We start from the raw sequence: 53873 nt of genomic DNA, 5'->3' as shown, positions 1-53873 counted from the left end.
GTAGCCCAGGCCGACCAGCACCGCGCCGACGATGAGGGCGGCCGGCACCGGGACCGTGCACAAGGCCAGGCCGGCCGCGCACACGACCAGCCCGGCCTGGCTGGTGCGGATACTGCCGTAGCGGGCCACCGCCGCGCCCGAGGCCAGGCTGGCCAGGATGGCGCCGAGGTAGGCCACGGCCACGTACAGGCCGATGTAGGCCGCGGAGACCCCCACCGCCTCGGCGACCCGGGGTGCCATGGCGGGCATGGCCAGCAGCGCCATGGCCACCATGGCCTGGATCGCGAGGGTGATGGCAAGGGGTGCCCAGCCGTTGTCGTCGTTTGCAGCGGCTCGTCGTTCTGTCATGGGGGGACTCTACGGTACGCGCGCGAGCAGCTCGCCCGCATCGTCCAGCCACCAGCCGACGGCGGCGAACCAGCCTTCCCAGACGCAGCCGTTGCAGCCGCGGCCGCAGCAGGTGGTGGGGTCGGGCGGGGGCGGACGGAAGGCCAGCGCCCGGGCCTGCAGCAGCGACTGCATGCCCGCGATGCGCTCGCGCGCCGCGCCGGCGTCGCCGAATGCCTCCTGCATCAACCCGGCATTCCCATGGTCCGGGCGCCGGACCGGCTGCTGCCGGACGCGAGGGAGAGCGTCGGGGTGTGGCGGAAGGGCGTGCGGGGCATGGACTTTTGCAGGAGAGCGCGGATTGTGCCGCGCCCGGCGCGCCCGACCGAAGCTGAGCACACGCCGGTCCGCTAAGCTCGACCCGTGCACCAGCTTTCCGACGTGCGCCAGCGCCTGGCCGCGCTGGGCGCCCAACCCTCCCATGCGCAGCGCGTCCTGCGCCTGTGGTCCAACGCCCTGCCGCAGGACAGCGGCAAGCGCGCCCTCGACGACTTCCTGCCGCGCCGCCTGCGCGAGGCCCTGCCCGGGCTCACGGCCGACCTGGCGGCGCTGGCCGTGCTCGACTCGCGCCACGACGCCGACGACGGCTCCAGCCGCCTGCTGGTGAAGCTGGCCGACGGCCAGGCCTGCGAGAGCGTGCTGCTGCCGCGCGGCGGCCTGTGCGTGTCGAGCCAGATCGGCTGCGCGGTGGGCTGCCGGTTCTGCATGACGGGCCGGGAAGGCCTGATCCGGCAGATCGGCAGCGCGGAGATCGTGGCGCAGGTGGCGCTGGGCCGCGCGCTGCGGCCGGTGCGCAAGGTGGTGTTCATGGGCATGGGCGAGCCGGCCCACAACCTGGCCAACGTGATGGACGCGATCGAGCTGCTCGGCACCGCCGGCGGCATCGGCCACAAGAGCCTGGTGTTCTCCACCGTCGGCGACGAGCGGGTGTTCGAGCGCCTCCCGCAGGGGCCGGTGAAGCCGGCGCTGGCGCTGTCGCTGCACACCACGCGCGAGGACCTGCGCGCCGAGCTGCTGCCGCGCGCGCCGCGCATCGCGCCGGCCGACCTGGTGGAGGCAGGCGACCGCTATGCGCGCGCCACCGGCTACCCGATGCAGGTGCAGTGGACCCTGCTGGAGGGCGTGAACGACAGCGACGAGGAGCTGGCCGGCATCGAGCGGCTGCTGCGCGGGCGCTATGCGGTGCTGAACATGATTCCCTACAACAGCGTCCCCGACCTGCCGTACCGCCGGCCGACGTGGGAGAAGGCCGCCGCCATCGCCCGCCACCTGCACCGGCGCGGCGTGCTGACCAAGCTGCGCAATTCCGCCGGCCAGGACGTGGAGGGCGGCTGCGGCCAGCTGCGCGCGCGGGCGGCGCGGCCGGTGCGCTTCCAGCCGCGCACCGCCGCCGGCTAGCGGCCCATCGGGCGCTTCAGGCGTCGTCCAGCGGCACCAGGTGCAGGTTGCCCTGGCGCACGCCGCGCTGGGCCAGCACCTGCTGCGCGAACGCCTGCACCTGGCTGGCCGGCCCGCGCAGGATGGCGGTCTCGACGCACAGGTGGTGGCCGAGGTGCGCGTGCATGGTCGACACCGTGAGGTCGTGGTGGTCGTGCTGCATGTCCGCCAGCCGGTTGGCGGTGGTGCGCTCGTGGTGGTCGTACAGGTAGGTGAGGGTGGCAACGCAGGGCGCGTCGGGCTGCGCCTCGACGATGGCCTGCCCCAGCTCGCGGCGCAGCAGGTCGCGGAAGGCCTCGGAGCGGTTCTCGTAGCCGCGCGCCTGCACCAGGGTCTCGAAGTCGGCGGCGAGGTCGTCCTCGACGGAGATGGTCAGTCGTTGCATCGGGGCAGTGTGCCCTGTCGCGCTGACACGCCGGCGTCATTGTGACGACCTACAATTTCTTCATACTGCCGCATCCGGTCCTGTGCGGACCGCGTACCAGAAGCAGTCCATCCCGAGAGAGGTTGTCCCCTGATGCCCCCGTTTCCGCGGCGCGCGCCGCTGGCCGCCGCCGTCGCCCTGTCGCTGGCCGGCGCGGCCCAGGCCCAGGTGCAGGCACCGTCCGCCGGCACGCTGCCGGGCGTGACCATCCAGGGCAACTACGACAACGCCGTCGGCTCGTCCGACGCCGCCAGCCAGGGCGTGGTGACCTCGCGCCTGCTGGAAAGCCGGCCCACGCTGCGGCCGGCCGAGGTGCTGGAGTTCGTGCCCGGCGTCATCGTCACGCAGCACTCGGGCGACGGCAAGGCCAACCAGTACTTCCTGCGCGGCTTCAACCTGGACCACGGCACCGACTTCGCGACCAGCGTGGATGGCATGCCGGTCAACATGCCCAGCCACGCGCACGGGCAGGGCTACAGCGACCTGAACTGGCTGATCCCCGAACTGGTCGACCGCATCGCCTACCGCAAGGGGCCCTACTACGCCGACGAGGGCGATTTCTCCTCGGCCGGCGCGGCCCACATCCGGCTGTTCGACACGCTGCCGCAGGGCCTGGCCCAGCTCACCGTCGGCCAGCGCGGCTACGGTCGCGGGCTGGTCGCCGGCAGCACCGGCCTGGCCACCGGCAACCTGCTGTACGCGTTCGAGGCCGCCCACAACGACGGCCCCTGGCAGAACCCCGAGAAGTTCCACCGCACGAACGCGGTGCTGCGCTACAGCCTGGCCGAGGGGCCGACCCGCTGGTCGGTCACCGGCATGGCCTACAACGCCGGCTGGAACGCGACCGACCAGATCCCGCAGCGCGCGGTCGATGCCGGCCTGATCGACCGCTTCGGCGCCGTCGACCCCACGGACGGCGGCCGCACGGCACGCTACAGCCTGTCGTTGGACGCCACGCACCGCGTGCACGGCGGCGAGTGGAAGGCCAACGCCTACCTGGTGCGCTCGCGGCTCGACCTGTTCTCCAACTTCACCTTCCTGCTGGACAACCCGGCCGACGTGCCCGCAGCCGCCACCGGCATCAACGGCGACCAGTTCGCGCAGAGCGAGCGGCGCACGGTGGCCGGCGGCGCCGCCAGCCGGCGCTGGGAGACGCCCATCCTGGGCCGCGACGGCAACACCACCGTGGGCGTGCAGCTGCGCCAGGACCGGCTCGACCCGGTGGGCCTGTACAGCACCGAGGCGCAGGTGCGGGCCGCCACCATCCAGGAGAGCCGGGTGCGCCAGTCCAGCGTCGGCGTCTGGGCGCAGAACGACACGCAGTGGCTGCCCTGGCTGCGCGGCGTGCTGGGCCTGCGCACCGACCACTACGACTTCGACGTCACCAGCTCGATCGCGCAGAACAGCGGCCGGCGCAGCGCCGACCTCACGTCGCCCAAGCTGTCGCTCATCTTCGGGCCGTGGGCGAAGACCGAGTACTTCCTGAACGCCGGGCGCGGCTTCCACAGCAACGACGCGCGCGGCACCGTCACGCACCTGACGCCGCGGGAACTGCAGCCGACCGACCCGTCGACGCCGCTGGTGCGCACCAAGGGCGCCGAACTGGGCGTGCGCACCGAGATCATCCCGGGCGTGCAGAGCTCGCTGGCGCTGTGGCAGCTGGAGCTCGATTCCGAACTGGTGTTCTCGGGCGACGCCGGCGACACCGAGCCCAGCCGCGCCAGCCGGCGCCAGGGCATCGAGTGGAACACGCACTGGCAAGCCGCCTCCTGGCTGCTGCTCGATGCCGACCTGGCGTTCTCCAAGGCACGCTTCACGCAGGACGATCCGGCCGGCAACCACGTGCCGGGCGCGGTGGGCAAGGTGGCCTCGGTGGGCGCCACCGTCACACAGTACGGGCCCTGGTTCGGCCAGTTCCAGCTGCGCTACTTCGGCCCGCGGCCGCTGATCGAGGACAACTCCCAGCGGTCGGCCTCGACGACGCTGGCCTACCTGCGGGTGGGCTACCGCGTCACGCCGAAGCTGAAGCTGGCGCTGGACGTGTTCAACCTGTTCGACCGCAAGGCCAGCGACATCGACTACTTCTACGTGTCGCGGCTGGCCGGCGAGCCGCTGGCCGGCGTGGCCGACCGCCACTTCCACCCGGTGGAGCCGCGCAGCCTGCGGCTGACGCTGAGCGCGAACTACTGAGGCTCAGGCCGCCAGCGCCGCCGCCGCGGCCGGCTCCAGCAGCTGCGTGGCCATGCGCACGCACAGGTCGAAGGCCTGCTGCAGGCCTTCGACGCGCGCGATGCCCTTGCCGGCGATGTCGAACGCGCTGCCGCTGGCCGAGGTGGTGACGGGCACCGGCAGGCCGCCGTGCACCGTCACGCCGCGCTCGAACCCCATCAGCTTCATCGCGATCTGGCCCTGGTCGTGGTACATCGAGACCACGGCGTCGAAGTCGCCGCGGCGCGCCGCGATGAACACGGTGTCGGGCGACCACGGGCCCGTGACCGCCAGCCCGGAGGCCGCGAGCTCGCGCACCGCCGGCGCGATGAGCTCGATCTCCTCGGTGCCGATCGAGCCGCCGTCGCCGGCGTGCGGGTTGAGGCCGGAGACGGCGATGCGGGGCCTGGATAGCCCGGACTGCACCAGCGCGTCGTGCAGCAGGTGCACCGCCTGCTTCACCGCCTCCGGCGTGATGAGGCCGGCCACTTCGCGCAGCGGCACGTGCGAGGTGACACGCGACGTCCACAGGTCGCCGGTGACGTTGAACTCGCAGGTGAAGGTCTGCACGCCGAACCGGTCCTGCAGGAAGCGCAGCTCGTCTTCCTGCTGCATGCCGGCCACGCGCAGCGAATGCTTGTTGAGCGGGGCGAACACGATGCCGTCGACCAGGCCGGCGCGGGCCGCGGCCGTCGCCGCCTCCAGCGAGCCCAGCACCGAACGGCCGGCGTCCTCGCGGCTCTCGCCCAGCGGTGGCTCGGCGGCCAGCGCGCGCGGGACGGTGAGGTGGGTGATGCGGCCGGGCTCGAAGTGCAGGCTCTCGAGCGAGCCGATCTCCAGCCGGGGCAGGGTGGTGCCGGCGATGCGCTCGCCGGCGGCCATCGCGACGGGGTCACCGATCAGCAGCAGCTCGGCGGCGTCGCGGTTGCCGGGGAGCGCGAGCAGGCGCGCTGCCATTTCCGGGCCGACACCGCAGGGGTCGCCCGGCAGCACCGCGATGCGCGGCTTGCGGCGGGTGGGGGCGGGCTGGTTCACGATCCCTCCGCCTTGATGTTGGCGTCGCGCACCAGCTTGCCGTAGCGGTCGAACTCGCTGCGGTTCATCTCGCTGAACTGCTCCAGGCTGATGGTTCCCACCTCGCCGCCCAGACCCTTGATGCGGGCCTGCACGTCGGGCAGCTTCAGCACGCGGCCCAGCTCGGCCACCAGCTTGTCGACCGAGGCCTTGGGCGTGCCGGCGGTGACGTACAGGCCATACCAGGTCTGCACGTCGGCATTGCGGATGCCCTGTTCGGCCAGCGTGGGCACGTCGGGCAGTTCGGCGGCGCGGCGCTCGGCGGTGACGGCCAGGGGGCGGAATTTGCCGGCCCGGATCTGGCCCATGGCCGACGAGGTGGAGTCGAACATCATGGTCACCTCGCCCGAGATGACGTCCACGTGGGCCTGCGAGCTGCCCTTGTACGGCACGTGGGTCGCCTTGCCGTTGGTGGCCAGCGCGAAGGCCTCGCCGGCGATGTGCTGGGTGCTGCCGATGCCGGACGAGGCGTACTTCAGGTCGCCGCTGCCCATGGCGCCCACCAGGTCCTTGACCGTCTTGTAGGGGCTGGTGGCGGGGACCACCAGCACGTTGGGCATCACCGCGACCAGGCCCACCGGCTGCAGGTCCTTCAGCGGGTCGAATTTCAGCTTGAGCAGGTGGGGCGCGATGGCCTGGCCGGTGTTGGTGGCCAGCAGCAGCGTGGTGCCGTCGGCGGCGGCGCGGGCCGTGACCTCGGCGGCGATGGTGTTGGACGCGCCGGGCCGGTTCTCCACCACCACCGACTGCTTGAAGTCGGCGGCGAACTTCTCGGCCAGCAGGCGCGCCAGGATGTCGGTGCCGCCGCCGGGCGAGGCGCCCACCATGATGCGCAGCGGCTTGTCGGGATAGCCCTGGGCCAGGGTGGCCAGCGGCATGGCGGCCAGGGTGGCGGCGGCGAGCCCGAGCAGGGCCAGTCGGCGTGAGGTCATCGGTGTCTCCAGTGTCGTTGTGCGATCGCCCACGGAGGGTACGGCGAGCCCCGCCGCCGATCCAATGACAATTGCGCACCCACCCATCCCATTTTCGACATGGCAACTTCCCCGCCCGTCTCCGACGAAGCGCTGCTCCTGCGGCTGCGCACGCGCCAGCTGCTGCTGGTGGCCCTGGTCGGCCGCGAACGCCAGCTGGGCCGCGCCGCCGAGGCCATGGGCCTGACCCAGCCCGCGGCCACCCGGCTGCTGCGGCAGGCCGAGGACACGCTGGGCGCGCACCTGTTCGAGCGCCAGGCGCGCGGCATGGAGCCCACCGCCGCCGGCGAGGTGGTCATCCGCTATGCGCGCCAGCTGCTGGTGGACTTCGGCGTCGCTCGCGAGCAGCTCGCCGCGCTGGGGGCGGGGCTGGCGGGGCACCTGCGCATCGGCAGCGTGCCCGGTGCCCTGCCGCAGCTGCTGGCGCCGGTGCTGGCCGACTACAAGCGCCGCCACCCGCGGGTCGCGGTGTCGGTGCTGGTGGAGACCAGCGACGCGATGCTGGAGCGCCTGCGCGGCGGCGAGGTCGACCTGGTGCTGGGGCGCCCGCTGGAGAGCCTGTTCGGCGACGACCTCGACAGCCGCCTGCTGCTGGAGGAGCCGCAGGTCGTGGTGGTGCGCGACGGCCACCCGCTGCTGGCCCGCAAGCGCCTGGCGCTGGCCGACCTGCTGGCCTGGCCCTGGGTGCTGCAACCGCCCGGCTCGCCGCAGCGCACGCGGCTGGAAACGGCGCTGGCGGAGGCCGGGCTGGCGGTGCAGCTGGACATGATCGAAACGGCATCGACTGTCGCCACCACCGCGCTGCTGGCGGCCAGCGACCGGCTGGCCATCATGCCGGCCTCGCTGGCGGCGCATTACGCCGGGCTGGCCGGCCTGAAGGTGCTGAAGGTGGCGCTGCCGCTGCGCCTGCCTTCGATCCACCTCGTCACGCGCCGCCGCCGCGCGTTGCCACCCGCCGCCGAGGCGTTCGTGCGCGAGCTGCTGGCCGGCCGCCGCTAGGGGCTGTCGGTGGCGCAGGTGCGCGTCGCAAGGCGGGCATTCCCCGGCCGGCCGGCCCGGGATTTGGCCTAGAGTCCAGTGCTCGACAGCAGGAGGGGCAGGGCGTGGATTACGTGATGGTGCTGGTGGTGGGCCTGGTGGCCGGCACGGTGGGCGGAGTGGTCGGCACGGGGTCGTCGCTGATCCTCATGCCGGTGCTGGTGCTGGCCTGGGGGCCGGTGGAGGCCGTGCCGGTGATGGCCATTGCCGCCTTCCTGGGCAACCTGGGCCGGGTGGCGGCGTGGCGGCGCGACGTCGACTGGCGCGCCGCCGGCGCCTATGCGGCCACCGCCATCCCGGGCGCGGTGCTGGGCGTGCGCACGCTGCTGGCCGTGCCGCCCGGGCTGGTGGAAACGGCGCTGGGCCTGTTCTTCCTGGCCATGATTCCGGCCCGCCGCTGGCTGGCCCGGCGCGCGTTCAAGCTGTCGCTCACGCACGTGCTGCTGCTCGGCGCCCCCATGGGCTTCCTCACCGGCGTCGTCGTCTCGACCGGGCCGCTCACGGTGCCGCTGTTCACGGCCTACGGACTGGATCGCGGCGCCCTGCTGGGCACCGAAGGCCTGGGCTCGCTGGCGATCTACGGCGCCAAGGTGGCCGCCTTCCGCGGCTTCGGCGCGCTGCCGGCCAAGGTGGTGCTGGAAGGCCTGCTGGCCGGCGGGGCCATGATGGCCGGCTCGTTCGCCGGCCGCGCGGTGGTGCTGGCGTTGAAGCCGAACACGTTCCGGTTGCTGATCGACGGGTTGATGGGGCTGTCGGGGGTGACGTTGTTGTGGGCGGCGATGCGGTGAGAAGGGGCGCGACTCTTGCCGGTGCCGACACGGACTGGCAGACTTGCTGAAACAAAACTAGCAGGTCGACCGAGCGGTGTGAGCAGGGGGGTAGGTCTAGCAAGGGCCAATCAGCGCCATTGCTTGATCCAGGTCTCGGAATCGACGACCTGATCGCAGAGGGAGGACTAAATGCTATTGCGACAAGCACCTAGGCGCGAGCCAGCCGGCAAGGGAACTCACAGACGTAGGGTTGCTTCGGGAACTTCTCTCATAGGAGTCAATGTGGCTTCCATCGAGCACATCATCACACGGGCGATCAGCCCGTCCAGCGTCCGCCCGGATGGTTGGCTTACCGCTCCGCGAAGCTACGGCGTCTATCGAATTCCGTCGGCTGCCGGCTCAATGCGCAGCTTTCGCTTCGGGAACTACCCGGTGCGCCAAAAGGAACTAGAGCGAGAGTTTGGTTCCTGCAAGCTGGAGTACCTTTTCACGGACCGTGACGACGCCGAGGCAGTCGCTTTGACTTTGGCCCGGCGGTCATGAGGATGAATACCCGGCCCGAGGTCGCAAGCGAGGACTCCACCGTGGTAGGTGAGTTTGTGAACGATGAAGCCGGCTATCTCGCCTGGGTGCACGCGCATCCGGCGGGTTACATCGCCAACGTTGACGTTGCTGAACGCGTGGCGCAGTACCCAATGGTTCATATGACTTCGCACAATGCTCTTATGGAGTTCCGACATAGGAAACTTCACCACTAACGACTACATCAAGGCATGCTCCACCGACTTGGAGGCGTTAGAGCGCTGGTCTCAGAGAAAATTCAAGAAGCCGCTGACGAAATGCCGCGTCTGCAAATGGAAATGAGGGAGCAAACTACTAGGTTGTTCGACGCGGACGCGTACCTACTTTTGTGCGTTTCGCGCACTCGCCGAGTGCGCGCCGGTCGACGCAGACGTTACCCCGTTGCAGGGAGAGACTGATTGCGACCGAACATCGTCCTCATTGACTTGGAGAGCGTGCAGCCCGCCTCCGTAGGACTTCTTGCTCCTGAATACTTCCGGGTGAAGGTGTTCGTGGGCGCGACTCAGAACAAGCTGTCTTTTGAGTTGGCCACCGCCATGCAGCAGTTGGGGCCGCGTGCGGAATACGTCAAAATTGCGGGAGTGGGTAAGAATGCATTGGACTTCCACATTGCGTTCTACATCGGACGCGTCGCCGCGGAGCAGCCCGAGTCGTTCTTTCATATCATCTCCAAGGACACAGGCTTCGATCCGCTCGTTCAGCACCTGAAGGAAGAGAACATCTTCTGTCGTCGCTGGGAGTGCTTGGAGGAGATTCCCGCGGTGAAAGCGGCACATGTGAAGTCGCCCGAGGAACGCGCTATTCTGTTCATGTCGAGACTTCTCCAGCCAAACGCAACGAAGCCTCGAACCGAGAAGACCTTGCGTAGTGCAATCTCGGCCCACTTTCAACGTCAGCTCGCAGACGACGAAATCACCGCAATCGTGGCTGCACTCCAGAGGCCTGGGCATCTGTCAATTACTGATGGCAAGGTGGTTTATGCGACTGTGGACTAGTAGGTCGATAGACACGGACGTCCTCGGCCTACTGTTTGCCACGAGGATCAGCGCGGATTTACCTGCGGCCAGCGCTCGCCAGCGGCAGGTAGGTCGGCTACCTTGGCGTTAGAGCGCACGAGAATGCTTCCCCCACCACGCGCAAATTGCTTCGATGCTTCCGCCCTGGTCAAGGTCTACGCCGCCGAACCAGGAAGTGCAATTGTGCGTGACTACTTCTTGCATCGGTCTCCGACGAAATACACCACTCCGTTTTGCTTCTACGAGGCTCTAAACATCCTAAAAGGCAAATGGATGTTCCGAAGCCAGCTGTCGGAGGCGGAGTACCAGGCAGCCGCTGCGAAACTCATCACATGGTTTTCGGTGACTACTCGCTATTCGCCCGACATCGAGCTCACCAGCCGAGAGGTCTTGGAACAGGTCCGAGAGATTGCTCGGGCGCATTCCCTTGATTTCTCTGACGCCTTTCAGATCGTGAGCGTCAAACACGGGAGATTCTCCAGGTTGGCGAACGAAAACCAAACGGTTTTGGTGACTGCGGATTTCAGGTTGGCTGAGGCCGCACGCCGCGAGGGCTTGCGAGCATGGGATGTGTTGAACGAGGTGGAGCCGTAGTGCGCTCTAACTGGTCAATCAATACGGACTCCGCCGGTCACCTCCGACGCTAGGCGGCGGCACAGTCGCTACTGCTCCACAGCGTCGCACAACATCCACGGCCGGCGCCTTGGCTATCATCGAACGGCCCCAGGAGCCTTCTGATGCTGCGATGCACCCCCTTCCTACTGTTTGACGGGAATTGCGCAGAAGCGATGACCTTCTATCAGGAGTCCCTCGTCGGCAGTCTCCAGTTGACCAGGCTCGTGGACACGCCGATGAAGGCCCAATTTCCCGTCAGCAAGCATCAACGGATCATCAACGCCCACTTGACGAGCGGAGCCATCGAGATCTCCGCGGCGGACTGGATGGCATCGCCGGCCTTCGACCCGGTGCTCGGCAACATGTCGGCACTGTTCGTCACCGGGGCGAGTGCTGAGGAGCTTCGCCCGGTCTTCGACAAGCTTGCTCGCGGTACGCAGCAGGCGCATTTTCAGGATTTGCACAGCATGCCGTTCGGCGTTTACGGGCAGTTCTACGACCGGTATGGCGTCCAATGGGTGTTCCGCGGCGGGTCTGCGCAGCAGGGTCCGTCGCGGACGACCTGACTTTCCGGGAGAAACAGGATGACTCCGGCCATCTACGGCGCCTTCTTCTTCACCGTGGTCCTGCTGGTCACCACGGCCTACTTCCTGTTCGGCGGGCTGCCCCTGCTGATCCTGAAGCACGACGTCCCGCTCGACGCCCGCTTCATCCGTCGCTTCTTCGAGGTCTATTACAAGGCCCTGTTCTGGGCGGCGGTGGGCGCATCGGCCAGCTATGCGCTCTGGGGACGGGTTGCCCTGGCCGTCGGTGCGGCCGCCATCGCCGTCGTGGCAACGCTGCTGCGGACACGCTTCCTGCCCGTGATGCAGGAACTGGGCGTCAAGATCGAAGCGGCCGAGGGCGAAGCCATTCGACGGTTTCGCCGGATGCACATGGCGGCGCTGCTGATCAATGTTGCACTCCTGGTCGTGCTGGTCTGGGGCACGATCGAGCTGTCGAGGTCGATGATGTGAGTGGCCTGAACACGCGAAGGACTCTCCTGGCAGGCCTGGTCGCCGCCACGCTGCGGCCCCCTGTGCAAGCCCAGGCTGCCCGGCACGAGCCGGAAAGCCGGTGGTACGAGGCGGCAGCGGAGATGAAGCGCCTCGCCGAGTCATGGGGCGACCAGCCGTACGGGGCCGTCCTCGTGCTCGACGGAAAGCTGGTGGGCCTGGGCCCGAGCCGGGTCGTCCGGAACCGGGACCCGGACGCCCATGCCGAGCGGGAAGCGATCCGCGACGCCCGGCAGAAGCTGGGCCGCGAGAGGCTGTCGGGCGCTGTCCTCTACTCGACCTCGCGTCCGTGCAGCCTGTGCGAGGCGGCGGCCGCGCAGGCCGGCGTCAATCGCATGTACGTCGGTCCGTCGCTCACCGATGCGGGTGTGCCGGGGCAGGCACGGTGACGGGTCTGCCGGAAGCCATCGAAGTCGACACCGAGCGCCTCCGGCTGCGGCAGTGGCGGGAATCCGACCGCCTGCCGTTCGCCGCGATGAACGCCGATCCGCAGGTGATGGAGTTCTTCCCCGCGCTGCAATCGCGCCAGGCGAGCGATGCGAGCATCGACGCGTGGCAGGCCCAGTTCGTCGAGCGCGGTTGGAGCAACTGGGCGGTCGAGCGCCTGACGGACGGCGTGTTCATCGGTTTCGTGGGCTTGTCCATCCCCCGGCGCACCTTGCCGTTCTCTCCGTGCGTGGAGGTCGGGTGGCGCCTGGCACGCTCGTATTGGGGTTGCGGCTATGCCACCGAGGGTGGGCGCGCGGCGCTTCGGATGGGCTTCGAGCGGCTGGCGCTGGACGAGATCGTGTCCTTTACCTCCATCGGCAATCTTCGTTCGCGCGCGGTCATGGAGCGCCTGGGCATGCACGACGCTCACGCGGACTTCGAGCATCCGGGCGTTCCCGAGGAGCATCCGTTGCGCCTGCACTGCCTCTATCGGATGACCCGCATGCAGTGGGCTGGCGCAAGGTGAGGCAGGCAACGCGCCTCGCCAAGGTCACGCTGGGGCTTTGTGCGCTCGGTGTGCTGCTGCATGCGTACACCGCCGTGTTCAAGTCGAATGGCGGGACGCCAAGCGCGGGGGGAACGCTGTTTCTGCTGGGTTTGCTTCTCTGGTCCTGCCTGCCTTACGCCCTGTGGGCTGCGGTCGCCGTCGTCCGCCACCAACCCGGTCTTGCCGTCGGCGGCGCCGTCGCAACACTGGCCTTCGACTTCTACATGCACTACAGCGTCTTCGTCGCGCCATCCGGATCGACTGCGGCGCTGGGCCTGTTGTTCGCGCCGCTCTGGAATCTCCTCCTGTTCGGCCCGCTCGGGGCTGCCCTGTCCTGGTCCCTGCTCCGTCTGTTCGGTCAGCCCGCCAGTCAAGGCTCGTAGAGGAAGGGCTGGATGCCGGCCCGCTCGCCCGCTTCCGTCAGGAGGCAGACGCGCAGGTGAACCTGGCAGATGCACTCGGCCTGGGCAACGTTGACCGCCAGCCGGATGGCTTCCACGGAAAGATGGGCCGTGTCGTCATTGGAATGGGCTTTGGTCGGGTCCATTGGCTTCACCTCGATGAATGAAGTCTCGACCACCCCTGTATCGCTTGCCGCGCCGTGCGTGTCGCCTGCGCTGCTATTTGTGTGGGCGTGTTTCCGCCAGGTATCGCGCCCGTAACCCGGCTCGGCGTCCTTCGGACTTGTCGGCTTACGATCCTGGATCCGTGGCCCCGCCGGTCACGGCGACGTGAATCCGCATCGACATCCGAGGGAGTGCGCATGACTGAGTTCGCGATGATGTCCTTCCCCGCCGAGCCCACGGTGGTCGCGCCCGACGGCGCGGACGTGCGGGTGCTGCTGGGGGTTCCGGCAGGGACCATGGCCCACTTCGAACTCGCCGCGGGCAAGACCGCCCGCGCGATCGTTCACCGCACCGTCGACGAAGTCTGGTTCATCGTCGCCGGCCGCGGCGAGATGTGGCGCAGGCAAGGGGACCGCGAGGAGACCGTGCCGCTGGACCCCGGCGTCTGTCTCACCATCCCCGTCGGGACGCAGTTCCAGTTCCGGGCATCCGCATCCGTGCGGGTGGCCGCTGTCGCCATGACGATGCCGCCGTGGCCCGGTGCGCAGGAGGCGGTGTTCGTCCGTGGGCCCTGGGAGGCCTCGGACGGTGAGGCTGTGGCGCCGTCCGATGCCGCCTGACGCGTGGATCGCAGCAGGCGGGCGCGCTTGAGATCTCTTCCCATGGGCACGCCTGCCATCCAGCTGCTGGTCGCCGCCTTCCTCCTGGCAGGGTGCGCCGCCACCACGGTGGAAGTGACCGGCGAACGGCTCAAGGAACCGCTGTGCACAGCGGGCGGGGCATCGATCCGTACCGCCATCTACTGGGGCACCCGTTGGCGCGCCGACCAGAAGGAGCCGTTGCTGCGCGAGGCCGCCGCGCTGCATGGAATCGAAGACTTCGCTGCCGGTGCGAAGTGCCTCTCGGACGTGACCATCCATCGCCTCACGCCGGAGCAAGTGACCGCAGCCGATGCGCAGGTCCTGCGCATGGCGGCAACCCTGAATCCCGCGCCTGCCCGTGTCGTCACCGTGGTCGTGCGGGAGCTGGGGCCGCGGCTCGTCATCGGCATCCCCGCCATCGTCGAGGGCGGCACCGAGGTCCTCATCGACGTGGGTGTTCTCGATGCCACGACGTCCCGGTCCCTGGCAACGACACGCACCCTGTGGCGAAACGGTGGCACATTCGTGGTCAAGGGAGTCGGGACGCTCGACCAGGACATGGGGGCGGCATTGCGATCGACGCTGATGCACGAGGCCGGCCAGTGAACGATGCGCCCGACCGCTCCTCTCTCACCAACCGGCAGGCGCCATTCATGACACGGAGATCGACATGACCGCCATCTTCCGCGGCAGGCACACGGCCCAGATCGACGGTTCGTTCGTCGTCTTTATCATCGGCATGCGCATCAACAAGCTGTGGGCGGTGCACAAGTGGCTTCCCGTCGCCACCGCCATGAAGCCGATGGTCGATCACCTGATGGCGCATCGGGAGCTGGGCCTGCTGCATGCCGAGAACTTCGTCTGCTGGCGCGGCGCGGGGCTGGTCCAGTACTGGCGGTCGTTCGAGCAGCTGGAGCGTTTCGCGCGCGATCCGTCGGCCACCCACCTCGATGCCTGGAAGCGGTTCAACAAGGCGGTCGGCGCGGACGGAAGCGTCGGCATCTGGCACGAGACGTTCATGGTCCAGGCCGGACAGTACGAGTGCGTCTACGGGAACATGCCCAAGAGAGGCCTGGCCCTCGCTGGGACGCACACTCCCGTGGTGGGGTCGCGGGAGACAGCCAAGCGGCGCATGGGCCTCCAGGGAGAACCGGCCGTGCCGTCCTACGCGAATCCTCCGGACGCCTAGCGCGCCCCGCGCCGTTCAGGCCTGCAGCGCCGCGCCGGCCTCCAGCAGCCGCCCGATGGCGGCCTCGTCCAGGCCGGCCCAGTCGCGCAGCAGCTCGCGCGTGTGCTGGCCCAGCAGCGGCGCCGGCTCGCGGGCCCGGTCCTGCGCGCCCTCGAAACGGAACGGCAGCTCGTTGTAGCGGTGCCGCCCGGCCTCGGGATGGTCGACCTGGAACAGGAAGCCGGTGGCCAGCAGCTGCGGGTCGGCGAAGGCGTCGCGCCCGCAGCACACCGGCGCGGCGCAGACGCCGTGGCGCTGCAGCAGCGCCGCGGCCGAATGCTTGTCGTGCCCGGAGGTCCAGGCCTCCAGGGCCGCGCGCAGGGCGGTGGCGTTGGCCACGCGCCCGGCCACATCGGCGAAGCGCGGGTCGCGGGCCAGCTCGGGCCGTTCGATGGCGCGGCACAGGGCGAGCCATTCGCTCTCCTCGAACACGCCGATCGCGACCCATTCGTCGTCGCCGGCAGCGCGGTACGCATCGTGCGGCGCGGCCCACGAGAGCGCATTGCCCTGCGGTGCCAGTTCCACGCCGTCCTCGGCCGCCAGCAGCAGGCGCTCGCCGTACCAGTGCAGCAGGCTCTCGCGCTGCGCCAGCTCGATGCGCTGGCCCTCGCCGGTGCGGGCGCGGTGGTGCGCCGCCAGCAGCACGGCCATCGCCCCGTTGAGGGCCCCGATCGGGTCGACGTAGGCCGGCCCGGTGCGCTGCGGCACGCCGTCGCCGTAGCCGGTGAGGACGGTCATGCCGGCCAGCGCCTCCATGGTGGGCCCGACGCCGCGGGTGTCCGCCAGCGGACCGCCCTCGCCGGTGACCACCATCTCCAGCAGGATCACGTCCGGGCGCAGGGCGCGCAGGTCGTCGTAGCCCAGGCGCATGCGCTGCAGCGCGCCGGCCGCGAAGTTGGAGATCACGATGTCGGCGCTGCGCACCATGGCCTCGATGGCCGGCCGGGCTTCGGCGGCCTTCAGGTCCAGCCCGAGCGACCGCTTGCCGAGGTTCTGCGTGTTGAACCAGGCGCTGCGGTTGTACGGGCGCTCGCCCGGCTCGCCGTCGGGGTAGCGCACGCGGTCGTCGCCCTTGACGGCGCCGCGCCAGTTGTCGATGGCGTCCAGCGATTCGATCTTCACCACTTCGGCGCCGAAGGTGCGCAGGATGCGGCCGAGCATGGGCCCGGCCCAGGCCGTGCTGATCTCCAGCACCCGCAGGCCGGCCAGCGGCAGGGCGGCGTCAGGCATGGGAGGCCTGCGGCAGGGGGGCGGGCATGGCGGCGATGCGGCGCGGGGTCCCGCCCATGCGGAACAGCGGCCCCAGCAGCGGCCTGCGCTGCCCGTCCTCTTCCACCGCCTCCAGGAAGCGGCGGGCGGCCACGTGCCCGCAGGCCAGCACGTCCGCCATGGTGTTCACCCGCGAGGCCAGGCCGCGTGCGCCCTGGACGCGGGCGACGAAGTCATCCACGGTCATCTCGCGCACGTGCGGCGCCAGGATGGCATGGGCCTCCTGCCAGTGCCGCACCAGCTGGTGGATGGCGCCGAAGCGCGGGTCGGCCGGCAGGTCCGGCTCGCCCAGAGCGGCGCAGAACGCCGGCCAGCGGTCGCCGCGGCAGTACATGGAGGCCCAGCCGTCGCGGCAGCGGAAGATGTCGCAGGCGCCGGGATACGGCCCGCGGGCCTGCACGGTTCCGTTGTACGAGTACTGGGCGACGATGTTCTGCGACATGGCCATCGCGGTCTCGTGCACGCGGATCTCCAGCAGCTGGCCGCGCCCGCTGCGCAGCCGCACGAGCAGCGCGCCGACGATGGCGCTGACGGCGGCGGCGCCGGCCGAGTAGTAGGCGCGGTGGCCGAAGCCGTACAGCGGCTCGCGGTCGGCGCGGCCGGTGGCATGCATCAGGCCGCTGAGCGCCTGGTGCACCATCTCGCTGCCGCGCCAGTGGGCATAGGGCCCCTGCGGCGCGAAGTCGCGGATCGTGCAGGCGACCAGGCGCGGGTGGCGCTGCAGCCAGGGCGCGAGGTCCTCGGGCGTGTCGGCCAGCAGCACGTCGGCGCCGGCCACCATGGCAGCCAGGGCCACCTGGCCTTCGGGCGTGGCTCGGTCCAGCACCAGCGACCGCTTGCCGCTGTTCAGGTGCCGGAACAGGTAGCGGTCTTCCGGGCCGCGCGGGTGGCGGGTGGCACTGCCGCCCGGCGGCTCCACCAGGACCACGCGCGCACCGTGCTCGGCCAGCACGCGGCCGGCGAACTGGCCGGCCACGCCGGCGGACAGATCCACCACCGCCACGCCGTCGAGTGCCTGCGGCGGATCCTGCGTGCCGGTCATGCCTTGGCTCCGCCGGTCTCCGTGGTGCGCAGCTTGCCGGCGATGAAGTCGGCCATGCCGCGCTCGCGCAGGCCGCCGGTGTCGCGCACGCGCAGCTGGTCGACCTTGGCCTGCACGAAATCGTGGATGTGCGCCATGCCCACCGAGGGCGCGGCGCGGTAGATCTCCTTGATGGCCTGCAGCGCCATGGGGCTCTTGGCGGCCAGCGAGGCGGCCAGCTGCTCCACCTGGGCCTGCAGCTGCTCGTGCGGCACGACGCGCGTCACCAGCCGCTCGCGCAGCGCCGTGGCGGCATCGAAGTTCTCGCCCGTCATGGCGTAGTAGAGCGCCATGCGCGCGCCCATGGCCTCGATGGTCTTGAGGCTGGCGGCGCCGCCGGGCAGGTGGCCCCAGTTGACCTCGGGCAGGCCGAACACCGCCCGTTCACTGGCGACCACGATGTCGCAGGCCAGCGAGACGAGGAAGCCGCCGCCGAAGCAGTGGCCGTTGACCATCGCGATGGTGGGCTTGCCGGCCTGCGCCAGCACGTCCCACATCCAGTGACGGGCCAGTTCCGTGATGCGGGCGCGCTCGTCCGGCCGGTTCTCCAGGTCGCGGAAGTACTCCTTGATGTCGGCGCCGGCGCAGAAGGTGCTGCCGGCGCCGGTGATCACGATCACGCGCACCGCCGGGTCGGCCACGAGCCCGGGCAGGGCGTGCGCCATCTCCTCGTGCATGCGCGGGTTCATGGCGTTGCGCTTCTCGGGGCGCGACAGCGTCACGCGGGCCACGCCCGCGGCGTGCTCGACGAGGATGGTGCGGTAGTCGCTGGCTTGCATGGCGGCGCCGTCAGTTGATCTTGGGCTTGCCGGCCAGCAGCGCGCCGGCCTGGGTGCGCTCCTTGCCCATGAAGGTGCCGAACTGGTCCGGCGTGCTGCCCACCAGCTGGTAGCCGGTCTCGCCCGCGCGCTGCACCATGTCGGGCCGCTTGAGCACCTCGGCCACTTCGCGCGCCAGCTTGTCGCGCAGGGCCTTGGGCGTGCCGGGCGGCGCCACCAGGCCGAACCAGATGCCGCCGACGGCCGGGTTGGGCATGCCGGTCTCGTTCAGCGTCGGCACCGGCACCTTGGGCAGGCGCTTGTCGCCGGTGACGAACAGCATGGTGCCGGCACCGTTGGCCGTCGCCGCCATCACGTTGAGCGAGGTGATGAACATCAGCTGCACGTCGCCCGCCTGGAACGCCAGGGTGGAGTCGGCGGCGCCCTTGTACGGGATGGCCGTCCAGTTCACGCCGTGCTGGCGCATCAGCAGTTCCACGCCCAGGTCCACCGGGTTGGCGGCGCCCAGCGAGATGTAGTTGAGCTTGCCCGGATTGGCGCGCGAGTAGGCGATGAGCTCCGGCAACGTGCGGGCCGGCACGTCCTTCTGCACGGCCAGCGCCAGCGACGCCGTGACGATGTGGGTCACGGGTTCGAAGTCCTTGACCGGGTCGTAGGTCGGCTTGGTCTGCAGGAAGGGCAGCAGCACGAACTGGGTGTTGACCAGGCACACCGTGTAGCCGTCCGGCTTGCCGTTGGCGCAGGCGTTGGTGGCCAGCAGGCCGTTGGCGCCCGGCCGCGCATCCACCGTGAAGCCGTGGCCGGTGCGTTCGGCCAGCCCCTGCCCGATGGCGCGCAGCAGCGCATCGACGCCGCCGCCCACGCCCTGCGAGGAAATGACCTGGATCGGCTTGTTCGGGTAGGTGTCCTGCGCCCGTGCCACCTGGGGCAGGGCGGCGGCGAGCGCCAGCAGGGCGGAGAGCCTGCCGAGTCGGTGGGTCAGTCGCATGGATGTCTCCTGTTGTCGTCGCGAAAAACGGTTCAGCCGGCCGGCGCCAGGCGCAGGGTGCCGGCGTCCACCACGACCTCGCCGCGCGCGGGCACCGTGGTGCGGAAGCGGATGTCGGCGCCGTCGCGCCAGGCCTCGGTGCGCAGCCGGTCCCCCGGAAAGACCGGCCGCGCCATGGTGGCGTGGGCGGCGCGCAGGCGGCCCGCGTGGGCCGAGAGCGACCCGGTGATGCCGCGGATGGCGCACTGCAGCCCGATGGACAGGCTGGCCAGGCCGTGCAGGATGGGGCGGTCGAAGCCGGTGGCACGGGCATGGCCGGGATCGGCGTGCACCGCGTTGTGGTCGCCCAGCGAGAGGCGGTACAGCAGCGCGAGCTGGGGCGGCGTCTCGATGTCGATGGTGGCGTCGGGCGCCCGCGCGGGCAGCGCCGTGCGGGTCAGGCCCCCTTCGGCACGGCCGCCGAAGCCGCCGGCCCCGCGCACGAACAGCCAGGTGTCCACCACCGCCAGCAGCGCGCCGTTCTCGTCCAGCACCTCGCGGCGTGCACACACCAGCGCGCCCCGGCCGGGGCCCTTGTCGACGACGTCGGCGAAGAAGCTGCGCGTGCGCCCGCTGCCCGACAGGTCGAGCGGCCGGTAGAGCGTGATCCCCGCCTGGCCGACCACGACCTGGTCGCCATCGAGGCCGAGCCGCGGATCGCGCGAGCGCGGGTCGCGCACCAGGTCCACCCAGCCCAGCACGATCGGGAAGGTGGGCAGCACCAGCAGCGGCTGCGGCAGGTCCTCGTAGGCGAAGCGCAGCTGGTCCAGGTCGAGCGGATCGGTCCCGAGCCCGGTGCCCAGCGCGTGCAGCATCACGTCGCGCGGTCCGTAGCGGTAAGGCACCTCCAGCGGCGGGTGCGCGAGGAGGGCAGCCGGATCGATCATGCGCAGGCCTTCCCGTCGTCGCCGTCCCGCAGCCGGACACTCGCGAAATTCCAGTCAGCAATCCGGTGCGCCGGCGGCACCCGCACCATCGTCTCGACGCCGGCGAGGCGGCGCAGCGGGGGAGGGGCCAAAGCCAGCAGCGGTGCGTGGTGCACGGGGCGATGGTGGTGCCGCCGGGGAGCGGCATCAACCCATTTGCCGGCAGAACCATTGTGATAGAAATGTCAGCAATGATCCTCGATTCGCTGCACCTGATGGGCGTGTTCGCCCGCGTCGCGGAGACGCGCAGCTTCACCCGGGCCGCCGCCCGGCTGGGCATCACGCCGTCGGCCGCCAGCAAGGCGATCGCCCGCCTGGAGGACAAGCTGGGCGTCCGCCTGATCGTGCGCACCACGCGCCACGTGCGGCTGACCGAGGAAGGCGAGCTGTTGCTGGAGACGTGCCGCCGGGTGCTGGCCGAAATGGAGAGCACCGAGGCCCAGCTCTCGCGCCGGGTGGGCGAGGTGTCGGGCCGGCTGCGCCTGCATTCCACGCTCGGGTTCGGCCGCTGCGTGGTCGTCCCGCTGCTGACCGAATTCGCCCGCAAGTGGCCCACGCTCGCCATCGACATGGACCTGAGCGAGCGCGACGTCGACCTGCAGCAGGAACCGTTCGACGTCTCGATCCGCTTCGGCCAGTTGCCCGACAGCACGCTGGTGGCACGGCCGTTGGGCTGCATGCGATTCGTCACCGTCGCGTCCCCCGCGTACCTGCAGCGCCGCGGCACCCCCGCCGAGCCCGACGACCTGGCGCGGCACGACTGCCTGGGGTACTTCCAGCCCCGCACGCTGCGCTACCGCGACTGGGAGTACAGCGGTGCCCACACACAGCACACGCCCAGCGCCCACCTGAACTTCAACAACGCCCAGGCGTTGCTGGAAGCCGCGATCGACGGCGTCGGCATCGTCTACGTGCCCCGCATCATGGCCTGGGACGCACTCCACGACGGCCGCCTGCAGCCGCTGCTGGAACCCTGGGCGACCGAGGGCTGGCCGGTCTCGCTCGTCTACGCGGAGCGGCGCTACCAGTCGACGCGTGTGAGGACGCTGGTGGATTTTTTGCTGGAGCGGATTCCGGCGGATCTGCGCTGGCGCGGGGATTCGGGGGAGGTCGCGGAGGCGGGGGCGAAGGGCGGTCGGGCAGGCCTGCAGTCGCCCTGACGAAGGAGCGTCCCGTGTCCGCCGGTGCAACTCGCGTCGCAATGCCCTGCCCCGCACAAGGTAGCGCAAGCTGTGCTCGCTAGCCTTTTGTTGCACCCGATGAACTGCCCGAACCGTCGAGCTCCAGCACCGCTGCCGAGCTAGCTCCCCCCTCGCCGAGGAGGGGGTCCTAAGGGTTGTCACCTAGAACAATCCCTTCATGACCACGCCCCTCGACTACTCCTTCGCCACGCTGCCTGCCCACGCCGGCCGGGATTTCGGACTCTCTCGTGCCATGCGCGTCACCCAGTCGCGCATCAACCTGTTTGCCGAATGCAGCGGCGACGACCAGTGGATCCACGTGGATGAGGAGCGTGCCGCCAAGAGTCCCATCGGCCACACCATCGCCCACGGCCTGCTGCTGCTGTCGTTGACCACGAAGGCGCAGTACGACGTCGGCGTCTTTCCGCAGGATGCGGCGCAGATCCTGAACTACGGCCTCGACAAGGTGCGGTTCCTGGCACCGGTGCCGGCCGGCTCGTCGGTGGTGATGCGCGTCGAACTCGCCGAGGTCCAGGCCAAGGGACCCGGCCGCATGCTGGTCCGTTGCCGCAACACCGCCTATTGCGAGGGCGATCTTGACCGGCCCGTCATGGTCGCCGAGTCTCTCGCCATGCTGATGGCCTGATCGAGAAGGACCTTCGAGATGAACAACCTCTTCAATGCGCCCGACGAGTACGTGCAGGGCTTCTTCAAGTCCGGGCGGGCCATGGTCCAGGCCTACACGGGTCTGTGGTCGGCTGCCAAGCCGCCCACGCAGGAGACGGCGGTGGAACTCGCGCGCGTCTCGGGCACTTACTGGGAGCGGCAGGCCACGCTGTGGACCCGCTCGCTGGCGGCCGGCGCCGGCAATGAGGTGCCGACCGTGGTCGACGCCGAGCGCGGCGACCGGCGCTTCCATGGCGAGCTGTGGAGCAAGAACCCCTGGTTCAACCTGCTCAAGCAGAACTACCTGCTGAATTCCCAGCTGCTGGATGGCGTGGTCGAGGCCGCCGACGCGCAGCCGCGCGAGAAGCACAAGCTGCGATTCTTCTCGCGCCAGATCGCCGACGCCCTGAGCCCGGCGAACTTCGCCACCACGAACCCGGACGCCCTCTTCGGCGCGCTGGAGTCCAAGGGCGAGAGCATGCAGGCCGGCCTGTCCAACCTGATGGAGGACCTGCGCCGCGGACGCATCTCCATCACCGACGAGAGCGCCTTCGAGGTCGGCACCAACGTGGCCACCTCCGGGGGCTCGGTGATCTTCGAGAACGAGCTGATGCAGGTGATCCAGTACGCGCCCCTGACCGACAAGGTCGCGTCGCGCCCGCTGCTGATCGTGCCGCCCTGCATCAACAAGTTCTACATCCTCGACCTGCAGCCGGAGAACTCGTTCGTGCGCCACGCCTGCGAACAGGGCATGACGGTGTTCCTGGTGTCCTGGTGCAATCCCGACGCGAGCCTCGGCCACGTGACCTGGGACGACTACGTCGAAAGCGGCGTGATGAAGGCCATCGAGGTGGCGCACAAGGTCAGCAAGGCAGACCAGGTCAACACGCTGGGCTGGTGCGTGGGCGGAACCCTGCTGTCTTCGACCCTCGCCCTGCTGCGCGCCCGCGGCGACGAGAGCGTGGCCAGCCTGACCCTGCTGACCACCATGCTCGACTTCGAGGAGCCCGGTGACCTCGGCGTCTTCGTCGACGAAGCCGGCGTGCTGCAGCGTGAGCTGACGCTGGGCCAGGGCGGCATCTACCGCGGCGCCGAGCTGGGGTTCGTGTTCCAGGCATTGCGCGCCAACGACCTCATCTGGCCCTACGTCGTCAACAATTACCTCAAGGGCAAGACGCCGGCGGCCTTCGACCTGCTGTACTGGAACGCCGACGGGACCAACCTGCCCGGGCCGATGTACGCCTGGTACCTGCGCAACATGTACCTGGAAAACAACCTGCGCGTGCCGGGCCGCCTGTCGATCTGCGGGGAGCCGGTCGACCTCGGCCAGGTCGACGTGCCGACCTACATCCTGGCCACGCAGGAAGACCACATCGTGCCCTGGCGCTCGGCCTACCGCACCACCGGGCTGACCGGGGGCAAGACCGAGTTCGTGCTGGGCGCCAGCGGCCACATCGCCGGCGTCATCAACCCGGCATCGAAGAACAAGCGCAGCTACTGGGCCGGTGGCAAGCAGGGCGCGGACGCCGACGAGTGGCTGGCCAGCGCCGAGTCGACGCCGGGCAGCTGGTGGACCCACTGGGCGAAATGGCTCAAGCCGCAGGCGGGCAAGATGGTCCCGGCGCGCAAGAAGCTGGGCAATGCCACCTTCCAGCCGATCGAGCCCGCGCCGGGCCGCTACGTGAAGGTGCGCGCCGACTGAGGCAACGGGCGGCCAGCCCGGCCGTCAGGAGGCGGGTGCGCTCTCCTGGACGCACTTCTTCACGTTGCTGGTCTTGGCGGCGCCGGCCAGCTTCTTCTCGTCCGCTGCGATCTCGCACTTCGCTTTCGCGTCGGCCTCGCACTTGGTGACGAAGGATTTCTGGGCGGCGCCGGCCAGCTTCTTCTCCTTGGCGGCGGTCATGCAGGCGGAATCGGCCGCCTGCGACGCGAACGCGAACGTGACCAGCCCCAGAGCAACGAGCGTCTTCATGGGAATCTCCCGCAGATGGATGAGGGGCATTCTTGCACCCGCCCGGCCAGCGGCCGCGTCAGACAACGCCGAGATGCAGGTCGCCGCAGTAGAGCATCAGGTTTCCGTCCGGAGGGCTGGACCACACGGTCAGCGCATGCGGGCTTGTCTTCAACGTGTCGGCGTTGAGGTTGATCGTGTTGCGCACGGTCCAGAGGCCGGCCGTCTCGCGATAGCCCAGCACGCGGCGCGGAGGCTCCGACGCGCGCTGGCCGAGGTTGGCACACGAGCCCTGGTGGACGTAGGTGTAGAGGTGTTGGGGCCGCGTCAATCCGTTGACCGGCGCGATCCAGACCACCACATCCGTTCCCTCGGGGCGGAACACCAGGTCCGCGTGGCCCAGGCGGGTGGCATGGGGCGCGATGCCCTGCAGATCCACGCGCGCCGGCGGCGCCGGTCCGGCCGGTGTCTCGGCCGGATGGGCGGACAGCGCGGCCGTGATGGCCAGCAGCCCGGTGGTCCATTGCATGGCGCGGTTCATGGTGACCTCCTGAAGGCACGCCCATCTTCGGACGGACGGCAAGTCCATGCGATGGCCGCGGGTCGCGAGCACCACGCCAGCTCGACCTTGGCGTGCAGCGAGGGGGGAACCGCTGCTGCGGGATGGAACTGCGCAACCTTCTCCGGGGTCGAAGACGATCCGCAAGGAGAGCCCTATGCGCACCGAGCGAATCGTCCTGGTCGGCCTGGGCCTGCTGATGGCAGGTGTGCTGGCGCATGCCGGCGAGGTCTCCGTCACCTTCTTCGAGCCCGAGAAGTCCACGGATGGGAGCTCGATCACCCCTTACGCGACCCAGAAGAGCCGTGCCGAGGTGCAGCGCGAACTCGAGCGCCACCTGCAGCGCCTGGGCCGGCGCCATCTGGCGGCCGATGAATCGCTGGCGGTCGAGGTGGGCGACGTCGACCTGGCGGGCCGGTACGAGCCGTTCCGCTTCCGCGGTAGCGTGCGCGTCGTGCGCGACATCACGTGGCCGCGCATGGGGGTGCGCTACACGCTGAGCCGCGCAGGCCAGGTCGTGGCCACGGGCCAAGAGCAGGTCTCCGACATGAACTACCTGTGGACGGGCCAGCGCTATTCGGGGACGGACCCGTTCCGCTACGAAAAGGCGATGCTGGACGACTGGTTCGAGAAGCGCTTCGCCGCCAAGCCCTGACCCATCACCCCTTCAGGCCGCCAGGAGTGACTGCGCCACGCCGCGTGCGCGCGTGACCAGCTGCGCGTTCAGGCGGCTGTGGGGGCGCAGGTGCACGCGCTCCCTGGACAGCTCCCGCGACAGGTCGGCCTGGCCGCTGCGCAGCGCCGATTCGAGCAGGGTCAGGTGCAGCAGGTCGCACTGCGCGTGGCTGCCTCCGCAGCGCTCGGTGAGGCGGCGATGCCTCAACAGCCGGTCGGCCGCGCCGTTGTAGTCGCCCCGGCCGAAGCGGATGAGCGCCGCGCACACGGGCAGGGCCGCCTGGTACACGGCCCGACCCAGGTCGCGCGTGCGCGTCGCGCTGGCCCGCAGCTGGGTCATGAGCGTGGCAGCGCTGCCGGGCCGGTGCGCTCCCACGAACGCGAGCATGGCGTGCGTATCGTTGAACGGCCTCAGGCCGTCGAGCGGCCGTGCCGTCCAGGCGTCCGCAACGGTCTGCCAGCGGCCTGCCGTGTCGATCCCCAGCAGTTGCAGGCGCCAGAGCAGGGAGGAGGCATCGACCAGGGTCGCGGCGTCGGCATCGGGGTTGGCGCGGATGCGCCCATCCAGGATGGAGAGCGCCATGCCCACGTCGCCGAGGTCGAGGTGGAACAGCGCCAGGTGCCACCACAGGTGGATGGCATAGCTGCTCACGGTCCACTGCGCGGCGGTCTGCTTGAGCCACGCGATGCCGTCGGCGGCCCGGCCCTGCATCTCGAACGCATGCGCCACGGCGTGGATGGCCGCCGCGTTGCCGGGCGTGCAAGCCAGTGCGGACCGGCCCACCTGTTCGGCGCGCACCGCGTCCCCCATCTCGGCCAGGCCGAAGGCGTACATGCCGAGCACGTGACCGTAGCCGGGCATGTCGGGGTTCCAGTGCGGCAGCACCGCCGCGACCCGGCTGCGCAGGGATTCGGTCCGGCCCCACTGGAGATCGCCGAACTGTGCGACGCGCAGCGCGAGGGTGTCGTCGGGGTGGTCCGCGACGATGGCGCCATAGGCGTCCAGCGCACCGCGAAGGTCCCGGGCCAGCCACGCGGCGGCGGCGTCGAAGTGGCGCCGGGCCCGCGCATCGGCATTGCGCACCGTCCGGCCGGCGCGCAACGCCCGGGCGAGGTCGGCCATCGCACCGTCCCGCGCCGCCATCACGAGCAATGCCCAGCGCAGGCAGTGGCCGCCGGCGAACGACGGGTGGTCCTGCACCAGTGCATCCGCTGCCGCCATGGCATCGCCATGGCCGGTGTGGAGCATGGCCAGCGCGGCCTGGAAGCGATCGCCTGCCGACGAGGTGCCAGCAGGTCGGCTGGTCGCGCCGGAAGGCAGTCGCCCGATGGCGCGCCCAGGCAAGCCTTGCTGCAGGGAAGGGGAGAGCGGGTGCGTCACGGTGTTCTCCTTTCGCCTGCCAATCTGCCGCAGCGATGTCGCCGCGCCATGTCAGGCACCGCTTGCTGCGTATCGCTCGTGTATCCGCGCCGGGGCGGGGGCTGGAGACATGGCTGGGGCCGGAACAGGGAGGGGCCGGCTGCGGCGGGCGCGTCCCCTGTGAGCCCAAGGTCCACTGGCGCCGGCCAGCAGCAGCAGGACAATGAACCAGCGCCATTGCGCGAGGCCGAGAGATGCGGCACATGGATCGTCTTGCTTCCGCCCAGTTCGGGGCCCCCGCCCGGTCCGCCCATCCGGCGGGCGCCGTTGCTGCGCCTGCGTCGATTGCCCGTGCGCGGTGGATCAGGAGTCCCACCTGGGACCTCGTCTGGGTGCTGAACGCACTGTGGCTGGCACCCCTGGTCCTGCTGCTGGAGCGCGCCTACGGCGACGCCCGCAACAGTCCCCTGGACTGGCTGTTCTTCGTCCTCGCCGTGCCCCTGTGGTTCGGCCACCGGATCTCGTCCGCCTGGCTGGCCTACACCACGCCGGGCTACCGCCCCCTGCTCAGGTCCCAGCGCCGGCGCTTCGTCGCCTTGCCGCTGGCGATCGCACTCGCGTGTTTCGGGGTCCTGCTCGCACCCGACAGCGTGCTGCCGGTGCCGCTGGAGCAGCGCGTGGTCTGCCTCGCCGTCCTCGACTACCTGCTGGTGAGCCACCATTTCGCCGCGCAGCATGTCGGCCTGCTCAGCCTTTACCGCGGCCGCGCGGGTCGCCCCTCGGATGCCACCACGCGACGGCTGGACCGCTGGTTCGCGCTGGTCGTGGGCGGCGGCTTTGTCGTCCTGGCCAATGCCCTCGCGGGATCGATCGCGTTCCAGGATCGCTGGATCGATCCGCTGCTCGGCGAGGCGCTGTCGCAGACGGTGGTGCAAGCCCTGGCCACGGGCAGCCTGGTCCTCGTCCTGACCCTCACCGCGCTGATGCTGGCCGTCGAACTGCGTTCACCGCAGCCGTCGGTGCCGCGCGTGGCCTACGTCGTCAGCGTCGCCACGATGGTCCTGCTCGGCTTCCTCCATCCCTTCCTGTTCCTCGTGCTCTGGAGCGTGCAGCACTGGAGCGCGGCCATGGGCCTCACCTCCCTGGCGGCTTCCGGCGGCGCCCAGGAGACCGGCGCGCACTGGCAGCGCTGGCTGGCGCCCGTGAACCGGCACGGCTGGTCCGTCCTGCTCGTGCTCGCCGCGCTCTCTGCCCTGCTGTTGCCGCTGCTGGAGGTGGAGGCGGTGGGCGATGACTACGTGGTCGCCGATCGCCTCTTCGGCGAAGCCGCCCTGTGGCTGCGGGCCTCGCCGCTGGTTCCGGCGCTGCTCGCGCTGGGGTTCGCGACCAGCTTCATCCACTATGTCCTGGATCGCGCGGCCTTCCGGTTCTCGTCGCCGGAGGTGAGGCAGGCTGCGCGCGGCTTGCTGGAGCGGCAGGGCGAGGCGCACTGATCGACTTCCGCGCCCCCTGGCACGGGTGGCGCGTGACTTCGAGCGCGCACGTTCACGCCAGCCGCCCAGGCGCGGGCCCAGCGGAGAGGCTGCCTTCGGCCTCTTTCCCCTCCAGTCCTGTCGCCTGCCGCGGGAGCTCTTCGGACAGCCAAAAAACCATGGATACCGCAGTTCGCTCTGTGGATAAAGCCTCGGAAACGCATCTCGTGGTGGTACTATGAAATCTCAAAAGACCAAACCACATGAGATCCGCCGCCCCCGCCGCCTGCGATTGCCACGTGCACGTGTTCGATCCCGCGCGCTTCCCGTATGCCGCCCAGCGGGCCTACACGCCCGCGGCGGCCACCGTCGAGGACTTGCAGGCGCTGCATGCACGGATGGGGATGGCCCGGACCGTCCTGGTCCAGCCCAGCGTCTACGGCACGGACAACAGCTGCCTGCTGGCTGCCCTGCATCAGCTGGGATTGGGCCGGGCCCGCGGTATCGCCGTGGTGGACCCCGCGACGGTGAGCGACCTGGAGCTCTGGGACCTGCATGAAGCGGGCGTGCGCGGCATCCGGCTGAACCTGCACGTCCAGGGACGGGGGATGGGCGCTGCGAAGCAGCAGTTGGCCGGCGCGCGCCGGGTCCTGAAGATGCCGGGCTGGTCGCTGCAGGTTCATGCGTGCCTGGACGTGGTCACGTGCCTGCTGGACGACATGCAGCGCCTCGAGAAGCCCGTCGTCCTCGACCACTACGCGGGCGGGCTGGCACCCGAACCGGACAGCGACGTCGCGCTCGGTCGCTTACTGGCCGCGATGCGCAACGCTCCCCTGTACGTCAAGTTGTCTGCGCCGTACCGGCTGTGGCCGGGGCAGCCCGTGCAAGACCTGGCGCGCACGTTCTACGGCGCCGGCCCGGATCGGGTCCTCTGGGGATCCGATTGGCCGCACACCGGCGGCTCCGGCGGTTCGGGCCGCACCCCCGGAACGCTCGAACCCTTCCGGGCGGTCGACAACCAGGAGGTCCTGCAAACGCTGCTCGGCTGCTTGCCGGACGCCGCCGCCCGCCACCGCCTGCTGGTCGACAACCCGGCAGCCCTCTACGGCTTCGACCGCTAGGTCGAGGCGCTTCCCCCTCCACGCACACAGAAGGAGACCGATGATCACGTCCACCAACCCCGCCACCGGGGAAGTGATTGCCACGTTCGATGCGCACGACCAGCGCCAGGTCGATGCCGCATTGCAGGGCGCCTGGACGGCGCAGAAGGCCTGGCGCCGCACGACGCTGGAGGAACGCTCCGCGCTGCTGCGCCGCGTGGCGGCCGTGCTGCGCGACCGCAAGCCGCAGCTCGCCCGCCTCATCACCCTCGAGATGGGCAAGCCGATCGTCGAGTCCGAGGCGGAGATCGAGAAGAGCGCCTGGAATTGCGAGTACTACGCGGATCACGCGTCGGCGGTCCTGGGCGACGAAGTGGTGCCCAGCGGGGCCACCGAAAGCCGGGTGGTCTACGACCCGCTGGGCGTCGTGCTGGCCATCATGCCCTGGAACTATCCGGTGTGGCAGGTCCTGCGCTTCGCCGCGCCCGCCCTGGCGGCCGGCAACGGCATCGTGCTGAAGCACGCCAACAACGTGCCGCAGTGCGCGCTGGAGCTGGAGAAGATCTTCAGTGAGGCTGGCACGCCGGCCGGCCTGTTCGCCACGGTCCTGGTCGAGGCTTCGCAGGTGAAGTCGCTCATCGAGGACCCCCGCATCGCCGCGCTCACGCTGACCGGATCGACGCCGGTGGGCAAGCTGGTGGCGAGCCAGGCCGGTGCGGTGCTGAAAAAGCAGGTCCTCGAGCTGGGCGGCTCCGACCCCTTCATCGTGCTCGCCGACGCCGACCTGGAGAGTGCCGCCAGGACGGCCGTGAAGGCGCGCTTCATCAACGTGGGCCAGAGTTGCATCAACGGCAAGCGCTTCATCGTGGAAGCTGCCGTGGCCGACCGCTTCACCGAACTGTTCGTGCAGCACGCGAGCGCGCTGAAGATCGGGGATCCCCTGCAGCGCGACGTGGCGATCGGGCCGATGGCGCGCGCCAACCTGCGCGACGAACTCCATTCCCAGGTCGAGCGCACGGTGCGCCAGGGCGCGAAGTTGCTGCTGGGCGGCCGCTTCTGCGACGGCCCCGGCTTCTTCTACCAGCCGACCGTCCTCGACCATGTCGCGCCGGACATGGTGGCCGCCTGCGAAGAGACCTTCGGCCCCGCGGCGGCAATCCTGCGTGTCCAGGACGCGGAGCAGGCGATCGAAGTGGCCAACGCCCCCGACTACGGCCTGGGCGCGGCGCTGTGGACCAGTGACCTCCAGCGCGCCCATGCGCTGTCCCGCCGTATCGAGGCTGGCGCCGTCTTCATCAACGGCATGGTCGCTTCCGACCCGCGCCTGCCCTTCGGCGGCATCAAGCAGTCCGGCTACGGCCGCGAGCTGGGCGTCCACGGCGCCCGCGAATTCACCAACGTCAAGACCGTGTGGGTCGGCCCCGCGCGCTGAACAACCCGAGGAACACTCCCATGACCATCCGCACCCCCTCCAACGCAGCGCTGCTCAAGCCCGAGGAACTGCCCCGGCACGAACGCGGCGGCGGCGCCAGCACCACGCCGCTGGTCACGCCCAGCGTCGGCACCAGCAGCTTCATCACCGGCTACACCACCTTCGAGGGCGGCGCCGTCATCCCCTTCCACAGCCACAACGTGCAGGAGAGCGTGGTGCTGATGGAAGGCCGCGCGGTGATGGACATCGACGACCTGCACTACGAGCTCAAGGCGCACGACGTGACCTTCATCCCTCCCAACGTGCCGCACCGCTTCCGCAACCTGTCCCCCACCGAGCCGATGAAGATCCTCTGGATCTACGCCGCGCCCGACGCCACCCGCACGCTCACCGAGAGCGGTGCCACCAACTACGTCTCCGCCGAACACGGCAAGAAAGCCTGAAGGATGTCTTCCATGAAATTCCTCGTCCTCCCCGGCGACGGCATCGGCCCTGAGATCGTCGCCTCCGCCGTCGAAGTCCTGCAGGCGGCCGATCGCCGCTTCCACCTCGGCATCCACCTCGACTACGAGGACGTCGGCTTTGCCAGCCTGAAGAAGCACGGCACCACGCTGCGGGAAGACGTGCTGCAGAAGGCGCGCGGCTACGACGGCATCATCCTGGGCACCCAGTCGCATGCCGACTACCCGGCGCCGGAGAAGGGTGGCCGCAACATCTCGGCGGCATTCCGCGTCCAGTTGGACCTGTACGCGAACGTGCGACCCGCACGGACGCGTGAGTACCTGCCGTCCAACATGAAGGCCGGCAAGAGCATGGACCTGGTCATCATGCGCGAGGCCACCGAGGGCTTCTATCCGGATCGCAACATGGCGCGCGGCTGGGGCGAGATGATGCCCGACGCCGACACGGCGCTGTCGGTGCGCAAGATCACGCGCAAGTGCAGCGAGCGCATCGCCCGCCGTGCCTTCGAATTGGCCATGACGCGGCGCAAGAAGGTCACCGCCATCCACAAGGCCAACAGCTTCCACATGACGGACGGCCTGTTCCTGGAGTGCGCCCGCAAGGTCGCCAGGGAGTTCCCGGAAGTCGCCTTCGACGACCTGCTGGTCGACGCCTCCACCGCCTACCTGGTGCGCAGTCCGGAGCGCTTCGATGTCCTGGTGGCCGAGAACTTCTACGGCGACATCCTGTCGGACCTCGCCAGCGAACTGTCGGGCAGCCTCGGCCTGGCCGGCTCCGTGATGGCGGGTGACGAACTGTGCTGCGCCCAGGCCCAGCACGGCTCCGCCCCCGACATCGAGAACCAGGACAAGGCCAACCCGACGTCCATGATCCTGTCGGTCGCCATGCTGGTCGAGTGGCTGGGCGACAAGCGCAAGAACGATGGCCTGCGCAGCGCCGGCCGGGCCATGCACGCCGCGGTGGAGCAGGTGCTCGCCAACGCCGACACGCGAACCCCCGACATCGGCGGGCGCATCGGCACCAAGGCCTTCAGCCAGGCCGTCGTGGCCGCACTCGCAGCCTGAAGGAGGCGCCATGAACTTCCTGCAAGCCGCCGTGCTCGCGGCGGGTGTCGCTGCGGCCGCCCTTCCTGCCGTCGCCGCGGGGCCGGGCGGCTATCCCAGCCGTCCCGTGACCATCGTCGTGCCGTTCGCGCCGGGTGGCGGGAGCGACAACATCGCCCGCCTGCTGGCCACCCGCCTGGGCGAGCGGACCAAGGGCACCTTCATCATCGAGAACAAGCCGGGCGCCGGCACGAACATCGGCAACGAGGCCGTGAGCCGGGCCAGCCCCGACGGCCAGACCCTGCTCTTCGGGCAGGTGACGCTCTCGATCAACCCGGCCGTCTACAAGGGCCTGCGCTACAACGTCCAGAAGGACTTCACGCCCATCGCCCAGTTCGCCACCTCGCCGACGGTGCTGGTGGTGACCAATGCGATGCCTGCGAAGACCGTGCAGGAATTCGTCGCGTATGCCAAGGCCAACCCTGGCAAGGTCAACTTCGGCTCGGGCGGCGCCGGCACCTCGGTGCACCTGGCCGGCGAACTCTTCGCGTCGCTCACGGGCACGCAGATGGTCCACATCGCCTACAAGGGCAGCGCGCCGGCCGTCACCGACCTAATCGGGGGGCAGATCCAGGCCATCTTCGACACCGCGCCATCCGCACTGCCGCACATCGCGGGCGGCAAGGTGCGTGCGCTGGCGGTCACGGGGCCGCGGCGCCTCGCCGAACTGCCGAACGTGCCCACCTTCGCCGAGGCAGGGGTGCCGGGCTTCGATGCGCCTGCCTGGTACGGCCTGCTGGCGCCGGTGAAGACGCCGTCCGCCATCGTCCAGTACCTGAACGCAGAGATCCAGGACATCCTGAAGGAGCCGGCCACGCAGCAGCGCCTCGCCCAACTCGGCTCGTCGCCGGCGCCCGGTTCGGCCGACGCCTTCGGCACCTTCATCCGCACCGAGTCCGAGCGCTGGAGCAGCGTGGTGCGCAGCGCCAACGTCACCCTCGAATAACTCGTCCAACCAAGGAGACACCATGCACAAGAGGCAATCCCTGAAACTCATCGCGGGGGCCGTGTTCGCGGCCGCTGCCGGCTACGCCGCCGCCCAGGGCGCGGCAGCGCCGTTCCCGTCCAAGACCATCACCATGGTGGTGCCCTACGCGCCCGGCGGCAGTTCCGACACGCGCGCGCGCCAGGTCGCCGCCAAGATGGGCGCGATCCTCGGCCAGTCCGTGATCGTCGAGAACAAGCCCGGTGCGGCCGGCAACATCGGCACCGACGCCATTGCCAAGGCGACGCCGGACGGGCACGTCATCGGCATCGGCAACCTGGCGCCGCTGACGGTCAACAGGTCGATGATGCCGAAGATGCCCTTCGACCCCGCCACCGACCTGGTGCCGATCGGGCTGATCGAGAAGGGGCCGCTCGTGCTGATGGTGAGTGCGGACAAGTCGCCGTTCAAGAGCTTTGCGGACCTTGCTGCCCAGGCGAAGAGCAAGCCCGGCACGCTCAGCTATGCATCGGCCGGCAACGGTGGCGCGTTCCACCTGGCCGGGGAGTTGCTGGAGGACGCAATCGGTGCCCCGATGGTCCACGTCCCGTACCGCGGCGGTGGCCCGGCGACGACCGACCTGATCGCGGGCACGGTGGGCTTCATGTTCGACATGGTGCCGGCGTCCTTGCCCTACACCAAGGCCACGCCGCCGAAGGCGCGGGCCCTGGCCGTCGCCGCCGACAAGCGCCTGCCCCAGTACCCGGACGTCCCGACGTTCGCCGAACTCGGGATCAGGAATTTCGAGGTCTCGAACTGGTTCGGGCTGGTCGCGCCGAAGGGAACGCCGGCTCCCGTGATCGCCAAGCTGAACGATGCGCTCAACCGGGCGCTGAAGGATCCCGAGATCGCCGAGCGCATCACCTCGCAAGGCAACATCCTCGGCGGCGGCACCCCGGAGCAGTTCGGCCAGTTCATCGTGGCCGAGCGGGCCCGGTGGAGCAAGATCATCCAGGACAAGAAGATCCAGGCCGACTGACAGTGGCCGTGCCAGGCGGCGTGCGATCATCCGACCGTCCTTCCAGCAAGCTCCCCTGAGACCCAAGCGATTCCGTGCAGGAAACCCGACGTTCCACCCGTGGCCTGGGCGAGCAGCTCGCCGGCAAGGTCGAGCACATGATTGCCGAGGAGTCGCTCGACGTCGGGGCCCCCCTGGTGGAACGTGCGCTCGCCGAGCGCTTCATGGTCTCCCGCTCGCCCGTGCGGGAGGCGCTGCGCCTGCTCGCCGAGCGCGGCACGGTGGGACTGAGGCCCGAGGGCGGCTATGTGGTCCTCAAGAAGCCGAAGGTGTCGCCGTTCGCGGGAACCTTCGAGAGCGAGCCGCTGGAAGAGCGGATCTACCTGCAGATCGGCGAGGATCGTCTCTCGTCGGTCTTGCCCGAGCGGGTGTCCGAGAGCGACCTGATGCGCCGCTACGCCGTCACCAAGGCGCAGCTTGGCGCCATCCTCCGCCGGATCGCCAAGGAGGGCTGGATCGAACGCCTGCCGGGACACGGATGGCAATTCCTGCCGATCCTGACCTCGGGCGAGACCTACGACCAGGCCTACCGCTTCCGCATCCTGATCGAGTCCGCGGCGCTGCAGGAGCCGGGCTTCAAGGTGGACGAAGCGGCCCTGCGCAAGTGCCTGGCGGAACAGCAGGCACTCATCGACGGGGCGGTGGAATGGGCGTCGCCTGCGCAGCTGTTCGACGCCAACACCCGCCTGCACGAGACGATCGCCAACTTCTCGGGCAACGTGTTCATCGTCGAGTCCCTGCAGCGGATCAACCGGCTGCGGCGGTTGATGGAGTACCGCAAGGCGGTGAACCGGGAAGCGGCAGCCAGGCGCTGCCGTGAACACAAGACGCTCATCGAGCTGTTGCTGTCCGGCCAGCGCGAAGCCGCTGCCGACTTCATCCGGCTCCACCTGCGGGATGCGGCGCGCGAAAAGGCGATGAGCAAGAGCTCGGCGCTGGACGACTAGGTCACGGGCAGCGGGCCCGGCCGCCTACAGTTCGCTTGCGTCCTTGAGGATCCGGGCCTTCATCACCAGGCGCAGGGCCGCCGGGCGGCTGGCGGCCCGCTGCAGGTAGGCGTCCAGGTCGTCCGCCGACCAGCTCGCGTAGCTGCCTTCCGGACCGCTGGAATCGAGTTCCTGTCCCCAGGCCGAGCGTCCCCACTCGCGCAGCGCGCTGAAGCCCGCGTCCGTGCTGTCGTCCGGGGCGGCGCTGTAGTCCACCCGGCGCAGTTCGCCGTCGGCGAAGAAGTAGGTCGGCGTCAGCGCGACGCCGGCGACCAGGACCGCCGGAGCGGACCATCCACCTACCAGGCGGCCAGCGAGCCGGACCGCATGCGGCAGGGGCCGCAACTGCGGGACGGCCTGCCGCAGCTGCGCCAGGGACATGCCGAGTTGCCCGGCGCCGGGCAATGCCGGCGGGTTGGCGGCGTGAGCCCCCGAGGCCAGGCAGGCGGCAGCGGCCACCACGAGCGCGCCAAGGAAGCGGGAGACCTTGCACATCGGCGCGCAGTATCGCTCAGCGGCGCCCCTGTGCATCCCTGAGCATCTCGCCCGCGGTCACGCCCATGACCTGCTTGAAGGCGTGGCCGAAGGCGGCCGCGCTCGCAAAGCCCACCCGCGCGGCCACCTGCTTGACCGAGATCGGGCCGGGGGCGGGCGACCCCAGCGCCTCGACGGCGGCCACGATGCGGGCGCGCTGGCGCCATTCCTTGAAGCTGAAGTTCGTCTCGTCCCGGAACAGGCGCGACACCGTGCGCGCCGAGGCACCCGCCTCGCCGGCCAGGTCCTCCAGCGGCCGGTCGTTGCCGGGATCGGCCAGCACCAGCTGCGCGACCCGCAGCGCGCGCGCATCGGTCGGCAGGGGCACGAAGGTCGCGGCGTCGCCGGCCTCGGCCAGTTCGTAGAGGGCCAGCTCCAGCAGCACGTCCACGCGGCGCGGGTGCGCACCGGCAGACGCGAAGCACGCCAGGATGGTCTCGCGCAGCAGCGGCGCCACGGCCACCACGAACTCGTGTTGCAGCCGAGGCGCCTCGGGGTGGGCCGAGAGGCGCTCCGGGTCCACCAGCAGCGCACGCATCTCGATGTCGGCCAGCACGTCCACCGCGTGCTCCAGGCGGGGCGGGATCCACACCGCCCGTTGCGGCGGCACCAGCCAGCGCCCCTTGGGGGTGGTGACCTGCATGACGCCCTGCGAGGCGAACAGCAGCTGGGCCTCGCGGTGCATGTGCGCCCCCAGCCGCGTGCCGCACGGGTAGGAACGCGAGAGCACCGGCGGCGCGTGCGCCACCGGACCGGAGCCGGAGACCGGCGGCCTGGTTGGCGTGTGGTCGATGGTGGTTGGCATCTGGTCGATCAGCGGCCAGTCTACGCTTGCGGCCAGTCAGGAGAAAGCATGCGAAACCACCCCGAAACCGTGATCGGCTTCGTCAACTGGGCCCACTTCATCGACCACTACGCGATGCTGGTGTTCGCCGCCGCGGTCATCGTCATCGCGCCGGCGTTCGGCATGGCATATGGCGAACTGCTGCCGTACGCCACCCCGGGCTTCATCGCCTTCGGTGCCGGTTCGCTGGCCAGCGGCTGGCTGGGCGATCGCTGGAGCCGGCGGCACATGATGGTCATCTTCTTCTTCGGCATCGGCGCCGCGCTGGCCTGCGTCGGGCTCGCGCAAACACCAGCCCAGCTGTGCGGCGCCCTGCTGGCGGTGGGCCTGTTCGCGTCGATCTACCACCCGGTCGGGACGGCCATGCTGGTGGCCCATGCCGGCCCCCGGCTGGGCCGGGAGATCGGCATCAACGGCGTCTGGGGCAACCTGGGTGTAGCGTCGTCGGCGCTGGTGACCGGCCTCGTCTGCCAATACCTGGGCTGGCGCTGGGCCTTCATCCTGCCCGGTCTCGCCGTGGCGGCGTTCGGGGTGGCGTTCACCGCGCGGGTCGCGCACGAGGCGCCGGGTGCCGGGGGCCGCGGCGCGGCGCCGGTGGCCCGCGTATCGCGCGAGGCCATGCGGCGCGTGGTCCTCGCGCTGGTCATCACCATCATCGCCAGTTCCACGACCTTCAACGCGATGACGGTGGCCGTCCCGAAGCTGTTCGCCGAGCGGCTGGCGGGCCTGACTGCCAGTCCGGCGCTGCTGGGCCTGGTGGCCGCTGGGGCCTATCTGTTCGGCGCCCTGGCCCAGTACACCATCGGCAACCTTCTCGACCGGCATCCCCTCAAGACGGTGTTCCTGCCGCTGGCCCTGGCCATGGTGCCGCTCGTCTTCCTCAGCGCGCAGCTCGACGGCGTCGTCTTCGTGGTGGCCGCCATCGGCATCATCATCGGCATCTTCGGCCAGGTGACGCTCAACGATGCGATGGTGGGCAAGTACACCAGCGACGAATGGCGTGCGCGGGCCTACGCGGCGCGCTATTTCCTCGGCTTCACGGCTGCCGGCGCCTCGGTCGGCCTGGTGGCCTGGCTGCACGAGCGCGGCGGCTTCACCCTGCTGCTGCAGGCCTTGGGAACCCTGGGGGTCCTGGTCATCATCGGCGCGTTGATCTTCCCGATGGAAACGCGCCCGGCGCCGTCGGCGGCGGGGCCCTCGAAGAGCCCTGCCTGATGCGTCGCAGCCCCGGACCTCGCTGGCGTCGCGCGACGGCCGTTCCGAGCCGGCTGCCATCGCGCGGCCACGGAAGCCCAACAGGCCGCACGGTGGCGTCGCCCGTTTGATGCCCTGCGGCAGCGCCAGGAAGAGCTGCCGGCCGTTCGCTTCAGGTCACGTCGAGCCCGAGTTTCAGCGGCACCATGTCCTGCTCCACCTCGACTGCCGTCGGCGCCGCCGTCGTCAGGCGCGCGGACGGCACGCCGGCCTGCGCGAGCGCCTGGACCACCGCGTCGGCGCGCTCCTGGCCCAGGCGCGCAAGCGCATCGGGCGGCAGGGCCTGCTCCTTCTCCAGCCGCTTGAGCAGGTCGCCATAGAAGCCGCCGGTGTCGGTGACCTGGGGCTCGCCGCGCATGGCACGGCGGAACTGCTGGTACACGCTCAGCTTCTTCTGCTGCGCGCCGCCGCTGCTGTCGGTGCCCGTCGCGGCGGCGCTCGGCGGCGCGTTCTGGGCCGCCTGCTTCGCCTTGTCGAGTTCGGCATCGCCGAAGCGTTGCGCGTACAGCTCGCGCAAGGCGGCCTGCATCCTGCTGTCGCCCAGGTCCGGCGGATTGCCTGTCTCCTGCGCGGCGGCCGGCTGGCCGGCGCGGCGCGCCAGTTCCCGGTTCACGGCCCTGGCGCGCAGCGCGGCGGCGTCGTTCTCCTGCGCGTAGCCGGCGGGCACCGACACCTTGAACTGGTCGCGCTTGGTCATCACCTCCGCCACGCGGGCCAGCTTTTCGCGCTCGGGCGGCAGCAACTGGGCGCTGCCGGCATCGAACGCGATCGACTCGAGCTTCTGGTCGTCGGAGCCGCCCGCCAGGGCGCGGAACGGCGCCGACAGGATCTTCGCCACCACGCTCGTCAGCGCCTTCCAGATGAGTGCGCCGTAGTCGAACTCGGGATCCTGGAGGCTGCCACGCACCGGCAGGCCGAGGTCGATGCGGCCCTGGGCGTCCTTCAGGATGCTGACCGCGAGCTTCACGGGCAGCCGGGTCGCATCGGGGCTTTCCACCTTCTCACCGAGCGTGAGCTGGTCGATCACGATCTTGTGGTCGCCCACGAGCTCCCGCTCGTGCACCTGGTAGCGCAGGTCCAGCGACATCTTGCCGGCGTCGATGCGGTAGCCGGCGAACTTCATCGCATACGGGCTCTGGCTCACCATGTCGATGTTGCGGAACACGACGCTCACGTCGGTGTTCGCCTGCGGCTCGAACGGATTGAGCGCGCCGCGGATGCGCGCCTGGCCGAAGGCGTCCACCGTGCCGTCCAGCGCCAGCTGGCAGCGCGTCCCGCGCTGGGTGCTCAGCCCGGTGATGGTGCCGTCGAGCTTGTGGATCAGGGCGGAGAAGGGAGGGGTCAGGCTCAGGTCGGTGAACTTCAGCTGGCTGTCCTGGAACCGCAGGACGCCGATCCGCACCGGGAAGGGCTTGGAGGAGGGCGCGCCCGCCGCGGCAGCCGGGCCATCCTGGCGCGCCGCCGTCTTCACGACCGGCGACCGGTCCTTGACCAGCAGGTGCGTGGCATTGATGGTCCGGTCGGCCTGGATCGTCACGCTGGCATCCGATCCGACCAGCCTCAGCTCGGGAATGTCCACGCCGTTGAGGCTGGCCTTGATGCCCTTGGCCGCGAGCAGGCGCCACGACGCGAACGGCTTGTCGCCGGACTCGAGGAGGCGAAGGCCCGCGACTTCGCCGTCGCCCGCGAACTGCACGACCGGCGCATTGCCGCCGCCCTTGGCCTCCAGCCGCCCCTGCACGCTCACGGTGCCGCCGGCGAGCTTCAGGTGCAGGTACCGTTGCAGCACCGGCTGTGCGAGGGCCAGCGGCAGCGCGCGCACCTGCACGTCGGCGGCGACGCTCGGAACGGCCGGCACGGCCTGGCCCTTGACGGCGAACTGTCCACCGTCGCGCAGCCGCAGCCCCGCCTCGAACGCCAGGGGTTTGGCCGGATCGGTGCTCGCGTCCTGGGCCCGGAACGAGACGTCCTGCAGTTCCGTGCGCAAGTCCAGGGCCTGGTCCTCGACCTCGACCGCCAGGCCCGACACGGCGAGCTGGTGGGCCTGCACCTTCCAGTCGGCTCCCGCCTTCTTGCGGGCCGAGGCGGCCTCCGGGTTCACGATGCGCTGCAGGTCGATGGCGCCCTGCGCGTCGCGCACCACGCGGATCCGGCCGCCCTCGGCAGCGAGCCGGCCGACCTGCACGTGGCGGCTGGCGAGGTCCACGTTCCCGTCGGCCAGGGTCAGGCGGTCGATGCGCACCGGCCGCGCTTCGCCCTGTGACACCGACACGCCCTCGGCCCGCAGGTTCAGCTCGCGCAGCTGCGTCTTCGCGCCCCCGTTCGGGCCTTGTGCGGCGTCGGCGGCCAGTGCCAGGCCGAGCCGATCGATCTGCCAGGTGGTGGGCGGCTGCACCGACGCATCCATCGCCCGCAGCCGGATGTCCTCCAGCTGCACCTGCCTGATCGCCAGCTTCCAGGGGCTGGCCGGCTCCGTGGACGCATCGCCATCGGGCGGACCGTCCTTCGATGTGGCCAGGGTCGCCAGGTCGATCTCGCCGTGGCTGTCGCGGTGCATGACGAGCTGGCCGCCGCGGCCCCGCACCGCGTCCACGCTCAGTGACCGTCCGGCCAGGTCGCCCGACAGGCCCGCCAGCTCCAGCCGCTGCAGCCCGGCGAACGGTTCCCTGGCCTGCGCGCGGGCGGCCTGGAGGCCGTCGATCGTCACGGCGGCGTCCGCGATCCTGGCCTGGACGCGCCCGCCCTCCACGGCCACCTGGTAGGGCAGCTTGGCGCTGATGGTCCCGTCGGTGACCACGTCCTGCATCAGCTTGCGCAGGTAGGCCCCGGGTGGCCGCAGGCGCACGGATTCCAGCACGACTTCGCCCTGGGCCAGCACGGGATTAAGGGACGCCGTGCCGCGCCAGAGCACGCGGCCGCCACTGGCGATGTCGGCGCTGAAGTCGTGGCCCTCGACGTCCTGCGGCAAGGTGCTCAGGCGGTTCAGCCGCAGTTCGATCGGCGTGACCTGCTCGGCGTAGCCGGTCTGCCGGTCGTCGACGTCCACGCGGCCGCGCGTGAGCACGATGTCGCGCGCGACGAAGCGCGGCATGGCCTTGGGCTCACCGTCCTTGGCCGGTTGGGCATGGCGCTGCACGGTCTCGAGCAGCCGGGCGATGTTCGAGCCGCCGTCGGCATCGACGGCGACCCGCACCGTGGGAGCTTCCACATGCAGCTCGCGCAGGATCCAGGCGCGCTGGAAGGGCGAGCGCCAGTCCGCCTGCACCACCAGCCGCTCGATGGCGGCCAGCGGGCGACCGTCGGATTCGGCCAGCGCCAGCTGGTCGGCGACCAGCCGCAGGGTGAACGGATTGAAGCGCACCTCGCCGACCGAGCCCTGCCGCTGCAGCTCGGCTGCGGCGATGCGCGGCACCTGCCACTGCACCAGCCGTGGCACGGCGAAGAAACCGACCAGGGCATACAACGCGACCCCGGCGGCCGCGACGATTGCGGCAAGCTTCCAACGTCTGGCCATCCCGCAGGATTGCCCGGCTGGCCGCCAAGCGGCGTAACGGATTGTGGGAGGTGGTGAGCCGTTGCAGTCCTGACGAGGACTTTCCGATTCATCCGCCGGCTGGGCCGGTCTCCTGTCCGCACTGCTGTGGTTGCGGGCGGCCGGCGCTGTCGGCGAGGCGCGACCTCAACCGACGCCGCGCCGGCCCGCCATGTCCTGCGACATCGCCTGCAGCGCTGTGCCGTCCATTCCCGCCTCGGCCGCTGGGAAGGCGGCCGATTCCTCCGCCTCGATGTGCGACGCGTAGAGCCGGGCGTAGTCCTGGAAGGCGCGATGGGCCTCGGTGTCGAAGCCGGTGCGCTCGCCCTCGGCCAGGGACAGCAGCAGGGGCCGCACCCGCGCCCAGCCTTCGGACATCGCACGGTGCTCGTCCTGCAGCCGGGCCGCCAGCGCGGCCAGGGCCGGATCCCCGGCGGCGGCCAGGCGGGGGATCACATGACGCTCTTCGTCCAGGTGGTGCTGCGGGGCCGCCAGGTCGAAGTAGCGCATCACGTCGCGCGCCGCCTGGCGGGCCTGCTCATCCGCCCCGTTCGCGTCCACGTGCCTGCCCAGCCGCTCCAGCAGGGCCAGCATGCGGTGCACGCGCTCGTGGCAGGCGCGCAGCATGTCGAAGGGCTCGTCGAAGCCCGGGGCCGGCGTGCCGGCGCCCGGCGGCTGGATCGAATGGGTCGGCATGGTGACGGGACTGGCGGATCGCCCGCTTACAGCCAGAGCTGCGCGGCCTGTCGCAACGCGTGCTCAGCGCCGGTGGTGACCAGTTCCACCTGCCCGCGGCCGGCATCGTTGAGGATCCGGCGCGCCTCCAGCAGGCGCCGGGTCTGGCGCGCCACCGGTGCGCCGGTCTCGAGGATGCGGACGCCCTGGCCGACTTCGTCTTCCAGCTCGCGGCAGGCGAACGCATAGTGGGTGCACCCCAGCACCAGGGTGTCGATCTGGTCCGGGCCATTGCCGAACTCTCCGGCCGAGCGTGCATACAGCCTGCACAGGCTGCGCACCTCCTCGTGGTCTTGCGTCTCGATGGCTGCCGCGAGGCCATCGCAGGGCTGCAGGACGAAGTCCGCCCGGCCCCGCAGGGACTCGTGCAGGGACCGGAACCTGGCGCTCGAGAGCGTGCTCCTCGTGGCGAACACCGCGATGCGCCCGGTGCGACTCAGGTCGGCTGCGGGCTTGAGCGCCGGTTCGACGCCGACAGTCGGGATGTGGTCGTGCTGGGCGCGCAGGAGGTGCACGGCAGCGGCGGTGGCGGTGTTGCAGGCCACCACCAGCGCCTTGACCCGGTGCTCGTCCAGCAGTTGCCGGGCGATGGCGCGCGAGCGCTCGGCCACGAAGGCGTCTGCCCGCTCGCCGTAGGGGCCGTGGCCCGCGTCCGAGAAGTAGACGACGTCCTCCTGCGGCAGCTCGCTGCGCAGGGCACGAAGGATGCTCAGGCCGCCCACGCCGCTGTCGAACACCCCGATGGGCTTGCGTGACTCCATTCCCGCATTGTCAGCGCGACGCCACGGTCGGCGCCGCGAGACCGTTCATTCCTGCTGGATTCCCGCGGTCTTGACCACCTGCGCCCACTTGGCGATCTCGCCGCGGATGAAGGTGGCGAATTCGTCCGCGCTGCTGCCCACCGGGTCGGCGCCCTCGCTGGCCATGGAGGCCTGGACCTCGGGCGACTGGATGGCGCGCACGATCTCGGCCTGCAGCTTGTTCACCACCGCCGCCGGCGTGCCGGCCGGCGCCAGCACGCCGTACCACTGCACCGACTCGTAGCCCGGCAGGCCGGCCTGGGCGATGGTGGGCACGTCGGGCAGGGCGTCCGCGCGCCGCGGGCCGGTGACGCCCAGTGCACGCAGCGTGCCGGCCTTGATGTGCGGCATGGCGGTCAGGATGTTGGGCATGGACAGCTGCACGTGGCCGGAGACCAGGTCCACCGTGGCGGGGCCGCTGCCCTTGTAGGGCACGTGCGTCATGGTGATGCCGGCCATCGATCGGAAGAGCTCCATCGACAGGTGGGGCGAAGTGCCGTTGCCGGCCGAGCTGTAATTGAGGGTGCCGGGATGGCTCTGCGCGTAGGCGATCAGTTCGCGCTCGGTCTTCACCGGCAGCGCCGGGTTGACGACCAGCACGTTGGAGACGGTGGACACCAGCGACACCGGCGCGAAATCGCGCACCGTGTCGTACGAGGTCTTCTTCGACAGGACCTGGTTGAGCACGATGGCCGAAGCTGCCATCAGCAGCGTGTAGCCGTCGGGCGTGGCGTGCGACACCACGTCGATGCCGAGTGCCTGGCCGGCGCCCGCGCGGTTTTCCACGATGAAGGGCTGGCCCAGGCTGTCGCTCAGTTTCTTCGCCAGCAGGCGCGCCAGGATGTCGGTGCCGCCGCCCGGGGACGACGGCACGATGATGCGCACCGGCCGGCTCGGGTACTGGCCGGCAGCGCCCTGCTGCTGGGCGAAGGCGCTGCCGCCCAGCAGCATCGCAAGCAGGGCCGCCGCGGTCCGCAGGGTGTGTCGCCGGGGAAGCAAGGCAGGGAGGGTGGCTCGCATCGGGGGTGTCTCCTGGTGGTGGTGGGCGGCCTGCAGGCGGGATCACTTGCGGCGTGGGGCGGGCGGCTGAAGCAACGGGCGCAGCGCGCGCACGTCCTTGACGGTTTCCAGTTTCCACACGGCGTCGATCAGGCGCTGTGCCTTGGCGCGGCCCAGGGTGGGGGCCAGCAGGCCGAAGGCCTTGGCGCCGACCTCCTCGCGCGACATCGGGTTGGTGGCGCTGCCCCGGACCGCCCGCGTGTGATGGCGCAGCACACGCCCGCCGTGCACGGTGACCTCGACGATGGCTTGCGTGGTCCTGGCCTTCGACAGCGCCGCGCTGCCCGACAGGTCGATGCGTTGGCGCAGCTTCCCCACCGCCGGGTCCTTCGTGCGGCGCGGATCATGCGACGCCTCGAAGCTGATGTCGCCTTCGATCAGCATGACGGCCGCAAGATACTGGAGATTGATGTCCGCCATGGTGCGGCCGTTGACGGTGCGGGCGCCTTGCTCGTCGAGCGTGATGTGCACCTTCTCGACGTCAGCCGCCGTGATGCCGTGCCGGGCCATGACGTTGGCCAGCGCATCCAGCGGCGCCTGGATGGGGTAGCCCACCGGCCAGCGCTTGATGGCGGTCTGCAGGATGTCGAAGCGCGTGCCCAGCCCGGCGATGAATTCCTTGGGTCTGGCGTAGACCTCGAAGGCCTGGAAGAAGTTGCGGTCGCCGGAGAACACGTCGTCCACGCCCGTGAAGCCGGCCGACACCATGGCCGCGGCGGTGACCCCGTTGCGCGCCGGCATGCCGCCGAAATCGAAGGCCTTCTCCACGTGCTCGACGTCGCGCGCCCAGCACGACAGGCCCGAGGCCTGCTGCGCGGCATACGACATCAGGTGCCGGACCCCGCGCGCGTCGAGACCGGCGAGCGCGCCGGCCGCAGCGGCCGCGCCGAAGGTGCCGCCAAAGCTGTGGGTCGAGTGTCCCGCGCTGCGGAAGTGCTCGATGCCCAGTGCCTTGGAGGTGCGCGCGCACAGGTCGTAGCCCAGGGTCACGGCGCGCAGCAGGGCCGTGCCGCTGCTGCGCTCGCGCTCGCCCATCGCCAGGGCGGCAGGCACCACGGCGCACCCGGGATGGACGAGGGCGAGGTAGTACGCATCGTCGGTCTCGTCGGCGTGGCCGAGCATCCCGTTGGCCAGGGCGGCGTTGATGGCCGTGGTGACGATCGGCGTGCCGATCACGCCGGCCTCGGGCGTGCCACCCTGCGCGGCGGCGAAGGCGATGGCGCGCTGGCCCGGCAGGAGCGGCGCGCCGGACACCATGGCCGCGAGCGTGTCGAGCAGGTGGTGCTTGGCCCGTTCCTGCACCGCCGCCGGCAGGGGGCGCCGGACGGCCCCGGCGACGTAGGCCGACAGGGTTTGCATGAGCGGCGAGATCGTGACGTCCTTGGTCTTCTTCATCGTGTTCCTGGCTGGTTCTGATCGATCGGGGCGCATGGTGGTGGCTTGTTGCCAGCCACCGAGACGGCGCTACCGCAGTTGCGCGCCGACCGATGTCATGAGGGCGTGCAGCGCGTTGTGGCCTTCGAAGCCGATGCCGGGCAGCTGCGGCACCTGCACGAAGCCGTCCTGCACCACGGTCTCGTCGGCGAAGCCCCCGAACGAACCGAACACCCCGGGATAGGCTTCGCACCCGCCCAGGCCCAGCCCGGCCACCAGGGCCAGCGACATCTGGTTGCCGCCATGCGGGAAGTGGCAGCGCGCGTCCCAGCCCTGCTTCTCGAGATCCAGCACCATCGTCGCGTACGCGTCCATGCCGTAGGACTGGGGCGGATCGACCTGGATCAGGTCCTGGCCGCGCCGCCAGCCACCGAATCGCACGAGGTTGAAGACGTCCTGCGCGCCGTACAGGTCTTCGCCGGTTGCCAGCGGCGGCGCGTAGGCGGCGGCCAGTTCGGCCATCAGGCCGTAGTCGTTCGGTTCGCACGGCTCCTCGAACCAGCGCAGCCGGTAGGGCGCCAGCGCCCGCGCATAGGCCAGCGCCTCGTCGCGGCCGAACTTGGCATTCGCATCGACGGCCAGGTGGGTGCTGTCGGGCAGCACGCCGAGTGCGCACTCGATGCGCTGCAGATCTTCCTGCAAGGGCGCGCCGCCCACCTTGATCTTCACGTGCGTGTAGCCGCTGGCCTGGTGCCGCCTGATTTCCTCGGCCACGTCCTGCGGAACCCCGCCGGGGCGGTACCAGCCGCCGCCCACGTACACCGACACTTTCTGCTGCATCGGCCGCTTCCGGTAGCGCCGCGCCAGCACCTCGGCGGTCGGCAGGCCCTGGGCCTTGCCCAGGGCATCCCACAAGGCGGTCTCGATGGTGCCGATGGGGATGGAGCGCTCGGCATGCCCGCCGGGCTTCTCGCCCACCAGCATGACCGACCGGGCCTTGGCCGGGTCGAGTGCGCCGGCGTCGTCGAGAAGCGAGTCGGGCGCGGCACGCAGCAGCCGGGGGAAGAAGCGGTCGCGCATCGCCTGGCCGCAGGCGTAGCGGCCGGTGGAGTTGAACGCGAAGCCGGTGACGGGCGCCTTGCCGTTGCCGGGGTCGACCCGGACGGCAACGATGGAGGTGGTCATCTCCGCGAAGGAGAAGACCGCGTTGCGCATGGTGCTCTGGACCGGGAAAGCTGCTTCGTGGAGATGGGTGATTCGCATCGGAGTTCCGTCTTCTCTGGTCGCGGCCCCTTGTCTCGGCGGAGCCGGGCGCTGGCTGGAGCGCTCTGCCCGATCATGTCACCAGATGCGTAAGCATGCCAACGGAAATGCCCGCGCCCGCAGCCGCGGTCTCACCGGTTCCGCTGCGCCGCCGCGTTCACCTCGTCCTGCTGCCGGCGGATCGCGCGTGGCCACTGCGCCTTGATCCACGACAGCACGGCAACGATCTCGGCATCCGTGAGCACGCCGTCGAAGGCGGGCATCGCCGTGTCGTCCTCCTGGAGTCCGGCCGCCTGGGCGACACCGTGCTTCGTGATGGCAACGAGCACCGCATCCGGGTGGTGCCAGGTGTGGCCGCTGGCATCGTGTGGCGGCGCGGGCAACCGCCCCGCGGCGTCGCGCATGCGCCAGTTCGGCTGCCCTTCGAGCTGCGCACCGTGGCATGCCGCGCAACGGGCCTGGTAGATCGTCGCGCCCAGCGCGGTCACCTGCGGGTCGTCAGGGCGCAACAACGACGCCGGCTGCCGGTCGCAGCCAGCCAGCAGCACGGCGAACGCTAGCGCGGCCAGCGCCCGGGCCGCTTCCATGGCGGCTCAGGCCCGGCCCGGGGACCTGGCCTGCCTCTGCCCGGCAAGCGCGTGCGGGTCGATACGCACCGAGGTTTCGGTGTCGCCCCCTTCGGGCGTGTCGCGCCCGAAGGCCTGCCAGAAGCCGGCCACCAGGACAGCGAGCGCCAGCACGGCGCCGACCAGGTAGGCGCGTCGCGCGAGGCGCAGCGACCCGGACGCGTTGGCCGCCAGTGCGGGGACAGCCGCCAGGGCGGTGACGGCCGGGCCGGCAAGGCCCGCCACCAGCCCCGCGTCGGCGTCGGTGGCGAATGTCCACCAGCCAGCGAACGCCACTGTCACGACCAGCAGGGCGGACGATCCGGTGGCCAATGCTTGTCGTGCCCCCTCGGGCGCGGGCTCAGTCATGGCATCTGTGAAGTCTTTGGGAGCGGCGCAGCTTAGCAGCCCGCCCACGAACGGCCCGCCGGGGCCGACAGGCCAGGGGCGCGGCCTTCCTCCTCACCCAAATGTCTGAGGGCGGCGCCAATCGGTTGACCCTGTGCCGCCCGCCGCCGTACCCTGCGTCCAGGCCTAGGGACACGGGATGCGGCATTCAAGCAGTTCAGACGACGCGCAGGAATCGGTGACGCACGACGAGGCCTTCCTGCTTCAACACCTGAAGGACCTCCTGGCCGCCCGGCGCCGCGCCGCCAGGGTCTGGCACAAGCTGGGCGCCCAGGAAAGGGCCAGGGCGATGGACGATCGCCTGCTGATCCGGGACTGCATCAGCAAGCTGCGCCTGATGCGAGCCGGCGTGTCATCGATGTTCCTGGGGCTGGGCCAACGCGAGTGGGCACCGGCGCCGGGCAAGCGGCGGTCCCTCGCACGGCTCAACTCGCAGTGACCCGGCTCCGGGCGGCACGGGTCCGCACCTAACTCTTTTGTCTACTTTCCGGCGGTGATCTCCACCCGCCGTGCTTCGGCATCGGCGTCGCCGGCGCCGCCCTCGACGGACATCGGTGTCTTCATGCTGACCCGGTCGGACGCCACGCCGGCGGACGCGAGCGCAGCCCGGACGGCCATCGCGCGCCTCTTGCCCAGTTCCACGTTCGCGGAGGGATCGCCGGTCATGTCGGTGAACCCGGTGATGTCGATCCTGGCGGTCGGGTCGGCGGCCAGCAGGCCCGCCACCGACTGGATGACGGCCGCGCTGTCGGGGCCGAGCTGCGCCTTGCCCGTGTCGAAGTAGACCTTGGCGGGCAGGGTGGCGGCTGCCGCACCCATGGCGGCAGTGGGCGCAGCAGGCGCAGCGGGCACCAGGCTTGCCGCGGGGGGGGCCGCCGGCGCACCCATGACGGTCGTGGCTGCAGGCCTGGCGGTGGCGGGACTCGGCGCCGCGGGGGTCGCGGTGGACGACGGCGCCGTGGCGACTGGCGCCTCCTTGTCGGCGCCATAGCGTGGAAGCATCCAGAGCACCACCGCCGCCACCAGGGCCACGAGCGCCCAGGGCATCCAGCGCGATCCCGACGGCGTGGCCGCGGATGATGCGAGGGTGGACGTAGCCGCTGCGACACCGGCCCCGGCCGTGCCGGCCATGGCAGCCGCGCCACGGGTGGCACGCGCCGCCGTGTCGCCCAGCCCCGAGAGCAGGTGAGACGGTGAGCCAAGCCCCATCGCCGACGTCAACCGGTCGTCCAGCTTGCCCTCGAGGAACGGGCCCTGCTCCTTGAAGAGTCCTGCCACGTCGCTGGCTCCCATCCGCTTCTCGGTGAAGAACCGGCTCAGAGCTCCGAGGACCATGGGCGTGGCCATCGTCAGCAGGCTGCTTGCACTGCCGGTCTTCATGCCGGTCATGCCTGCGAGGGCCGCGGCAATGCCGGAACTCCTGTCGGCGCCGAACAGGCCGCCCAGCAGGTTGCCGCCTTGCTGGAGCAAGGCACTCGAGTCGCCCGAACCGAGCAGCTTGCCGATGCCTCCGGACGTTCCGTCCATGCCCGAGCCGCTGATCATGTCGAGCAGGCCGGCGGCCCCCGAGGGCGTGGATGCCTTGGCGGCCATGCCGCCCAGCAGGTTGGGCACCAAGGCTGCGATGCCCTTCTGCACGGCGGAATCGGATTCCCCGAGCACGCGCGAAATCCCCTGCACGGCATCGGGCGTGATGGCGCTCGACACGAGTTCGATGAGATTGATGGCCATGGCATCTCCTCTGGCGCAGCAGTGACAAGGAGGCGGCGGTCCGGATTCCCGCCGAGGGGCGACGATGCTCGGACGCCAGGGGAGGGGCCGACAGTGGACCAAGGTCCCATTGCCGCGTCGGCGTGCGCGGGCGGTGAGCGAATCGCCCTGTGGTCACGTGGCAACAGCCGGTCCAACGAATGCGCCGAGGACACCGCCGCTGCCCGGGGCCATCGGATCCCGCCAGGAGTTGTTTTTGTGGCTCGAAGGGGCGGCCGCCATCGAAAAGTTCACGCCACGTGACAGAGATGCAGCACGCGCAGGCCGAATCCATCGATCGGCGAGAGGCCTGGCTCAGCATGGGTTGCCGGGGGACATGGACGCACGTTCCGCGACAATCCCCGCTCAGCCTAAGAACGCAATGGAAACCAAGAGTCTCTCGATCCTCCCGGCCGTCCTCGCCATCGCCGTGGGCGCCCTCATTCCCACCGCGCCGTCCTTCGCGGCTCCCCACCACACCGCCAAGTCCGCCGCCCACAAGAAGTCCGCGGCCGCCGCGCCCGCACCGGCCCCCCTGGCCGGCGAGAGCGCCGTGGCCGGCGGCCCGCCCGCACTGCCTGCCAAGGCATGGCTGCTGATGGACTTCGACTCCGGCCAGGTGCTCGCCTCGGCCAACCCCGACGAACCGCTGCCGCCGGCATCGCTGACGAAGATGATGACCAGCTACCTGGTCGAGCAGGCGCTTCGCTCCGGCAAGCTCAAGCAGACCGACCTGGTGTCGGTCAGCCAGAACGCCTGGTGCCGGGGTTCGGGCACCGAGTCGTGCATGTACCTGCCGCTCAACAGCCAGGCCACCGTCATCGACATCCTGCGCGGCATCGTCATCCAGTCGGGCAACGACGCGTCCAAGGCCATTGCCGAGCACATGGCGGGCTCCGAGGAGGGCTTTGCCAAGCTGATGAACGCCGAGGCCCAGCGCCTGGGCATGACGCACACGCATTTCGTGAATCCCACGGGCCTGCCCGACCCGGCGCACAAGTCGTCCGCCCGCGACCTCGCCATCCTGGCGCGCGCGATCATCCGCGACAGTGCCGACTACTACCCGATCTACGCGGAGCGCGAGTTCAAGTACAACGGCATCAAGCAGGGCAACCGCAACGCGCTGCTCTACACCGATCCCAGCGTCGATGGCCTGAAGACCGGCCACACCGAGGAGGCGGGCTATTGCCTGGTGACCTCGTCCAAGCGCAACGGGATGCGCCTGATCTCCGTCATCCTCAACACCAACAGCCCCCAGGCGCGTGCCGACCAGTCGCGGGCGCTGCTCGGCTGGGGCTTCGGCAACTTCGAGAAGGCCACGCCGATCCAGCCGGACGCGGTGGTCGGGACGGCGAAGGTCAGCTTCGGCAAGGCGGACACCGTCGCCGCCGGACTGGGAGCGCCCTGGACGCTGACGGTGCCGCGCGGCCAGCAAGTGCAGACCTCGGTGGAGCTCAAGCCGGGCGTGGAGGCGCCGGTGGCCAAGGGTGCCGTGATCGGCAAGGTGGTGGCCACGTCCAACGGCAAGCCGGTGGCCGAAGCCCCGCTCGTCGCGCAGGCCGACGTGGAACGCTCGGGCCTGATGCTGCGCGCCTGGCAGCACGTGGCCGGCCTGTTCGGCAAGTGAATGGCGAGGCCGGCGCGCGCAGCGTCGCCGGGCTGAGCCAGTCATGCCGGGCTTGACCCGGCATCCAGCGAACACGGGTCGGTGCGAAACGGATGACCGACCTGCCCGGCACACATCAGCCCTAGGTCCAATGTCGCAGGGGCCGGCGACGCGCTGACAATCCGCGCGTGAAGCCGCTCCTGACGGCGCATGTGGAGGGCGCGCCACCGCACAGCCGCCCGCTGTGGCGCTGGCTGTGCGGTTTCGCCATCGCGCTGGGGTTGCTGCTGTTCCTGGTGGTCGGCCGCCTGAGCCCGCTGCCGCCGCGCTCGCTCGTGATGAGCACCGGCCCCGAGGACGGCGCCTACCACCTGGCCGGACTGCGGTACCAGCGGCTCCTGGCCGCCAACGGCGTGCAACTTGAGTTGCGGACCAGCGCCGGAAGCATCGAGAACGTCCAGCGGCTGCGGAACGACGCCGTGTCGGTGGCGTTCGTGCAGGGCGGGATCGGCCCGCCGTCGGCCGGTGCGGCGCCGGAGGAATTGCCCCTGCGCGCGTTGGCGAACGTCGCGTTCGAGCCGGTGTGGATCTTCACGCACACCGTCGACGTCACGCACGGCCTGCGGGCGCTCGCCGGCAAGCGCATCGCGGTCGGCCTGCCCGGCAGCGGCAACCTCCAGCTGGCGGTCGACCTGTTGCAGGCCTACGGCATGGATGTGGGCGCGGGCGACGGCACCCGCAGTGCGCGCGACGGCACGGTCCTCACCGCCGACAGCGGCATGGCGGCCGCCGAGAAGCTGCAGCGCCACGAGATCGACGCCGCCTTCATCGTTGCCGGGCCGGCGGCCCCGGCCGTGCAGCGCCTGCTGGTCGACCCCGCGATCAGGCTGGCGTCGCTCGACCACGTGGAAGGTCTCGCGCGCCGCTTCGGGTATCTGCAAACGGTGAGCCTGAAGCGCGGCTCGGTGGACCCGGCCCGCGACCTGCCGCCGCGCGACGTCGCGCTGCTCGCGACCCATGCCAACCTCGTCGTGCGCGAGGACCTGCACCCGGCCCTGGCCTATCTGCTCCTGGAGGCGGCGCAGCGGGTGCACCAGACGGCCGGCCTCCTGGAGCAGCAGGGCCAGTTTCCGAACCCGCGCGTCACCGACTTCGCGCTGTCAGACACCGCCGAGCGCTACTTCCGGAACGGCCCTCCGTTCCTGCAGAGCTACCTGCCGTTCTGGATGGCCAACTACGTGCAGCGGCTGCTGCTGGTGCTGCTGCCGTTCGCGGCGATCCTGTTTCCGCTCGGACGGCTCCTGCCGGAGGTCATCGCGTGGCGCCGGCAGTCGCGGCTGTTCCGCCGCTACGGCGAGCTGAAGTTCCTCGAGGAGGAGCTCACGTCACGCACGCTGAACGAGGCCGATCGGCGCGCGGCGAGCAAGGAGCTCGATCGCATCGAGCGCGACATCGCGCACGCGCGGTTCCCGCTGGAGCTGTCGGACCGCGTGTACACGCTGCGCCAGCACGTGGCCTACGTGCGGGAGCAGATCGCGCGGGACACGGGAACGACGTCGACTTCGCCTTGATTCCACGCCCCTCGCCAGCGCGCTAGCTCCATCGGACCAGGGCCGGTCCCCGCGCTCCTGCCTGCAACCCATACTCCGGCCGAACGCAGGAGCCGAACATGCAATGCAGTCGCTGTGGCGGATTCCGATCCATCCAGGTCCCCAAGGCCTGGTGGCAACTGCCGATCCCGTGCACGGCGAGGGTGCACTGCACGATCTGCGGGCGCTCGACGTTGATCCTGGTCCCGCCGGCGACGTTGCGGCCGCTGCTGCGGCGCATGTCGGAACTGCTGCAGTTGGACCCTTCTCGCTGACGCTGCATCCAGGACCAGGGGCAGGAGATGGATTGCGGGTCGAGCCCGCAATGACGGGGGACATGCTTGCCTCGACCCCGAAAGTCGTCATGCCGGGCTTGACCCGGCATCCATCGCCGGAACGAGGCTGTACCCGGAACCGTGGGCAGGAGATGGATTGCGGGTCGAGCCCGCAATGACGGGGGACATGCTTGCCTCGACCCCGAAGGTCGTCATGCCGGGCTTGACCCGGCATGCATCTCCGGAACGAGGCTGTACCCGGAACCGTGGGCAGGAGATGGATTGCGGGTCAAGCCCGCAATGACGCGATTCGGGGCGGAGGATGATTCGGGGCGCAGGACTAGGCCCCTGCCGGTTCGGGCAAGGGGCTGCCGGTCTCGAGCAGGGTTTTCAGGCTGCTCAGGATGAGCGGCCAGCCGCCGGAACACGCCGTGAACACCTTGCTGGCCGGCGGGAAGCCGTCGTGGCGGAGTGCGAGCCGGGTGACCTCGCCGGCCTGCTCCAGGTCGATCTGCACGCGCGAGGGCGGTTCGTCGCCGAACTCACCGAACAGGGGATGGAAGGTGTGGACCAGCCTGCGCGGCGGATCCACTTCCAGCACCACGTGTTCGTCCACGACGTCGCCATCGCGCCGGTACCGGATCGTCGAGCCGGTCGTCCAGTCGGACTCGATCCTGGTGCGGCCCCAGTAGCTCTGCGTGACGTCCGGGTCCGTCAGGGCGCGCCAGACCTCGGCCGCCGTCGCCCGGATGTACAGCGTGATCGCGATGACCTGGTCGTCCATGGGAAGCTCCCGGATGTGCTCGCGCCGGAGCCTTGCGACGTCAGGACTCCTGGAACTGCCGCAGGTCGAGGGGCCACTCGTTGCCGAGCCAGTAGGCGTACTCCGTGTGGTCCTTCAGCGCGTTGCCGCTCAGGCCATGCACGAACACGTCGAGGCCTGCGCGGTGCTCGTCCAGCCACGGCACGATGCGATCGAACTCCGTCGCCGCGAACGCCAGCTGGCAGCTCCAGCGCGGATGGGGGCCCACCGGTCGCTCGTGCACCCGTCCCACCGCCACCTTGAACAGCCGGCCGGCCTCCTCGCACAAGGCGCGCGCCTGCTCGACGGTGTCGGCGTCGAAGTAGACGTGGGCGTGGTAGGCGGCGTGGAGGTTGACGGGTCGGCGCGGCATCGCGCCATTGTGGACCGCCGGCTGGTCGCGCGTCAGCCCCGCAGCAGCAAC

The 53873-nt window shown here is 70.2% G+C and carries 59 protein-coding genes (2 of these 59 only partly in view); 30 read left to right on the top strand and 29 right to left on the bottom strand.

What is annotated here, in order from left to right:
• Nucleotides 1-348: the 5' end (the start) of an MFS transporter gene (locus GON04_RS20790; RefSeq protein WP_157399899.1), read on the bottom strand. Its footprint begins 873 nt before the window's first position; the window shows 348 of its 1221 coding nt (coding positions 1-348); it begins with the start codon at nt 346-348; its stop codon lies off the left edge, out of view.
• A 9-nt stretch (nt 349-357) separates the two neighbouring features.
• On the bottom strand, nt 358-573 hold the full coding sequence (locus tag GON04_RS20785) for an oxidoreductase-like domain-containing protein (protein ID WP_157399898.1): 216 nt from the start codon (nt 571-573) through the stop codon (nt 358-360).
• Between the two features lie 177 nt (nt 574-750).
• Between GON04_RS20785 and GON04_RS20780 the strand changes: the two genes are divergently transcribed.
• A complete protein-coding gene (locus GON04_RS20780; protein ID WP_181653691.1) occupies nt 751-1785 on the top strand; it encodes an RNA methyltransferase in 1035 nt (344 codons plus the stop codon).
• Nucleotides 1786-1801: 16 nt separating this feature from the next.
• Here GON04_RS20780 and nikR read toward each other — a convergent pair whose 3' ends face one another.
• A complete protein-coding gene (gene nikR / locus GON04_RS20775; protein ID WP_157399897.1) occupies nt 1802-2209 on the bottom strand; it encodes a nickel-responsive transcriptional regulator NikR in 408 nt (135 codons plus the stop codon).
• 132 nt (nt 2210-2341) lie between these two features.
• Here nikR and GON04_RS20770 point away from each other — a divergent pair, with 132 nt between their 5' ends.
• A complete protein-coding gene (locus GON04_RS20770; protein ID WP_157399896.1) occupies nt 2342-4438 on the top strand; it encodes a TonB-dependent receptor in 2097 nt (698 codons plus the stop codon).
• Between the two features lie 3 nt (nt 4439-4441).
• Here the strand turns inward: GON04_RS20770 and GON04_RS20765 are convergent, their stop codons facing one another.
• Both GON04_RS20765 and GON04_RS20760 read right to left on the bottom strand, forming a co-directional pair.
• Nucleotides 4442-5491: a 4-hydroxythreonine-4-phosphate dehydrogenase PdxA gene (locus GON04_RS20765; RefSeq protein ID WP_338051029.1), complete on the bottom strand. Its 1050-nt coding sequence runs from the start codon at nt 5489-5491 to the stop codon at nt 4442-4444.
• Nucleotides 5488-6462 (bottom strand): Bug family tripartite tricarboxylate transporter substrate binding protein, encoded by a 975-nt coding sequence (locus GON04_RS20760; RefSeq protein ID WP_157399895.1) that lies wholly within the window; start codon nt 6460-6462, stop codon nt 5488-5490. Before GON04_RS20760 ends, GON04_RS20765 begins: the two co-directional genes overlap by 4 nt.
• A gap of 99 nt (nt 6463-6561) precedes the next feature.
• Here GON04_RS20760 and GON04_RS20755 point away from each other — a divergent pair, with 99 nt between their 5' ends.
• From GON04_RS20755 to GON04_RS20715, 9 genes are all read left to right on the top strand, one after another.
• The gene (locus GON04_RS20755) at nt 6562-7500 is read left to right on the top strand and encodes a LysR family transcriptional regulator (RefSeq protein WP_157399894.1); all 939 of its coding nucleotides are present in this window, start codon (nt 6562-6564) and stop codon (nt 7498-7500) included.
• Between the two features lie 104 nt (nt 7501-7604).
• Nucleotides 7605-8327, top strand: coding sequence for a TSUP family transporter (locus GON04_RS20750; RefSeq protein WP_181653690.1), 723 nt, complete (start codon nt 7605-7607; stop codon nt 8325-8327).
• Nucleotides 8328-9289: 962 nt separating this feature from the next.
• Nucleotides 9290-9886 (top strand): PIN domain-containing protein, encoded by a 597-nt coding sequence (locus GON04_RS20745; RefSeq protein WP_157399893.1) that lies wholly within the window; start codon nt 9290-9292, stop codon nt 9884-9886.
• A gap of 123 nt (nt 9887-10009) precedes the next feature.
• Nucleotides 10010-10501 carry a type II toxin-antitoxin system VapC family toxin gene (locus GON04_RS20740; protein WP_157399892.1) on the top strand — a complete coding sequence of 164 codons (492 nt, stop codon included), beginning with the start codon at nt 10010-10012 and terminating at the stop codon, nt 10499-10501.
• Between the two features lie 143 nt (nt 10502-10644).
• On the top strand, nt 10645-11088 hold the full coding sequence (locus GON04_RS20735) for a VOC family protein (protein WP_157399891.1): 444 nt from the start codon (nt 10645-10647) through the stop codon (nt 11086-11088).
• Between the two features lie 18 nt (nt 11089-11106).
• Nucleotides 11107-11538, top strand: coding sequence for a hypothetical protein (locus GON04_RS20730; protein ID WP_157399890.1), 432 nt, complete (start codon nt 11107-11109; stop codon nt 11536-11538).
• Between the two features lie 62 nt (nt 11539-11600).
• The gene (locus GON04_RS20725; RefSeq protein ID WP_338051028.1) at nt 11601-11966 is read left to right on the top strand and encodes a nucleoside deaminase; all 366 of its coding nucleotides are present in this window, start codon (nt 11601-11603) and stop codon (nt 11964-11966) included.
• A gap of 5 nt (nt 11967-11971) precedes the next feature.
• Complete coding sequence (locus tag GON04_RS20720; RefSeq protein WP_157400806.1) at nt 11972-12532, top strand: GNAT family N-acetyltransferase; 561 nt, start codon at nt 11972-11974, stop codon at nt 12530-12532.
• Nucleotides 12514-12936: a hypothetical protein gene (locus GON04_RS20715; protein ID WP_157399888.1), complete on the top strand. Its 423-nt coding sequence runs from the start codon at nt 12514-12516 to the stop codon at nt 12934-12936. Before GON04_RS20720 ends, GON04_RS20715 begins: the two co-directional genes overlap by 19 nt.
• Here GON04_RS20715 and GON04_RS20710 read toward each other — a convergent pair.
• Nucleotides 12924-13100, bottom strand: coding sequence for a hypothetical protein (locus GON04_RS20710; protein WP_157399887.1), 177 nt, complete (start codon nt 13098-13100; stop codon nt 12924-12926). The genes GON04_RS20715 and GON04_RS20710 overlap by 13 nt on opposite strands.
• Nucleotides 13101-13316: 216 nt before the next feature.
• Here GON04_RS20710 and GON04_RS20705 point away from each other — a divergent pair, with 216 nt between their 5' ends.
• From GON04_RS20705 to GON04_RS20695, 3 genes are all read left to right on the top strand, one after another.
• Nucleotides 13317-13739, top strand: a complete 423-nt coding sequence (locus GON04_RS20705; RefSeq protein ID WP_198349366.1) for a cupin domain-containing protein — start codon at nt 13317-13319, stop codon at nt 13737-13739.
• A gap of 42 nt (nt 13740-13781) precedes the next feature.
• Entirely contained in the window at nt 13782-14366 is a 585-nt protein-coding gene (locus GON04_RS20700) for a hypothetical protein (RefSeq protein ID WP_157399886.1), read from the top strand.
• A 64-nt stretch (nt 14367-14430) separates the two neighbouring features.
• Nucleotides 14431-14949, top strand: a complete 519-nt coding sequence (locus GON04_RS20695; protein WP_157399885.1) for a DUF4188 domain-containing protein — start codon at nt 14431-14433, stop codon at nt 14947-14949.
• Between the two features lie 15 nt (nt 14950-14964).
• On the opposite strand, the gene GON04_RS20690 is transcribed toward GON04_RS20695, so the two are convergent.
• The 6 genes from GON04_RS20690 to GON04_RS20665 are packed head-to-tail and all read right to left on the bottom strand — an operon-like array spanning nt 14965 to nt 20186.
• Nucleotides 14965-16218 carry a CaiB/BaiF CoA transferase family protein gene (locus tag GON04_RS20690; protein WP_157399884.1) on the bottom strand — a complete coding sequence of 418 codons (1254 nt, stop codon included), beginning with the start codon at nt 16216-16218 and terminating at the stop codon, nt 14965-14967.
• Complete coding sequence (locus tag GON04_RS20685) at nt 16211-17299, bottom strand: CaiB/BaiF CoA transferase family protein (RefSeq protein WP_157399883.1); 1089 nt, start codon at nt 17297-17299, stop codon at nt 16211-16213. The genes GON04_RS20690 and GON04_RS20685 overlap by 8 nt, the downstream gene beginning before the upstream one ends.
• Nucleotides 17296-18117: an enoyl-CoA hydratase-related protein gene (locus GON04_RS20680; protein ID WP_157399882.1), complete on the bottom strand. Its 822-nt coding sequence runs from the start codon at nt 18115-18117 to the stop codon at nt 17296-17298. The genes GON04_RS20685 and GON04_RS20680 overlap by 4 nt, the downstream gene beginning before the upstream one ends.
• A 10-nt stretch (nt 18118-18127) precedes the next feature.
• Nucleotides 18128-19105 (bottom strand): Bug family tripartite tricarboxylate transporter substrate binding protein, encoded by a 978-nt coding sequence (locus tag GON04_RS20675; RefSeq protein WP_157399881.1) that lies wholly within the window; start codon nt 19103-19105, stop codon nt 18128-18130.
• A gap of 32 nt (nt 19106-19137) precedes the next feature.
• On the bottom strand, nt 19138-20031 hold the full coding sequence (locus GON04_RS20670) for a MaoC/PaaZ C-terminal domain-containing protein (protein WP_157399880.1): 894 nt from the start codon (nt 20029-20031) through the stop codon (nt 19138-19140).
• The gene (locus GON04_RS20665; protein WP_157399879.1) at nt 20028-20186 is read right to left on the bottom strand and encodes a hypothetical protein; all 159 of its coding nucleotides are present in this window, start codon (nt 20184-20186) and stop codon (nt 20028-20030) included. The genes GON04_RS20670 and GON04_RS20665 overlap by 4 nt, the downstream gene beginning before the upstream one ends.
• A 75-nt stretch (nt 20187-20261) precedes the next feature.
• Between GON04_RS20665 and GON04_RS20660 the strand changes: the two genes are divergently transcribed.
• The 3 genes from GON04_RS20660 to phaC all read left to right on the top strand — a co-directional run bounded on the left by GON04_RS20660 (nt 20262) and on the right by phaC (nt 23619).
• Entirely contained in the window at nt 20262-21230 is a 969-nt protein-coding gene (locus tag GON04_RS20660) for a LysR family transcriptional regulator (RefSeq protein ID WP_181653689.1), read from the top strand.
• Nucleotides 21231-21429: 199 nt separating this feature from the next.
• Nucleotides 21430-21897: a MaoC family dehydratase gene (locus GON04_RS20655; RefSeq protein ID WP_157399877.1), complete on the top strand. Its 468-nt coding sequence runs from the start codon at nt 21430-21432 to the stop codon at nt 21895-21897.
• A gap of 18 nt (nt 21898-21915) precedes the next feature.
• On the top strand, nt 21916-23619 hold the full coding sequence (gene phaC / locus GON04_RS20650) for a class I poly(R)-hydroxyalkanoic acid synthase (protein WP_157399876.1): 1704 nt from the start codon (nt 21916-21918) through the stop codon (nt 23617-23619).
• 24 nt (nt 23620-23643) lie between these two features.
• Here the strand turns inward: phaC and GON04_RS20645 are convergent, their stop codons facing one another.
• Together GON04_RS20645 and GON04_RS20640 are read right to left on the bottom strand one after the other, a co-directional pair.
• Complete coding sequence (locus tag GON04_RS20645; RefSeq protein ID WP_157399875.1) at nt 23644-23889, bottom strand: hypothetical protein; 246 nt, start codon at nt 23887-23889, stop codon at nt 23644-23646.
• Between the two features lie 58 nt (nt 23890-23947).
• Entirely contained in the window at nt 23948-24409 is a 462-nt protein-coding gene (locus tag GON04_RS20640) for a hypothetical protein (RefSeq protein WP_157399874.1), read from the bottom strand.
• Between the two features lie 175 nt (nt 24410-24584).
• Here GON04_RS20640 and GON04_RS20635 point away from each other — a divergent pair, with 175 nt between their 5' ends.
• Entirely contained in the window at nt 24585-25082 is a 498-nt protein-coding gene (locus GON04_RS20635) for a DUF3016 domain-containing protein (protein WP_157399873.1), read from the top strand.
• Nucleotides 25083-25094: 12 nt separating this feature from the next.
• On the opposite strand, the gene GON04_RS20630 is transcribed toward GON04_RS20635, so the two are convergent.
• Nucleotides 25095-26483 (bottom strand): tetratricopeptide repeat protein, encoded by a 1389-nt coding sequence (locus tag GON04_RS20630; RefSeq protein WP_181653688.1) that lies wholly within the window; start codon nt 26481-26483, stop codon nt 25095-25097.
• A 371-nt stretch (nt 26484-26854) separates the two neighbouring features.
• Here GON04_RS20630 and GON04_RS20625 point away from each other — a divergent pair, with 371 nt between their 5' ends.
• The 8 genes from GON04_RS20625 (at nt 26855) to GON04_RS20590 (ending at nt 34981) form a co-directional block, all read left to right on the top strand.
• Nucleotides 26855-27955 carry a hypothetical protein gene (locus GON04_RS20625; RefSeq protein ID WP_338051027.1) on the top strand — a complete coding sequence of 367 codons (1101 nt, stop codon included), beginning with the start codon at nt 26855-26857 and terminating at the stop codon, nt 27953-27955.
• 278 nt (nt 27956-28233) lie between these two features.
• The gene (locus GON04_RS20620) at nt 28234-29055 is read left to right on the top strand and encodes an amidohydrolase family protein (RefSeq protein WP_157399871.1); all 822 of its coding nucleotides are present in this window, start codon (nt 28234-28236) and stop codon (nt 29053-29055) included.
• Between the two features lie 40 nt (nt 29056-29095).
• Entirely contained in the window at nt 29096-30466 is a 1371-nt protein-coding gene (locus GON04_RS20615; protein WP_157399870.1) for an NAD-dependent succinate-semialdehyde dehydrogenase, read from the top strand.
• 20 nt (nt 30467-30486) lie between these two features.
• Nucleotides 30487-30909: a cupin domain-containing protein gene (locus GON04_RS20610; RefSeq protein WP_157399869.1), complete on the top strand. Its 423-nt coding sequence runs from the start codon at nt 30487-30489 to the stop codon at nt 30907-30909.
• Between the two features lie 12 nt (nt 30910-30921).
• Nucleotides 30922-31992, top strand: coding sequence for an isocitrate/isopropylmalate dehydrogenase family protein (locus GON04_RS20605; protein WP_157399868.1), 1071 nt, complete (start codon nt 30922-30924; stop codon nt 31990-31992).
• A gap of 10 nt (nt 31993-32002) precedes the next feature.
• Complete coding sequence (locus GON04_RS20600; protein ID WP_157399867.1) at nt 32003-32977, top strand: Bug family tripartite tricarboxylate transporter substrate binding protein; 975 nt, start codon at nt 32003-32005, stop codon at nt 32975-32977.
• A 22-nt stretch (nt 32978-32999) separates the two neighbouring features.
• A complete protein-coding gene (locus GON04_RS20595; protein ID WP_157399866.1) occupies nt 33000-33995 on the top strand; it encodes a Bug family tripartite tricarboxylate transporter substrate binding protein in 996 nt (331 codons plus the stop codon).
• Between the two features lie 74 nt (nt 33996-34069).
• Nucleotides 34070-34981, top strand: coding sequence for a GntR family transcriptional regulator (locus GON04_RS20590; protein WP_338051026.1), 912 nt, complete (start codon nt 34070-34072; stop codon nt 34979-34981).
• A gap of 24 nt (nt 34982-35005) precedes the next feature.
• On the opposite strand, the gene GON04_RS20585 is transcribed toward GON04_RS20590, so the two are convergent.
• Both GON04_RS20585 and GON04_RS20580 read right to left on the bottom strand, forming a co-directional pair.
• Complete coding sequence (locus tag GON04_RS20585; RefSeq protein WP_157399865.1) at nt 35006-35515, bottom strand: hypothetical protein; 510 nt, start codon at nt 35513-35515, stop codon at nt 35006-35008.
• Between the two features lie 16 nt (nt 35516-35531).
• Nucleotides 35532-36359, bottom strand: coding sequence for an AraC family transcriptional regulator (locus GON04_RS20580; protein ID WP_157399864.1), 828 nt, complete (start codon nt 36357-36359; stop codon nt 35532-35534).
• 48 nt (nt 36360-36407) lie between these two features.
• Between GON04_RS20580 and GON04_RS20575 the strand changes: the two genes are divergently transcribed.
• A complete protein-coding gene (locus GON04_RS20575) occupies nt 36408-37613 on the top strand; it encodes an MFS transporter (RefSeq protein ID WP_157399863.1) in 1206 nt (401 codons plus the stop codon).
• Nucleotides 37614-37764: 151 nt separating this feature from the next.
• Here the strand turns inward: GON04_RS20575 and GON04_RS20570 are convergent, their stop codons facing one another.
• The 8 genes from GON04_RS20570 to GON04_RS20535 all read right to left on the bottom strand — a co-directional run bounded on the left by GON04_RS20570 (nt 37765) and on the right by GON04_RS20535 (nt 47389).
• Nucleotides 37765-41166, bottom strand: a complete 3402-nt coding sequence (locus GON04_RS20570) for a DUF748 domain-containing protein (RefSeq protein ID WP_157399862.1) — start codon at nt 41164-41166, stop codon at nt 37765-37767.
• A 165-nt stretch (nt 41167-41331) separates the two neighbouring features.
• Nucleotides 41332-41880 carry a hemerythrin domain-containing protein gene (locus tag GON04_RS20565; protein ID WP_157399861.1) on the bottom strand — a complete coding sequence of 183 codons (549 nt, stop codon included), beginning with the start codon at nt 41878-41880 and terminating at the stop codon, nt 41332-41334.
• Nucleotides 41881-41906: 26 nt separating this feature from the next.
• Nucleotides 41907-42680 carry a glutamate racemase gene (gene murI / locus GON04_RS20560; RefSeq protein ID WP_157399860.1) on the bottom strand — a complete coding sequence of 258 codons (774 nt, stop codon included), beginning with the start codon at nt 42678-42680 and terminating at the stop codon, nt 41907-41909.
• A gap of 45 nt (nt 42681-42725) precedes the next feature.
• Nucleotides 42726-43739, bottom strand: coding sequence for a tripartite tricarboxylate transporter substrate binding protein (locus GON04_RS20555; protein ID WP_157399859.1), 1014 nt, complete (start codon nt 43737-43739; stop codon nt 42726-42728).
• A 42-nt stretch (nt 43740-43781) separates the two neighbouring features.
• Nucleotides 43782-45173: an MmgE/PrpD family protein gene (locus GON04_RS20550; RefSeq protein WP_157399858.1), complete on the bottom strand. Its 1392-nt coding sequence runs from the start codon at nt 45171-45173 to the stop codon at nt 43782-43784.
• 69 nt (nt 45174-45242) lie between these two features.
• A complete protein-coding gene (locus tag GON04_RS20545) occupies nt 45243-46415 on the bottom strand; it encodes an enolase C-terminal domain-like protein (RefSeq protein WP_157399857.1) in 1173 nt (390 codons plus the stop codon).
• A 131-nt stretch (nt 46416-46546) separates the two neighbouring features.
• On the bottom strand, nt 46547-47002 hold the full coding sequence (locus GON04_RS20540) for a c-type cytochrome (protein ID WP_157399856.1): 456 nt from the start codon (nt 47000-47002) through the stop codon (nt 46547-46549).
• Nucleotides 47003-47008: 6 nt separating this feature from the next.
• Nucleotides 47009-47389, bottom strand: a complete 381-nt coding sequence (locus GON04_RS20535; RefSeq protein ID WP_157399855.1) for a hypothetical protein — start codon at nt 47387-47389, stop codon at nt 47009-47011.
• Between the two features lie 178 nt (nt 47390-47567).
• On the opposite strand from GON04_RS20535, the gene GON04_RS20530 reads away from it, so the two are divergent.
• Entirely contained in the window at nt 47568-47867 is a 300-nt protein-coding gene (locus GON04_RS20530; RefSeq protein ID WP_157399854.1) for a hypothetical protein, read from the top strand.
• 41 nt (nt 47868-47908) lie between these two features.
• On the opposite strand, the gene GON04_RS20525 is transcribed toward GON04_RS20530, so the two are convergent.
• Nucleotides 47909-49159 (bottom strand): OmpA family protein, encoded by a 1251-nt coding sequence (locus GON04_RS20525; RefSeq protein WP_157399853.1) that lies wholly within the window; start codon nt 49157-49159, stop codon nt 47909-47911.
• Nucleotides 49160-49559: 400 nt separating this feature from the next.
• Here GON04_RS20525 and GON04_RS20520 point away from each other — a divergent pair, with 400 nt between their 5' ends.
• Together GON04_RS20520 and GON04_RS20515 are read left to right on the top strand one after the other, a co-directional pair.
• Nucleotides 49560-50804, top strand: coding sequence for a D-alanyl-D-alanine carboxypeptidase family protein (locus GON04_RS20520; RefSeq protein WP_157399852.1), 1245 nt, complete (start codon nt 49560-49562; stop codon nt 50802-50804).
• A 167-nt stretch (nt 50805-50971) separates the two neighbouring features.
• Complete coding sequence (locus tag GON04_RS20515) at nt 50972-52354, top strand: TAXI family TRAP transporter solute-binding subunit (RefSeq protein ID WP_157399851.1); 1383 nt, start codon at nt 50972-50974, stop codon at nt 52352-52354.
• A 633-nt stretch (nt 52355-52987) separates the two neighbouring features.
• On the opposite strand, the gene GON04_RS20510 is transcribed toward GON04_RS20515, so the two are convergent.
• The 3 genes in view from GON04_RS20510 to GON04_RS20500 are tightly spaced (at most 40 nt apart) and all read right to left on the bottom strand, a layout consistent with a single transcriptional unit that may run on beyond the window.
• Nucleotides 52988-53431 (bottom strand): SRPBCC family protein, encoded by a 444-nt coding sequence (locus tag GON04_RS20510; RefSeq protein ID WP_157399850.1) that lies wholly within the window; start codon nt 53429-53431, stop codon nt 52988-52990.
• 40 nt (nt 53432-53471) lie between these two features.
• The gene (locus tag GON04_RS20505; RefSeq protein WP_157399849.1) at nt 53472-53822 is read right to left on the bottom strand and encodes a DOPA 4,5-dioxygenase family protein; all 351 of its coding nucleotides are present in this window, start codon (nt 53820-53822) and stop codon (nt 53472-53474) included.
• 32 nt (nt 53823-53854) lie between these two features.
• Nucleotides 53855-53873, bottom strand: the end of a protein-coding gene (locus GON04_RS20500; protein WP_157399848.1) for an anion permease. It continues 1436 nt past the right edge of the window; 19 of the gene's 1455 nt are visible here — the last part of the coding sequence; the start codon falls outside the window, past its right edge; the stop codon is at nt 53855-53857.

Source organism: Ramlibacter pinisoli, from assembly GCF_009758015.1.
In the GTDB taxonomy this organism is placed as follows: Bacteria; Pseudomonadota; Gammaproteobacteria; order Burkholderiales; family Burkholderiaceae_C; genus Ramlibacter; species Ramlibacter pinisoli.
Note: the sequence above shows the minus strand (reverse complement) of the source record. Positions and strands in the feature narration are given on the sequence as shown.

Excerpts from the sequence above, each read along its gene's own strand:
- GON04_RS20710 (WP_157399887.1), bottom strand. The coding sequence starts at position 13,100 with ATGGACCCGACCAAAGCCCATTCCAATGACGACACGGCCCATCTTTCC.
- GON04_RS20520 (WP_157399852.1), top strand. The coding sequence starts at position 49,560 with ATGGAAACCAAGAGTCTCTCGATCCTCCCGGCCGTCCTCGCCATCGCC.
- GON04_RS20525 (WP_157399853.1), bottom strand. The coding sequence starts at position 49,159 with ATGGCCATCAATCTCATCGAACTCGTGTCGAGCGCCATCACGCCCGAT.
- GON04_RS20545 (WP_157399857.1), bottom strand. The coding sequence starts at position 46,415 with ATGCGAATCACCCATCTCCACGAAGCAGCTTTCCCGGTCCAGAGCACC.
- GON04_RS20645 (WP_157399875.1), bottom strand. The coding sequence starts at position 23,889 with ATGAAGACGCTCGTTGCTCTGGGGCTGGTCACGTTCGCGTTCGCGTCG.
- phaC (WP_157399876.1), top strand. The coding sequence starts at position 21,916 with ATGAACAACCTCTTCAATGCGCCCGACGAGTACGTGCAGGGCTTCTTC.
- GON04_RS20695 (WP_157399885.1), top strand. The coding sequence starts at position 14,431 with ATGACCGCCATCTTCCGCGGCAGGCACACGGCCCAGATCGACGGTTCG.
- GON04_RS20605 (WP_157399868.1), top strand. The coding sequence starts at position 30,922 with ATGAAATTCCTCGTCCTCCCCGGCGACGGCATCGGCCCTGAGATCGTC.
- GON04_RS20735 (WP_157399891.1), top strand. The coding sequence starts at position 10,645 with ATGCTGCGATGCACCCCCTTCCTACTGTTTGACGGGAATTGCGCAGAA.
- nikR (WP_157399897.1), bottom strand. The coding sequence starts at position 2,209 with ATGCAACGACTGACCATCTCCGTCGAGGACGACCTCGCCGCCGACTTC.
- GON04_RS20615 (WP_157399870.1), top strand. The coding sequence starts at position 29,096 with ATGATCACGTCCACCAACCCCGCCACCGGGGAAGTGATTGCCACGTTC.
- GON04_RS20595 (WP_157399866.1), top strand. The coding sequence starts at position 33,000 with ATGCACAAGAGGCAATCCCTGAAACTCATCGCGGGGGCCGTGTTCGCG.
- GON04_RS20600 (WP_157399867.1), top strand. The coding sequence starts at position 32,003 with ATGAACTTCCTGCAAGCCGCCGTGCTCGCGGCGGGTGTCGCTGCGGCC.
- GON04_RS20535 (WP_157399855.1), bottom strand. The coding sequence starts at position 47,389 with ATGACTGAGCCCGCGCCCGAGGGGGCACGACAAGCATTGGCCACCGGA.
- GON04_RS20585 (WP_157399865.1), bottom strand. The coding sequence starts at position 35,515 with ATGTGCAAGGTCTCCCGCTTCCTTGGCGCGCTCGTGGTGGCCGCTGCC.
- GON04_RS20565 (WP_157399861.1), bottom strand. The coding sequence starts at position 41,880 with ATGCCGACCCATTCGATCCAGCCGCCGGGCGCCGGCACGCCGGCCCCG.
- GON04_RS20540 (WP_157399856.1), bottom strand. The coding sequence starts at position 47,002 with ATGGAAGCGGCCCGGGCGCTGGCCGCGCTAGCGTTCGCCGTGCTGCTG.
- GON04_RS20550 (WP_157399858.1), bottom strand. The coding sequence starts at position 45,173 with ATGAAGAAGACCAAGGACGTCACGATCTCGCCGCTCATGCAAACCCTG.
- GON04_RS20705 (WP_198349366.1), top strand. The coding sequence starts at position 13,317 with ATGACTGAGTTCGCGATGATGTCCTTCCCCGCCGAGCCCACGGTGGTC.
- GON04_RS20555 (WP_157399859.1), bottom strand. The coding sequence starts at position 43,739 with ATGCGAGCCACCCTCCCTGCCTTGCTTCCCCGGCGACACACCCTGCGG.
- GON04_RS20575 (WP_157399863.1), top strand. The coding sequence starts at position 36,408 with ATGCGAAACCACCCCGAAACCGTGATCGGCTTCGTCAACTGGGCCCAC.
- GON04_RS20685 (WP_157399883.1), bottom strand. The coding sequence starts at position 17,299 with ATGACCGGCACGCAGGATCCGCCGCAGGCACTCGACGGCGTGGCGGTG.
- GON04_RS20505 (WP_157399849.1), bottom strand. The coding sequence starts at position 53,822 with ATGCCGCGCCGACCCGTCAACCTCCACGCCGCCTACCACGCCCACGTC.
- GON04_RS20770 (WP_157399896.1), top strand. The coding sequence starts at position 2,342 with ATGCCCCCGTTTCCGCGGCGCGCGCCGCTGGCCGCCGCCGTCGCCCTG.
- GON04_RS20510 (WP_157399850.1), bottom strand. The coding sequence starts at position 53,431 with ATGGACGACCAGGTCATCGCGATCACGCTGTACATCCGGGCGACGGCG.
- GON04_RS20730 (WP_157399890.1), top strand. The coding sequence starts at position 11,107 with ATGACTCCGGCCATCTACGGCGCCTTCTTCTTCACCGTGGTCCTGCTG.
- GON04_RS20675 (WP_157399881.1), bottom strand. The coding sequence starts at position 19,105 with ATGCGACTGACCCACCGACTCGGCAGGCTCTCCGCCCTGCTGGCGCTC.
- GON04_RS20635 (WP_157399873.1), top strand. The coding sequence starts at position 24,585 with ATGCGCACCGAGCGAATCGTCCTGGTCGGCCTGGGCCTGCTGATGGCA.
- GON04_RS20660 (WP_181653689.1), top strand. The coding sequence starts at position 20,262 with ATGATCCTCGATTCGCTGCACCTGATGGGCGTGTTCGCCCGCGTCGCG.
- GON04_RS20670 (WP_157399880.1), bottom strand. The coding sequence starts at position 20,031 with ATGATCGATCCGGCTGCCCTCCTCGCGCACCCGCCGCTGGAGGTGCCT.
- GON04_RS20655 (WP_157399877.1), top strand. The coding sequence starts at position 21,430 with ATGACCACGCCCCTCGACTACTCCTTCGCCACGCTGCCTGCCCACGCC.
- GON04_RS20530 (WP_157399854.1), top strand. The coding sequence starts at position 47,568 with ATGCGGCATTCAAGCAGTTCAGACGACGCGCAGGAATCGGTGACGCAC.
- GON04_RS20640 (WP_157399874.1), bottom strand. The coding sequence starts at position 24,409 with ATGAACCGCGCCATGCAATGGACCACCGGGCTGCTGGCCATCACGGCC.
- GON04_RS20740 (WP_157399892.1), top strand. The coding sequence starts at position 10,010 with ATGCTTCCCCCACCACGCGCAAATTGCTTCGATGCTTCCGCCCTGGTC.
- GON04_RS20760 (WP_157399895.1), bottom strand. The coding sequence starts at position 6,462 with ATGACCTCACGCCGACTGGCCCTGCTCGGGCTCGCCGCCGCCACCCTG.
- murI (WP_157399860.1), bottom strand. The coding sequence starts at position 42,680 with ATGGAGTCACGCAAGCCCATCGGGGTGTTCGACAGCGGCGTGGGCGGC.
- GON04_RS20580 (WP_157399864.1), bottom strand. The coding sequence starts at position 36,359 with ATGCCAACCACCATCGACCACACGCCAACCAGGCCGCCGGTCTCCGGC.
- GON04_RS20610 (WP_157399869.1), top strand. The coding sequence starts at position 30,487 with ATGACCATCCGCACCCCCTCCAACGCAGCGCTGCTCAAGCCCGAGGAA.
- GON04_RS20680 (WP_157399882.1), bottom strand. The coding sequence starts at position 18,117 with ATGCAAGCCAGCGACTACCGCACCATCCTCGTCGAGCACGCCGCGGGC.
- GON04_RS20785 (WP_157399898.1), bottom strand. The coding sequence starts at position 573 with ATGCAGGAGGCATTCGGCGACGCCGGCGCGGCGCGCGAGCGCATCGCG.
- GON04_RS20690 (WP_157399884.1), bottom strand. The coding sequence starts at position 16,218 with ATGCCTGACGCCGCCCTGCCGCTGGCCGGCCTGCGGGTGCTGGAGATC.
- GON04_RS20755 (WP_157399894.1), top strand. The coding sequence starts at position 6,562 with ATGGCAACTTCCCCGCCCGTCTCCGACGAAGCGCTGCTCCTGCGGCTG.
- GON04_RS20570 (WP_157399862.1), bottom strand. The coding sequence starts at position 41,166 with ATGGCCAGACGTTGGAAGCTTGCCGCAATCGTCGCGGCCGCCGGGGTC.
- GON04_RS20700 (WP_157399886.1), top strand. The coding sequence starts at position 13,782 with ATGGGCACGCCTGCCATCCAGCTGCTGGTCGCCGCCTTCCTCCTGGCA.